We start from the raw sequence: 57671 nt of genomic DNA on the forward strand, positions 1-57671 counted from the left end.
GGCAGCCTATGTCTCATTTGAACTATAACCACCTGTATTACTTTTGGATGGTGCATAAGCAAGGCTCAGTGACCAAGGCTGCCGAGACACTCTGTTTAACCCCACAAACCATTACCGGCCAGATACGCACTCTGGAAGAAAGGCTTAAGGGGAGTCTGTTCAAGCGGGTGGGGCGTAATCTGGCCCCCACTGAATTGGGCGAGTTGGTGTTTCGCTACGCTGATAAAATGTTCAGCCTCTCCTATGAGATGCTCGATGTGCTCAACTATCGCAAGGATGAGTCCATTCTGTTCGAGGTGGGCATTGCCGATGCTCTCTCCAAGGCGTTGGCTAGTCGAGTTTTGATGTCGGTTATCCCGGCCAATAGCTCCATGCATCTTGCCTGTTATGAATCGACTCACGAGAGTTTGATGGCCAGGCTCAGAGAACACAAGCTGGATATGATACTGTCGGACTGTGCCGGTGAGTCCCTCAAATATCCGGAAATTCTTTCCAAGAAACTGGGTGAGTGTGGTATTGCCTTCTTCTCGGCGCAGGAGTTCAAAAGTGGCTTTCCTGAATGTTTGGAAGAGGGGCCCCTGCTGATCCCGAGTCGGCGCACTTCCCTGGGCCAGCAGCTCTATCGCTGGTTTGATGAGAAACGCCTTAATGTCACGATTCTCGGCGAGTTTGATGATGCGGCTATGATGAAGGCCTTTGGCTACTTCCGTAAGGGGATATTTGTCGCCCCCTCCATCTATCAGCAGGATATTCTCGAGCACAACATACGTCTGCTCGGTGAAACCATGGAGATCAAAGAGGAATATCATGTGATGTTTGCCGAGCGAATGATCCAGCATCCGGCGGTGCAGCGTTTGCTGGAAACCGATTTTGGTGAGCTATTCGCCGGTCGTGATCTTCAGGTGCAGCAGTTCTGATACGAGTGGATGATTAAGGCGGATATTCGACAGCGCTGACGCCAGAATGTAAACTTGCGACAAAATTCTTGATTGGAGCATGATAGGTGTCTGACTTGATGAGTACCCCCAGGGTAAAGTGGGCATGTCGCCGTGGTATGCTGGAGCTTGATGTACTGTTTCAACCCTTTGTGGAACAGCATTACGAGACTCTGAGCCCTGAGGATAAGGCCTTGTTTGTTCGTCTGCTTGAGTGTGAAGACCCGGAACTGTTTGCCTGGTTTATGGGGCATGAGCAATGTCCGGATCCGCAACTGGCACAGATGGTAGTGCGCGTTCGTGGCCGGGCAGCGCCATAGATTTCAGCTCAGTTCTTCCTTCAGCCAGTATCTGAGTCTAACTGTGCTGGCTGCTGTTTGCCTGAGCAGCTTTTTTGCCTGGCCGGCGCTGGATTATCCTTTTTATTTATCGTTCAAATACCTATGTTTACTGCTAATGCTGGCAGGCTTTGGCCTTGCGCTGTTGCGTTTGCGCCGCTGGCAACTCTGTTTCTGGCTCAATGATTTGGGTGAAGGACAGTTCGTACCCGGTTCGAGTTTTAAGCTCAGTGGCAAACCTTGGGTCAGCCCCTTTGTGGTGACTTTTACTTATCAGGGGGAGGATAACTGCGGGCGTTGCTGGCTGTTTGCCGATATGTTTGACGACACAGACTATCGTCATCTGTGTCGTCTATTGTTGCAGCGCTCAAAGTCCGCTAACTAAACTGATTCCAGCCCAGTTACTCCGGCTGCAGAATGGTAGGCTGCGGATTATCCAGTTTCTGCGGATGATCGATATTACAGTGCAGGCCGCGGCTTTCCTTACGGGCCATGGCGCAGCGGATGATCAACTCGGCCACCTGCACTAGGTTGCGTAATTCCAGCAGGTTGTTTGTGACGTGGAAGTTGCTGTAATACTCCTGGATCTCCTGTTGTAGCATGGCGCAGCGGCGCAGGGCCCGCTCCAAACGCTTGTCTGAGCGCACAATGCCGACATAATCCCACATAAAGAGTCTCAGCTCGTGCCAGTTGTGAGCAATAACCACTTCCTCATCCGAGTTACACACCTGGCTTTCATCCCAGGCCGGGATATTACCGGGCATGGCTATTTTACCTAGTTGGCTTTGAATATCGGTCGAAGCGGCGCGAGCGAATACCAGACACTCCAGCAAGGAGTTACTCGCCAGGCGGTTTGCGCCGTGCAGTCCGGTATAAGCCACTTCACCTATGGCATAGAGACCATTGAGATCTGTCTGGCCATGAAAATCTGTCATTACCCCGCCGCAGGTATAGTGAGCGGCAGGCACCACAGGGATAGGTTCCTTGGTGATATTTATCCCTAAGTCCAGGCAGCGCTGGTAAATGGTGGGGAAATGCTTGATGACAAATTCCGGATCCTTGTGGCTGATGTCCAGATAGACGCAATCGGCGCCGAGGCGTTTCATTTCATAGTCTATGGCCCTGGCTACAATGTCTCTGGGCGCCAGTTCGGCGCGTTCATCGAAGTCAGGCATAAAGCGACTGCCATCGGGACGGCGCAGATAGGCGCCTTCACCGCGCAGGGCTTCGGTCAGCAGGAAATTACGGGCATCTGAATGGTATAGACAGGTCGGATGGAACTGATTGAATTCCATGTTGGCTACCCGGCAACCGGCACGCCAGGCCATGGCAATACCATCACCACTGGCGATATCCGGGTTAGAGGTGTACTGGTAAACCTTGGAACTGCCGCCGGTCGCCAGCGCGACAAACTTAGCCTTGATGGTTTCCACCTGCTCAAGGTTACGGTTCCAGACATAGGCGCCCAATACCCGGTTGCCCGGACGGCCCAGTTTACGGGTGGTGATCAAATCTATGGCGTTGTAACGCTCAAGCACCAGAATATTGGGGTGGGCCTGGGCCATCTCCTGCAGTGTGGTCTGTACCTCTTTGCCGGTGGCATCGGCGGCGTGCAGAATACGTCTGTGGCTGTGGCCGCCTTCACGGGTCAGATGGTAGGCGCTGTCATTGATGCTGCCATCGGGGTTTTCTTCCTTATCAAAGGCAACACCGCATTCAATCAGCCATTGCATGGCGGCGCGGGCATTCTCGGCCGTATAGGTTACCACGGCTTCATCACAGAGTCCGGCGCCGGCGACCAAGGTGTCGGCCACGTGGGATTCTATGGTATCCTCCTCGTCGAAAACCGAGGCTATGCCCCCTTGGGCATAATAGGTCGAGCCTTCGTTGAGAGGACCTTTGGAGAGTAAAATGACTTTGGTTTTTTCAGCCAGGTGAAGGGCGAGAGTCAAGCCCGCTGCACCACTGCCTATGACCAGGACGTCAGATTGGTGTTCAACTACTTGTTTCATCGGGTATCATGAGATGTGACTGGGGGTTCGGTTATGGTAAACCAACTCGCAAGGGATGGATACAACTCAGCTCAGGTTATTCGCAGTACATTTTTTGCAAAACATCAGAACTTTTTCGAAGCACGCTAGTCTACATAAGTGAATATGATTCGAGCGACTGAGAAATCAGCATTATAAGATTTGGGAGAAGTCGGCTCGGATGAGTGGACAAATAAGTGATCAACAACTGGTTGAGCGCGTACAACGTGGCGATAAAAACGCTTTTAACCTGCTGGTACAAAAGTACCAGAGTAAGGTCATCAATCTGATATCCCGTTATGTACGGAATCAGGCTGATGTAGCAGACGTGGCGCAAGAAGCTTTTATCAAGGCTTATCGGGCGTTACCTAATTTCCGCGGTGAGAGTGCCTTTTATACCTGGTTGTACCGAATAGCAGTAAATACGGCCAAGAATCATCTGGTGTCACAGGGGCGCAGAACACCTGCGAACGATGTTGATGCCGATGAAGCCGAATTTTACGATGGCAGTGATGCCCTGAAAGAATTCGCCTCTCCTGAGCGGTTGATGCTTTCAGACGAGATAAAGAAGACTGTTTTCGACACTCTCGAATCGCTGCCGGAAGAGTTAAAGATGGCTATCTCCTTGCGTGAGCTTGATGGTATGAGCTACGAGGATATTGCCAATGTGATGGATTGCCCTGTAGGTACTGTGAGATCCCGTATCTTTCGCGCCCGGGAAGCCATCGATAAGAAGCTCCAGCCTTTGCTGGAAAGATGACCCTTTAATAGAGACAGGTGAGTAATGGATAAATTAGGTCAGGAGTGGGTTTCTGCGGCAGTGGACGGCGAAACCGACGCTCAGACGCTGGCAGAACTGGCTGGTGACACTGCTTCTCACGACAAGTGGCGTAACTATCATCTTATCGGTGATGCCATGCGTGGCGAGTTGCCTTCTGCTATCCCCTTGGATCTGTCCGCCAGTATTGCGGCCGCTATCGACAAGGAGCCGGCGATTGTTGCGCCTGTCACCTCAACTCAGGTACCTGAGGACGTTGAGCCCCAACGTCAGCTTGCTTCCGGCGGTAGAGTGATTCCCATGTTCAAACAGTTTGGCCAGTATGCGATTGCGGCCACTGTTGCCATGGTTGCCATTGTTGGTGTTCAGAACTACAACCAGACACCTGAAAGCCAGGATCCTGCATCCCCAGTGCTTATTACCCGTCCATTGGTGGGCAGTGCTTCACCTGTTAGCCTGCAAACCGGACCGGTTCAGCAGCCACAGGGGTATACCAATGAGCAGTTGATTGAGCAACGTCGCAGGATTAACAGCTATATTCAGGATCATATGTTGCAACAGAGATTGAATGCCGGTGTGGTTATGGATAACAATAGTGAGGTCGTTCCTGTTCCTATGAATCGTTAAGGAAATCTCTTGCGCCTTTTCCTCTTGGCCCTTCTGGCCTTCGCAGTGCCTGCCTTCGCGCAGGATGATATGTCCGCCAAAGCCTGGCTTGAAAAAATGAGTCAGGCTTTGCGCGAAAAAGAATACAAGATTTCGCTCATCCAACTTCAGGCCGATAATATTCGGCCTTTGGTATACCTGCACGGTAAAGTCAACGGTGAGGAAGTGGCCTTTCTCGAACACCTCAATGGGCCGCCGAAAAATGCGGTTCGTGTCGGTAATATAGTGACCTTTATCGAACACGAACAGCCCGCCTATAGTATTAATGCCAAGCGTATTCAAGGAGTGATGCCAGCGGCCTTCTTCGGTGACAGCGGCAATATCGAGGCCGGATATCAATTGGTGTTGGGGGGGCGTAGCCGTATCGCCGGCCGTCCAGGACAGATGATCCGTATTTTGCCCAATGATGAATACCGCTATGGTTTTCAGGTGTGGATGGATATGGAAACCTTCCTGCCGCTGCGCTATGACATGCTGAATCAGGACAAGCAGTTGCTGGAGCAGTTGTTAGTCATCGAATTGATAGAACTGCAAGAGACCGCACCTCTGCTGGTGGAGGCCTACAAGCAGGAATGGCCGGCGGTGATGAACTCCTCAGAGCGTGCAGATGGCCAGAATTGGCAGTTCGATTGGCTGCCGCCCGGTTTTCAAGTTGTGGTTCGTGATCACCATCGCCTGATTGGCAGCCATGAGCCGGTGGAATACATAGCCCTGACCGATGGCTTCAGCAATATTTCTGTCTACGTCGCCCGCGCCGGTGACGCGCCTATGCCGGAAGAGCTGATGACCCGTAATGGCCTTTCCATGGCGGCCGACCGAGTCGGTAACCTGGAAGTGGTTGCTGTCGGTAAGGTGCCGACACAAACGCTTATCCGTATCGCTTCGGGTTTAAGACTGGAGTGAGGACAGGGTTATGATGGAGCAGGTGGCTAAGGTTATAGGCACAGACAGTGACGGTTGGGTCAAGGTGCAAGTGGAATTGAAGAGCGCCTGCAATCACTGCTCCAGTAGCGAATCCTGTGGTACTTCTGCGGTTGCCAAGGCGTTTGGCAGTCGGCTGCAGGAGTTTTCTCTGCCCAGTACTGAAACTTATCCAGAAGGCACTCTATTGCGCTTAGGCTTGCCGGAAAGCGTAGTGCTCAAGGCGGCAATGCTGGTTTACATGCTGCCTTTGGTCGGGCTGTTTTTAGGCGGCTTGCTTGGGCGCTTTATTGCCTCGCTTGCCGGGTTCAGTACAGATGGAGGGGCCATATTCATGGCGATCATCTTTGTTTTGCTGGCTTGGAAATTGGGCAAGTCTCAGGCGCGCAGGATTGAAAACCGGGCTCAACCCGTCATTCTCGCTAATCTTGGCCAAGCCATGGAGGCCGCTTCAGAAAGCAAGTGCCACTAATTCCGTCATTCCCACACAGGCTCAAAGTGTGAATCTAATTGGTATTGGCCCAGCAATCGGGTACAATTTCGCACCTTTGAGCACAGTCTCCCATTAGAATTTAGTCATTGCAGCATAATGAAACATATTAGAAACTTTTCGATTATTGCCCATATCGACCATGGCAAATCTACCCTCTCAGATCGCCTGATCCAGGTTTGTGGCGGCTTAACCGACCGTGAAATGGCTGCTCAGGTGCTGGATTCAATGGATCTGGAGCGCGAACGCGGTATCACCATCAAGGCCCAGAGCGTGACACTCGACTATAAGGCCAAAGACGGTGAAATCTATCAGCTGAACTTCATCGATACTCCAGGGCATGTTGACTTCTCCTATGAAGTTTCCCGCTCGCTGGCGGCTTGTGAAGGAGCTTTGCTGGTAGTTGATGCCGGTCAAGGGGTTGAGGCCCAGACACTGGCGAATTGTTATACCGCGCTGGAAATGGATCTGGACGTTGTTCCTGTACTCAACAAGATTGACCTGCCACAGGCTGAACCCGAGCGGGTGGCGGCCGAGATTGAAGATATAGTTGGCATTGAAGCCAAAGATGCAGTGCGCTGCTCTGCCAAGACAGGTATCGGCATAGACGAAGTGCTGGAAACCATAGTGGCACAAATCCCACCACCGGAAGGTGACCCGGAAGGGCCTCTGCAGGCACTGATTGTTGACTCTTGGTTCGACAGCTACCAAGGGGTTGTGTCCCTGGTGCGGATCAAGAATGGCGTGCTCAAGAAGGGCGATAAGTTCAAGGTTATGAGCACAGGCCAGACTTACAACGCCGACAAGGTGGGGATTTTCACTCCCAAGCAGAAAGAAAAAACTGAACTGAGAACCGGTGAAGTAGGCTTTGTTATTGCCGGTATCAAAGAGATCCACGGGGCCCCCGTGGGGGATACCCTGACCCATGCCAAACACGGCGCAGACAAGCCTCTGCCTGGCTTCAAGAAAGTGAAGCCTCAGGTATACGCTGGTGTGTTCCCCATCTCTACCGACGACTATGAAAACTTTCGTGATGCGTTGAATAAACTGAGCTTGAACGATGCTTCACTGCAGTTTGAGCCGGAAAACTCCACTGCTCTGGGATTTGGTTTCCGTATCGGCTATCTGGGACTTCTGCATATGGAGATCATCCAGGAGCGATTGGAGCGGGAATATAACCTGGATCTGATCACCACGGCACCCACTGTAGAGTATGAAGTTGAGCTGACCAATGGCGATGTTGTCTATGTGGATAACCCATCGGAGTTGCCGGCACTCAACTATATCGAAGAGATGCGTGAACCTATTGTCGAAGCCAATATTCTGGTGCCCAAGGATTACCTGGGCAATGTGATCACTCTCTGTGTTGAAAAACGCGGTGTACAGAAGAATATGGTTTACCACGGCAACCAGGTGGCACTGACCTATCATATTCCGGCGGCTGAAGTCGTGATGGACTTTTTCGACAGGCTTAAGTCCACCAGTCGTGGCTATGCTTCGCTCGAGTATAACTTTGTCTACTTCCAGGCAGCCGACATGGTGCGTTTGGATGTGTTGATCAACGGCGACAGAGTCGATGCTCTGGCGATGATCATCCACAGGGGCAACATACGCCACCGTGGTATCGCCCTGGTGGAGAAGATGAAAGAGCTTATCCCGCGGCAGATGTTTGATATTGCAATCCAAGCCGCAGTGGGCAGTCAGATTGTGGCCCGTTCGACCGTGAAAGCACTGCGTAAAGACGTAACCGCCAAATGTTACGGTGGTGACGTTTCCCGGAAGAAGAAACTGCTGCAGAAGCAGAAAGAAGGTAAGAAACGGATGAAGCAGCTCGGTAACGTGGAAGTTCCACAGGAAGCCTTCCTGGCGGTATTGAAACTGAACGAGTGATCCTGTGGCGCCGCGGCGCCCTGGATAGCAACATCTCATTTGCGCCGCATTTTGCGGCGCTTTAGTTAGTTTAAGGGGAGACCTGTCCCTGGAACGGCAAATATGGGTAAACTAACTAAAGCTGACAAGACTTATTCCAATTTAATACAAGGCAGGAGTTAAATAACCAATGGCAGCCTATTTTTCCATTATTCTGGTGCTGGTGACCTTGGTCAGCGGCCTTATCTGGGCGCTCGATGCCTTTGTGCTGGCCCCCAAGCGTCAGGCTAAACTGGCACTGGCCCAAGCGCAAAATGGCACCCTGACCGATGAAGTCACTGAAAAAATCATCCAGGAGCCAGGTTATGTGGAAACCTCCAAGTCCATTTTCCCTGTGATAGCCTTTGTGCTAATCCTGAGATCTTTTTTGTACGAGCCGTTTCAGATCCCTTCCGGCTCCATGATGCCAACTCTGCTGGTGGGTGACTTCATTCTGGTGGAAAAATTCAGCTATGGCCTGAAAGATCCTGTATGGCGCAGCAAGCTGGTGGAAACCGGCGAGCCGGAGCGCGGCGACATCATAGTATTTAAATACCCTAAAGATGAGCGGGTCGATTACATCAAGCGGGTTATCGGTTTACCAGGCGATAAGATCATCTATCGCAACAAGGAACTCTATATTCAGGAGGCCTGTAAAGAGCAACAACCTTGTCCAGGTCCTAAACTGGTATTGAGAGCACCGGTCAATAAAGGCGAGTTCCAGGATGATGGCGTGGATCTGCTGCGTTTTCGCGAGCAACTGGGTGAGGTGACTCACGATATTCTGATTAACCCGGCCCGCCCTGAGCCATCGGCCTTCTATTACCGTGAGCCAGGCTTTGGCCAAGGGGAGTTTGTCGTACCAGAAGGCCACTACTTCGCCATGGGCGATAACCGTGACAACAGTACCGATAGCCGTTTCTGGGGCTTTGTACCCGAAGCGAATCTGGTGGGTAAAGCCGTGGCAATTTGGATAAGTTTTGAGTTTGAGCGCCAGCCTCAGGATTGGTTACCTACCTGGGTGCCAAGCGGTGTGCGTTTTGAACGTGTAGGTGGTTTGAAGTGAGAGAACCTGTGAAGAATTTTGCCCGTCTGTGTCGTACTCTGGGGTATGAATTCAATAACATGGCACTGCTGGAGCAGGCCATGACTCACAGAAGTGCGGCTAATAAGCATAACGAGCGGTTGGAGTTTCTCGGAGACTCTATCCTGTCGATAGTGATTTCCGATGCCTTGTATCATCAGTTCCCCAGGGCGACCGAAGGCGATCTCAGCCGGATGCGTGCCACCTTGGTACGCGGTGATACCTTGGCGCAAATCGCCAAGGAGTTTAAGCTGGGTGACTATCTGACCCTGGGTCCGGGCGAACTCAAGAGCGGCGGTTTTCGCCGCGAATCCATTCTCGCCGATGCGGTGGAGGCCATCATAGGCGCCATCTACCTGGACTCAGATCTGGAAACCTGTCGACCACTGCTCTTGGGCTGGTACCAGCCGCGACTGAAGGCGATTCAACCCGGGGTCAGCCAGAAAGATGCCAAGACCCAGTTGCAGGAATACCTGCAGGGTTATAAGAAACCCCTGCCTGAGTATAAAGTGGTGGCGGTTTCCGGCGAGGCGCACGATCAGACCTTTACCGTAGAATGCCGTATCGAAGAGCTGGATCAAGCCGTATCCGGTACCGGCAGTTCACGCAGAAAAGCCGAGCAGCAAGCCGCTGCTGGGATATTGGAGTTACTGAAAAAATGAGTAAGACCCCAGAGGTACCGGCCCAGGAGCCGAGCCTGGATGAACTGCTGGCCAAGATGAACCAGCCGTCACCGACACCCGCCTATGATGTCACTTACTGCGGTATGGTGGCCATAGTCGGTCGCCCCAATGTCGGCAAGTCCACCTTGCTCAACCGTTTGCTCGGCCAAAAGGTGAGTATCACCTCCCGTAAGCCGCAAACCACCCGCCACAGGATCATGGGGATCCACACCGAAGGCCCATCGCAGATAGTCTTTATCGACACCCCTGGATTGCACATAGAGGAAAAGCGCGCCATCAACCGTTTGATGAACCGCGCCGCCGCCAGCTCGTTGGCCGATGTTTGCATGGTGATCTTTGTGGTCGATGGTCTCAACTGGACCGCCGATGACGAAATGGTGCTCAATAAGCTGCGTCATGGCGGCAATGAGCGCAAGACAGTGCTGGCGGTGAACAAGGTCGACTATATCAAGGATAAAGAGACACTGTTTCCGCACCTGGAAGCCCTGGGGCAGAAATATGCCTTCGATGAAATTGTGCCCATCTCTGCCAAGTCGGGTACCAACGTTGGTCGCTTGATGTCGCTGGCGAAAGAATCACTGCCCGAGAGCGTGCACTATTTCCCGGAAGACTATATTACCGACCGTTCACAACGCTTTATGGCTTCTGAAATCGTCCGTGAAAAACTGATGCGTTTTCTCGGTGATGAGCTGCCTTATGATGCCACGGTGGAAATCGAGCAGTTCAAGATGATGGAGAATGGCGTCTATCAGATCAATGCGCTTATCCTGGTTGAACGTGACGGTCAGAAACGCATGGTGATCGGCAAGAAGGGCGAGCGAATTCGTACTATCGCCACCGAGGCCCGCAAGGACATGGAGCAGTTATTTGATAACAAAGTGTTCCTGGAAGTCTGGGTCAAGGTGAAGTCGGGCTGGGCCGATGATGAACGCGCCCTTCGCAGTCTGGGTTACGGCGAAGACTGAGGCCGACTATGCTGCGAGGCTATGTGCTGCACGCCCGGCCCTATCGGGAATCCAGCATGTTGTTGAACCTGTTGGTGGATGGCTTTGGTCGGGTCGACGCCGTTGCCAGAGTCGGCAGTGGCAAGCGCTCGATAAAGAGCATAGTGCAGCCGTTTCAGCCGCTGCTGTTCCAACTGACTGGCCGCAGCGACCTCAGAACCCTGACTCAAATTGAAAGTGCGTCCCCGGCAGTGCCCCTGTCCGGGGACGCTTTATATGCGGCCATGTACCTCAATGAACTCTTGGTGCGGGTACTGGGTAACCACCAGAGTGGCGAAGCGCTGTTTTTCAGTTATCATCAGAGCCTGCTGGCGCTGGCCAAGGGCTTTGAGCAGACAACACTGCGCTATTTCGAGCTCAGACTCTTATCCGAGCTTGGCTGCATGCCCTCGCTACTGAAGGATGCCGATGGCGCCGAGATCCAAGCTGATGGCTGCTACAGATTCATTCCCGAACAGGGATTTATTCCCTTTGTTGGTGATGCTAAGCGGCAAGAGGCATTCCCGGGAAGCACTCTGTTGGCATTGGCAGAAAATCGCCTTCAGCAAGAGGATTGGCAAGCCGCCAAAGCCTTGACCCGGCAATTGCTCCGGCCACTGCTCGGCGATAAGCCACTGCTCAGCAGGCAGTTGTTTGCCCGCCGGGGGGGAAATTTGCCAAGGGAGCCACAGCCGCAAAACCGAGGGGATAAATGAGCTCTTCAGCCCGCTTTTTTCAAATGCTGCCGTTACAATGGGCAGAGAATAGAAACTGCTTTTATACCGCCGAACAGGCCGGTGCATTCCAGGAATTATCAAGGAGTTACAGATGAATCGAATCTTGTTAGGGGTGAACATAGATCATATCGCCACTTTGCGGCAGGTGCGTGGCACCCATTACCCGGATCCTGTGCATGCAGCGGCCGTGGCCGAGCACGCCGGCGCCGAAGGGATCACTATCCATCTGCGTGAAGACAGACGCCACATAGTGGATCGCGATGTCTATCTGCTGGCCAAGACGCTCAAGACCCGGATGAATCTCGAAATGGCGGTCACCGAAGAGATGCTGGATATCGCCTGTGAAGTTAAGCCTGCCTATGTTTGTCTGGTGCCGGAAAAACGTGAGGAGCTTACTACAGAGGGCGGTTTGGACGTTGCCGGTCAGCAGCCTAAAATCGCCGCTGCGGTTAAACGTTTGGCCGAGCAGGGCATTAAAGTATCTCTCTTTATCGATGCCAACCGTGAGCAGATAGATGCTGCCGTTGCCGTGGGTGCGCCCGTGATAGAAATTCACACCGGCCGCTACGCCGACGCCCACAGCGCTGAAGAGGAGAGCGAGGAGTTGGCCCGTATCACGGAAATGGCGGCCTATGCTCACGGCAAGGGCCTGGTGGTCAACGCAGGGCACGGGCTGCACTATCATAATGTGAAGCCGATAGCGGCCATTCCCGAGCTGCATGAGCTGAATATCGGCCACGCCATCATAGCCAGGGCGGCGATAGACGGCCTGGACAAGGCGGTCAGAGATATGAAGCAACTCATGTTGGAAGGTCGCAGAGGCGAGTAATGGCTGTGCTGGGACTGGGTACCGACATAGTGGAAATCGCCCGCATTGAGGCTCAGTTGGAGCGGGGCGGAGATAGGCTGGCCAAACGGGTGCTGACCGAGGCCGAATATGCCCGCTTTCAGACGTTGAGCGACCCGGCGCGATTTCTTGCCAAGCGCTTTGCGGCCAAGGAAGCGGCTGCCAAGGCGCTGGGAACCGGAATCGGCCGCGGAGTCTCGTTTCAGCATATTCATATCAGTAATAATGCCGATGGTGCGCCCCAGCTTGAATTCAGTGATGGGGCGTGCCAACGCCTGGAAACACTGGGCGCCAAGCGGGCGCTATTATCCATTGCCGATGAACGTCACTATGCGGTGGCGACTGTTGTTCTGAGCGACTGAGCTTCAGTCGGAACAGTAAGCTCAGTTTGACAAGTCGCTCAATCCATTCATTCTAACGGCATACTCGCTCGATTGATGGTGACTGAGGCCAGAGGTAGGTTATTAACTTGCCTCTGGTCTTTTTGCATCAAGATTCGCTTCTTATCAGTCCAGCGATTTCAGCGGCCGATAATGGCCCAGGCTGGATGGCAGGGCTATGCCCTGGCTTCGCAGCTGGTTGACCCGGTTTTGATAGGCGGCGCCTTCGAGCAGTTGCAGTGCCAAGTCCACGGCGCGGCGCTGACGGTAATCATCCAGGTAGCTATCCTTGGCCCAGGCGTTGAAGGCGCCCAGTGCCGGCCCGGCCCAGATCTGGTAATCCATCTCCCGACCACTTTCCCCTGTGTTGGACCAGCGGCTCGATAGCCCCAGATACCAGCGAAAAATAAGCGCCATCTTGCGCTTTGGATTGCCCTCGGCGCGGCGAATTTGTTCGGGGTCCCGCGCCATAAAGTGGGCAACCGTACCTTGCCAGATTTCATCCAGATTGGCGCGAAACACCTGAGTTTCCAGCTTTTGGCGCTCATCGGCCGGAATAGCCTCTATCGAGTCGTAGCGGCTGTAGATTTCGTAAAGCTTATTGGCCCGCATGGGGAAGAGGGTGCCGCGTTTTACCACTTGCAGCTTGACGCCCATCTCAAACATATCTGCGGCCGGCGCCATGGTGACATCGGCCATTTCCACTGTCGCCAATAGCTTACGGCTGTGCTCGCTGGCACCGGCTTCGATACAGGCCTGATTGATAGAGCCGGTAACAATAAAGGCGGCGCCCATATTGAAGGCCGCCAAAGCGGCATCCGGCGTGCCTATGCCGCCACCCGCTCCAACCCGGATAGGTTCTTGGTAGGCGTATTTCTCCTGCATTTTATCCCGCAAGGCGATAATGGTGGGCAGCAGGGTAACCAGAGGACGATTGTCGGTATGACCGCCGGAGTCTGCCTCGGCGGTAATGTCGTCGGCCATGGGCACCTGCCTGGCAAGTTCGGCCTGCAGTTCGGTGATCCATCCCTGGCTCAGCAGCTGCTGGAGGATTTTCTCCGGCGGCGGCGCCATAAAGTGGGCGGCGACTTCGGTGCGGCTCACCTTGGCTATCACCTTGTTGGCGATTAGGGTGTTGCCGTCACTGTCCCGGCTCAGTCCGGCCACCCGATATCTCACTATGTGAGGGGTCAGCGCCAGAAAGGCCGAGGCTTCGACCGTACGCACCCGGTGTTTGAGGTAGAGCTCGACCGCGCCTTGTTCGAGTGCCGGTTCGCTGGGGCTGTGGATCAGGTTAAAGGCGTAGGGGCCGCTTGGCAGCGCCGCCTGAATTCGGCCGATGGCGGCTTCCACTCGGGCGGGCACCAGACCGGCGGCGCCGAATGAGCAGAGAATGCCGGCCTTGCCGAGGGCAATCACCAGATCTTCGGAGGCGATACCGTTGGCCATGGCGCCGGCATAATAGGCGTACTTGACTTTGTGGCAGGCGGCAAAGGCCGGATCGCCGAGCGCTGCTGCGCTGAGTGGCGGCACCATGGCACAAATCGGCAGTGTATTGCCGCTAGCACTCGCCTCGGCAAGCTGCGCCTGATTGGCAAACAGGATTTCCCCTTTGGTTTGTCTGGCGACAAACAGCGGCTTATCCAGCGCCTTGATTACGTTGTTGGCACAGTTATCCGTGGCCGCAAAGACATCATCACTATTTGGGTTCAGGGCCCAGGGCCAATTGAAGCTTGTCATCTTGTTGCTCTCATTATCTGTTCGGTTGTTTTTGCCTGGGGGCTCAGGCTTCTTCAATGGCCAGAGCCAGATCTTTTATTTCATAAATTCGCAGGCCATCTTTGGCGAGCCATGCATCGGCTGTCAGTGTGACTCTGTCCGGCGTACCTTCTATGGCTGTGATATGCAGCTCCAGCGACATCTGCCGGTTCAGGGGATTGATCTGACCGCGGTATTTCCACTGTACCTGACTCAGGCAATGGGCGAATCTTGGGTTACTGAATTGGCTCCCAAGCCCGGCGTCCAGAGCAAAGGCACTCAGGAGTTCCAGCATGGCTTCCACTCCGAGCGAGCCCGGCATCACAGGGTCCTGATGGAAATGGAAGCGGAAGAACCAGTCAGCGGCATCGATTTTGCGCTCGCCATAGATGTAGCCCAAGTTGGAATGGCCGCCTTGGCGGCAGATGCGGATAGAATCGACAAAGTTGAGTCGACCGCCCGGCAGGCGCAGGTGTTTTTGCTTCCAAGAGCCATGATAGAGAGCGCAATCGGCAGCGCGAAGATCATAGCTCACATCGGCCACAAGCCCCTGCTGTTTATCCCAGGGCTCGGTCACCTTGCCGTTATCCAGCCCCAACTGGTTTTTCAGCGCCTCGGCCTTGAAGTAACCAAATACTGCCTCGCCTTCATAGAAGGGTTCACCATCGGCGCTGAGCACAAAGCTGAAGCTCTGGATGATGTTGGTGCCCGCCTTGACAGTGCTCAGCAAACGCGAGTCGTTGCTGATGGTCTTGCCACGCAGGTCAAGCCGGCGCAGCAGTGTGCCTTTACCGTCGAGGTTACGGAAGAAAAGCTCTGTGTCGCCATAGCCCAAGGTGGTGCCCATATAGCCGGAAATAAAACCGTTGGGCTGCAGCGCTATCTCCATCAAAATCGAGTAGGGCATATGCGCCGGGTGACTGTTTTCACTGAAGTACCAGGCCTTGGGCGGCACTTCATATTCGCCGATGCAGGAGGCCGGAGACTTGAAGTCGCCGCGCTTGCCAATCACCTGTGTCACCCTGGTGGTGAGCTGCAGATCGCCGCAGGGGGTGCGCGGTGGGATAAGTCCGCGGTAGGCGGCAAAGTCGGGGCCGAAGCAGTTCTCAATATCGCCGGTGGCGAACTCGAACATGTGCCAGGGGGTAAAGGGCGCAGTATCTGGCCTGCGATTCGGGTAGTCCGGTGTTACTGGCGCCGGAACATGCCTGACCGGGAGCACGCCGTGAATGGGCTGAGAGTCCGGGCAGCTTTCCTGGCTCATCAAGGGAGCATTGATGGACGCCTGGCGTCCGGCGTTCAGCGCCTCGTTAGCATCACTTGCCGAGGCGGCAGGGGGTTGCAGCTTTCTGCTGTGCTCCTGGTTGCTGTCATCGGCATACCTGTGGCAGTCTTCATCTTCTTTGAGCATGACGCCCAGATTCTGGAAGTCCACCACCACCTTGCCGTCGAGCAAGATCTCAATATTGGCCTTGGCCCAGGGGCTGGGGGTCAGCCCTATTTCGGTGACTTCCATCCGATAGGTGAGACGATTGGATTGCGGCTGTACCTGTCCGCGACAACGCACCTTCTGCGGCGCACTTTCCAGTGGTTGGAAGCGGCCATTGCGGGTGTGTTTGTGCAGGCCAAGATAGAGCATATAGAACTGCAGCAACTGACCGCAGCCCTCGGCCATCAAGGAGCCGGCCATCACCTGATCGTCCTTGAAATGACAGGGGAAATACCAGTGATCCGGCTCCAGTTGCTTGTGTCCTTCAACCAGGCCCAGGCCCCAGGCGCCGCCACTTGACTCGACTCTGCTGACCTCTTCGATCATCAGGAACTTTTCCGAGGCAAAACACAGCGAGGCTTGGCGGTAACCCAAGTCATGAGATGGGCCAAAGCAGGCGCCGATATCACCGTTCAGCAGTTGCCTCATTCGCTGATAATCAAATATCTGTTGTTTACAGTGGATCAAGGGCTGGAATTGGCGCTTGTTCGCCATCGCCAGGTTGCGGGCCTTGATCTCCTCTTCGGTGCGGATGACTCCCTTGCCATCGGCCAGCTCGGCATCGGTGAAGAAACCGGCGCAACCGTTGTCCATCTTGAGGATCAGACGTTCGCCGACAAAACACTCGTAGGAGAAGAAAAACAGCAGGGTATCGCCGTTGCGGGCGAAGTGATTGATGGAGATGTCATATCTCAGGGTATCACCGCCACGGGGCAGATCGCCGAGGAAGGTGAGGGTACAGTCGAGCAAACGGTAGACCCGCTCGCCCTTGTTCTCCAGATCTATGCCGAGATAGCTTATCAACATCAAGTCACACTGGCCCGATTCCACAGCTACCGCCCAGGGGATCTGGCCATCGACCAGATAGGGGGCGTCCACGGGAATATCATACTCCGTGGTCATGGTGCTCGGCTTGTATTCGCCAAGACGGGCATTGAGTTTAGTCACCCTGGAGACCAGCAGATAATCTGTGGTGGGCAGTCGCACCCGGCGGCGGTAGCTGTCAATCACGGCATACTCGGGGCCGAATACCGGCGCTATGTCGCCCTCGGCGTATTGCACCAGATCCTGATAATTCCAGATACAGGGTTTGTCCTTGAGCGCTTGGGATGTCGCTTTTGGGGGAATGGTTTTGGCAATAGCTTTAGCAGCCGTTTGGACCGAGTCATTGGGCGTGCGCGCTGGCAAAGGCGCTACTGAGGCGGAGTTTTGGGCTGTCGAGCGCTCGTCTTCTGAGCCGATAGTTTCAGCGCTTAAGCGGTTTTCGGCCGCAGCTCCGGCGCCCAAGAGGGCGCTGGCCAGTGCCAGTCCGGTTTCACGGCTCTTGAGAAAGGCCTGGTGCGCTTCACGTGCCAGCCGTTGATTATCTGCCAGCGCCTGCAGGTGCGCTTCGGTAGCGGCTCTATGGGGTGCGGCCGCAATTTTATCGCCGGGCACGGATTGTCTGAGAGCTGATGGGGCGTGCTGATTGTTCACCGGGCTGAGCTCCTGAGTGAGTTCACTGTTAACTTGTTGGCTGCTGGTGTGTATTACCGGCGCTGCCTGGGCTTGAGTGTTCTTTGCCTGGGCAAGCTTTTGGCGAATGCCGGTCTCGTGTTTAAGCTCGGCGGTGGCGATATGCTGCTCTATGGCGTCACCGCCAAGGGTGATGGTTTGCCACAGCTGGCGGACATTTGCATCGGCTATCTTTGGACTGGGCTTTTCACTGGCCCCTTGACAGTTCTTTTTATTCTGCGTGCGGAGCGCCTGTTGCAGGCGCGCCTTTTGCTCCGCCGACTGGTGCAAATTAACCGCGGCGCAGCGGCGCTCGCCATCTATCAGCAGGGTGTGGGAATCTTTATCTCTATCCTGGGTCAGGCGCAGCAGCGAGTGCAGCAAACTGGCCATCCCGGCGGCGGCAAAGCTGTGCCCCATACGCGAGACGGCGCTGTGGCTGGTGGCCGCGAGACGACGAAAAACCTTGATGCTGGGGCTGTGTTCATCTATCTCGGGCTGTGCGTTCCGGCAAAATGCTTGCTCTCTTGAGTCTGCCGTAGAGAGAGGCTCTGTAGCTGCTAATTCCTCTGATGAAAACGGCTTGAAGCTCAGCTCTGTCAGGGCGCCGTAGCGGCCGCTTTGATGCGCCACTGACGGCTTCAGCACCAAGGCGCCGGCGCCTTCACCCGGTAACAGTCCAAGCTGCTGCAGACGCTTGCCCGAGTGCAATACCCGCTCGGCGCTGCCGGCGAGATCCACCGCTGCCACTACTACGGCGTCCAACGCCTCGGTGCGGCAGAGATTGGCGGCCACTTCCAACGCCCGGGGAACCGACAGCTCGGCGGCCGAAATACTGAAAGCCGGGCCGTTGAAATCCCATTGGGAGGCGACCCGGGAGGCCATGATGTTGCCTATGTAGCTGGTGTATTGATTGAGGCTGGCGCTGGGCAAAACGCTGTCCATCGCCAAACGCTCGAGTTCGAGATACTCATCTTGGCTTAGGTTGATGCCGGCATCGTTAAGGCTCTGGCTAATCTGGCTATGCAGATTAACCCGGCCGCGGAACTGATGCAGCTCAAGCTCGGTTTCCATGGCGACCAACACAGCCACCCGGCCACCCATGGGCAGATTGGCATCGCGAATCGCATCATCGGCCACCTTGAGCAGCAGTAATTGCTGCGCCACCAGTCTATCTCCCGGATGGGGCGGCAGACGGAATTTGAGGAAATCCAGTTCAAACTTGTCTATGTAGCCGCCATTGGGAGCCTGTTCAAGCCCCATGCTGGAGAGCAAAGAGCGGTTGCGCTCCAGGCCTTTCCAGCGTTTGGGGGGCAGGGCTCTGGTGGCCGTTTGCCCTTTGGTTATCAGCTTGGCGAGCGTCTCGAGCGAGTCGGCGGCGCCGAAATGCGCGGCGGCGCCCTCAATCGCCAGGCCCTCAGTGCCTTGGTGTTCAGCCGCTTCCGGCGAAGGTTTGGCCGGAATAAGCTCTTTGGCAGTATCTGGCCCTGTGAGCAGCAAGTGGGCGTTGCAGCCGCCGAATCCGAATACTGATACCCCGGCAACCGAGCCGGGATTGCCCGCTTTGGTCGGCCAGGGTATGGCGCTGCGAACTATATTGTGCTCGCCAAACACGCCGTTGGGCGAACTCAGCGGCGCCGATATTCTCACCGAGGCAGGTAACAGCTTGTGTTTCATCGACAGCAGTAACTTGATGATGCCTGCCATGCCGGCAGCGGTCAGCAAGTGGCTGAGGTTGGACTTGACCGAGCCGATTTTAGGCGCGGCGCTGCCTTCCAGACGAGGGCCGAAAAACTGCTCCATGGAGCTGAGTTCCACCTTGTCACCCAGAGGTGTACCCGTGGCGTGGCACTCAATCACCTCCACCTGGGATGGCGCGATATTTGCCGCCTCGGATGCCCGTTCAAACGCCAGTACCTGGCCCTTGTTGGCGGGGCTTAAGACAAACTGGCCGCGACCATCGTTGGAAAGCCCTGTGCCTCTGATTATGCCGTGAATGGTATCGCCATCCCTTTGGGCATCGCTCAGGCGCTTGAGCACCAATACGCCGCAGCCTTCACCGGCAAACAGGCCGCCGGAATGGTTATCCAGCGGGGCGCTTTGGCCCGACTCGGGGAAGGCCTGGAAAATGGAAAAGCCCATATGGATAAAGAAGGGATCGGCACCGCTGACGGCACCGGCCAACATCACATCGGCGCTGTGGTTACTGAGATAGTCGCAGGCCAGGCGCAATGCATAGACTGAGCTGGCGCAGGCGGCATCCAGGCTCAGGCTGGGGCCGCCAAGGCCCAGGCAATCGCACAGCAGTTCAGAGCCCTGGGCGGCGATATCCGTATCCCAATGGCGAATGCTTGCATCTGCTGTCGTTTTTGCATCTATGGCTGACGCCAATGGCGGCATGCCGGGGAAACGGCGCCGCAGCGCAGTATCGACACTGTGATGATACAGCGGCAAAAAGGCCTTGTTGGAAGCTCGGGTCGGGAACGAAAGCGTGCCCATCACGGCGCCGCAGCGCGCCAAGTCGGAAGCGTTTTGTGCAGGGGTTAGCCCGGCGCTTTGCAGGGCCTTGCGGGCGCAATCGAGTGCCCACAACAGGTGCTGATCCCAGGTTTGGGCACCCGTTGCCATTTCATCCGCTGATCTGGCATAGCCCTCGGGCGAGAAGTTTAGCTGGCGAATATAACCGCCCTGATCACAATAGAAACGGTCGCTCTGGCCTTTTGCGCCTTGATAATCGTTGACACTGGCGCCCAATTGGCTGTCATTCAGGGAGCTGATGGCATCCCGGCCTTCGCTGAGCAGTTGCCAGAAGGCGTCCAGATCCTCACAGCCCGGGAAGCGGGCGGCCATGCCAACTATGGCGATGGGCTCGGCTTGTTTACTTGTCACTCTGTTCTCACTTTCTCACGTCACTAAGTTTATCGGGCCGGGCAAGCTGTGGATACAGCGCCGCTGTGGCCAGTGGGACCCTGTGGCTGATGAGTCGAGCCAGGGCCTTGAGTAATGCTTTGTTGTCGGCGGCGCCGCTATGCTTGCGATCGCAGCCAAAGGCCTTGATCTCGCTGGAGAGCTGTTTTCCGGCCATCGCCTGGATAATGCTGCTGGTTTGGCTGTCGGCGCCGACCTCCAGAAACAGCTGCGCGCCATGTTTTCGGGCCCGTTGCAGCAGCGACTCCAGATTGAGTGGCTGGCTGAAACAAGTCGCTATGGTCTCGGCTATCTGCTGGCGCTCAAGCCTGGCAGGTTTGAGCGGCTGCTCGCTGCCGGCGCTGATATAGACGGGCTGCGGCTGTTCAAGCTCACCCGAGAGTGGTCTGTCATAAAAAGCGGTCAATTCGGGCTTTACACGCAGGGCAGCAGGTGTGTGCATGGCGGTGACCCGGTTGGCGGCAACGCCGCGTTTGCCAAGGGCCTTTATCAGTGCCCGGCACTGAGCCTCATCCCCGGCCAGCACGCAGCTTGGCCCCTGACGTATGGCGAGGTAGACCCGTGAGTAAGCCGGGTTTTGCAATAATGGCGTGATGCTGTCTGCATCAATGCGCAGCAGAAAACTGTTCCAGTAGATGGCATCTCTGGCATCGAGTTGCCACTCCTGGCGCACGGCTGTGAGCGCGCCCGAGATCTGCTCCGAGAAAATCCGGCTTTCCAGCGTAGGTTTAACCAAAGCAAAAGGCTTGTCCCAGACGCCATTGGCGGCAAACATGGCCGCTTCGCCCATGGAGTAGCCGATGGCAAAGGCTGGGCCGAGCTTGAGCTCCCGCCGCAGTATCTGCGTCAGCAGCACACTGGCACCGACCCCGGCAACGGCCTGCTCGGCGAGTGTCATTGTTGGCGCCGGACTGGGTGCGGCCTCTGCTTTATCGCTCAAGGTTGTTTCTTTGGAAGCATCGCTCAAGGCTGTTGGCAGCAGGGTGGATAGGGCGACATTTTCGGCTGTTGCCGCGGCCTCAAAATCGGCATAACTGTTGGGAAAGGCCTGTTTTAAGGCGCCGAGCATGCCATGGTAAGCCGTGCCGACACCCGGGTAGACAAAGCAGAGGCGAGCAGGGCCCAGTGGCTTGGCGCAAAAAACGCTGCCATTTGGCGTAATAAGCTCAAGCTCCGGCAGTTCGGCCAAAGACGTTATTTTTTGAAGCTGACCCATGAGCAATTCGCTCTCGGCAATAAGCTCGGTGGCATCTCGGCCAATAAGCACCAGCGAATAGTATTCGCCGCCCTCGGACGCTGTGCCTGAAAAGCTCTGCTCCAGGGTTTTTAATTCATCCGTCAGCCAGCGCGCCAGAGCATGAGTGCTCATCGATTGGCTCAGGCGACTTTGGGCCTGCTGCAGCGCAGTTTGCGCCTCACTGAGCAGAGTCTTTGGGCTGGCAATCAAGGTCAGCGGTAAAAGCCAGGGCGCTCCTTGGGGGCAAAGGCTTGAGGTTAATTTTTTTCCAGAAGCCAAGCCGCTCACACAAGAGCTGTTCAGGCAAGAGCCGCCCAAGGCTTTTTTATCGCCAGAACTGCTCAAGGCTGTTTCTTTGCAAGAGCCGCTCAAGGCTGTTTCATCACAAGAACCGCTCAAGGCTGTTTTATCACAAGAACCGCTCAAGGCTGTTTTATCACAAGAACCGCTCAAGGCTGTTTTATCACAAGAACCGCTCAGGGCTGTTTTATCACAAGAACCGCTCAAGGCTGTTTTATCGCAAGAACCGCTCAAGGCTGTTTTATCGCAAGAACCGCTCAAGGCTGTTTTATCATAAGAGCCGCTCAAGGCTGTGCCTTGGCTGAGGATCAGCGCCATAGCCTGGGAGTTACTGGCCAGCGCCAGAGACTTGCCTTGAAAAGGCAACCCCGCCATTTTCTGCGCCAGGCGCCGCTTGGCAAATGCCTCCAGTTGCAGGCATAACGGCTCAAGTTCCAGCGATTGCTCCAGAAACAGAGTGTCCCTTTCTTCTATCTCCGGGCGTTTTGCCTGCTGCCAGGCCTGCTTAAGAAGCTGCTGCGGCTTGTGAGCGCCATGGCTTAAGGCCTGCAGCAAGGCTTGGGGATGCAGTCTTGCCTGCGCCGCATCGACTGCGCTTAGCAGCAATAGCCGCTGCTTTGATGGCAGCACCAGGCTCAGGCTTGCCCCGGCCTTGACCTCGGCCACCAGCCAAGGCCAGTCGGGAACCTGATTGCTATCAAACGCGATAGTGCGCAAGGCAGCCCTAAGCTTGGGCGCCAGGCTTTGCTCCTCTTCGACCAGGCACAGTGCCAGCCGCAGCGGCTTTTCGGCCGCGGACTCAGCTGGCTTTACTTCAATGTGAGGCATAGGGCCTATCGCTTTGCTCAAGGCCTTTCTCTATTACCTGTGGCGGCCTTGGCCGGTTCAAAGGCGGCATTGAGCCCCTTGCTAATGGTGACCTTGGCATTTTCCAGCCCGGTTTGCAGTTGGCCCTCGGCGTTGAACAGGGCCAGATCGGCGCTGAGCTGACGGCTGGAGTGCTTGGTCACCTGCAGGCGAATAAGGCCGGTGTCATTTTCAGGTAGCAGGGCGTTTTGCCAGAGCGCCGCCAGGGAAGAGGGCAGGCTGGCGGCATCGTATTTGATCCGGGCCCAGACCAACATGGCCTGCAGCAGTGCGTCTTGCTGGATCAGGGCGCGATCTTCGCTCGATGCGGCATCCGGTAGCCGGTATCGGCAGCTAAGCCCTTGGTCGTCAAACTGCAGCACCTCAGTAATGGCCTGCAGCTGCGGGCCATGGAACAGGGCGCCGTTGTGATAAAGCTCACTGCCTTGACGCACTTGGAGCTCACCTTCGCCTATCTCGGGCCCACTTTCACCTGTTTCGGGCATAGAAACATGTGCCAGTGGCTGACTGGCGGGCTGCTGCATTAACGGTTGCTGCATTAACGGCAGCAGGGTCGCCTGATACTGAGGCCGCTCATCACAGCTGATGCTCGCCTGCAGCTCGCCGTCGGTTCCCAGCGTCAGGCTGAGCTGCAATCGCTTTTCATCACTGTCAAACACCACGCCTTTGAGCAGCTTATAGTCCACGGCGCGCCAATCGCCGCCAAAGAGGCTCTGGGCACTTTGCAGCATCCACTGGAGCGCGCAGACAGTCGGCCATACCGGATTGCCGCCTATGCAGTGATCTTTCAGCAGCGCCAGCTCCTGGCGCTTGATGCTGCGACTCAGGGTTTGCGAGCTAGCTTGGGCCTCTGGCACATCTGTGTGGTTCAGGCCTTGTTTGCCCCCCGGGCCTTGCATACTGGAGCCAATCAACAGCTGCGGCTCCGAGCGGGCCAGAATCGCCTCGGCAAACAGCTTGGCACCGGCTTCTCTTGGGATCACATAGACGCCGCGGGACTCAAACATCTGCTTCAGCGCCGCATTGACCATGCCGCCATCCCAGGGGCCCCAGTTGAAACTGATCACTCGGGTGGTTGGCAACTCATGATGCAGCCGATGAGCGGTTTTATTGAGGATTTCATTGGCCATGGCGTAGTCGCTCTGGCCTGTGTTGCCGTAGAAACCGGCGGCGGAGGAAAACAGCGCCAACAGTTTTAAGTGCTCGGCGGCCTTTTTGTTTGGCGCCAAGGTACTGAGCAAGGCGGAGAGGCCGCCAACTTTAGTGCCTGTAACCAATTCGAGTTCGGCGAGGGTCTTGTCGGCGATGTGTTTATCGGCCAACACTCCGGCGCCGTGAATAAGCCCGCTGATAGGCGCCAATGCTTGAATGGGCGCCAGTGTGGACGCGACCGCATCCGGGTTACTGACATCCAGACTCAGGTATTCGGCGCTGGCACCTATGGCCTCAAAGCGCTTGAGCGCTGCGTGAATCTCAAGCGCGTTGACCAGAGGTTTTATCAGGGCTTCCACTTCCTTGGGCGAGGGCTTTTGCCCCTTGGCCAATAGCGCGGTGATTGCGGCTGCTTTTAGCTGACCGCTCTCAAGCCCTTGGGCCCAATCGGGAAAGGCTTCCAATGCCAAGGCCTTGCTGCGACCGGCGAGAATAAAGTGACTGCCACTTTGGCGGGCCAGCGCCAGGGCACAGTCCAGGGTGACGCCTTTTGCGCCCCCGGTCACCAGTATTTTATCTGAACTATCGAGTCTGCATGGCGCCAGGCTTGTATCGGCAGCATTCTGGTCATCGGCCGAAGTCGCTACCAGGGTCACTCTGCCGGCGGCGCTTTTGCCCCACTCCAACGGATCCTGACTCGGGCTGTAGAGCGCATCCATGACTTGCGAGGCCAGCGCCGAGGCATCAAGCTCAGGAGCAAGATCCAACGCGCGGCAATGCACCTGAGGCCATTCCTGCGCCAGGGTCTTGGTTAAGCCAAACAGGGCGCTCTGATTCAATTCACAGGGCTGACCGCTGAAACCCAGCTGACCATCCATACGCGCCACAGTGATAAAGGCGCGGCGGCCTTTTGTCGGCGTTTGCCAGGCTGGGCTCAAATGCTTGGCGAACAGGAAGCTCAGTTGTACTTGAGTCTTGGCTGTGATGTTGAGCGGCATCAACTCCTCGAGTTGTTCCCGCGGCAGTTGTGGCTGCAGATGGATATAGATGGCCACTTGCTGTTCGAGCCCGGCGATGAGCGCCTCGACTCCGGCATCATCATTGCTGGCCAGAGTCAGGATTGGCAGCTTGCTGTCCAGCGCCGATTGCGAATCGGTTGCCGCCGGGCGCACCAGAGTGACACTGATGCCACTGTCTGTCAGTTTCTTGGCCAGGACACCGGCGTTGTGGCCGTCATCGAGCAGCAGCGCACAGCTGTTCGCGGCAAACAGAGCCTCGGCGCTTGCGCCTGAGAATCTATCTGCCGCCGGCAGCTTTTTTAGGCTGACTCCCGCATGGGGCGGCAAGGCCACACTCGGCTGAGTGTTTGGCGTCTCATCGGTTTGGGTTAGCGGCTCGGCTGCATGCTTAGCGTTTGAACCGGCAAAACAATCTATGATCTGCCCCAGGGTGCGGCATTCGCTTAAGCTTGCGGCGTCCAGCTGTGGCAGCTCTGGCAATTGGTCTTGCACTGTACCGAGAATTTCCACCCGCTTGATGGAATCGATACCGAGATCGGCCTCCATATCCATCCCCAGTTCGAGCATTTCGGCCGGGTAGCCGGTCTTGTCCGCCACTACCTGCAGCATGATTGCCGTGATATCACTCTGATTTGAAACTGGCTCAGGCTGCGCGCTTGAATCCACTCCGGCGCTTTGCTGCAGATAATCGACTATCTGCCCCAGGGTGCGGCATTCGCTTAAGGTGGCGGCATCCAGAGGCGGCAGCTCAGGCAATTGGTCCTGCACTGTGCCGAGAATCTCCACCCGTTTGATGGAATCGATACCGAGATCGGCCTCCATATCCATCCCCAGCTCGAGCATTTCGGCAGGGTAGCCGGTCTTGTCGGCCACCACTTGCAGCATCAGTGCCGTGACATCGCTAGCCGTGTTTGATTGAATCGGGCTTGGCTGAACGCTTGAATTCACTCCGGCGCTTTGCTGCAGATAGTCGACAATTTGCCCCAGGGTGCGGCATTCACTCAAGGTGGCGGCGTCCAGCGGCGGCAGCTCAGGCAATTCATCTTGTACTGTGCCCAAGATCTCCACCCGTTTGATGGAATCGATACCAAGATCGGCTTCCATATCCATCCCCAGCTCGAGCATTTCGGTCGGGTAGCCGGTCTTGTCGGCCACCACCTGCAGCATCAGTGCCGTCACATCACTAGCTGTGTTTGATTGAGCCGTGTTTGACAGGGCTGGGCTCGGCTGAATTGGCTCGGGTTGCACACTGGAATCCACACCGGCGCTTTGCTGCAGATAATCGACGATCTGTCCCAGAGTGCGGCATTCACTCAAGGTGGCGGCATCCAATTGTGGCAGCTCAGGCAAGGCATCCTGCATTGTGCCGAGAATTTCCACCCGCTTGATGGAGTCGATACCGAGATCGGCCTCCATATCCATCCCCAGCTCGAGCATTTCGGCCGGGTAGCCTGTCTTGTCGGCCACCACCTGCAGCATCAGTGCCGTCACATCACTAGCTGTGTTTGATTGAGCCGTGTTTGACAGGGCTGGGCTCGGCTGAATTGGCTCGGGTTGCACACTGGAATCCACACCGGCGCTTTGCTGCAGATAATCGACGATCTGTCCCAGGGTGCGGCATTCACTCAAGGTGGCGGCATCCAATTGTGGCAGCTCAGGCAAGGCATCCTGCACTGTGCCGAGAATTTCCACCCGCTTGATGGAGTCGATACCGAGATCGGCTTCCATATCCATCCCCAGCTCGAGCATTTCCGTGGGGTAGCCTGTCTTATCTGCCACCACTTGCAGCATCAGCTCTTCGACACCTGTGCTTGGCTTGGCAGTGGTTACGGCTACTGCTGGGGCTGGAGCTTGAGGCCGGCTCTGTAGCACCTGGCTTGGTTGCTGTGGCGTGCTTGCTGCTTTTACTGGCGCTGCGGCGTGAGTTAAAGGCGCTGCGGCCTGGACGGGCACAGACACAGACACTGGTACTGCTTGGGCCTGCTCTATATTGGGCAATACAGCATTGGTCAACACAGAATTTGGTAACACAGCACCGCCCTGAAGTTGTTGCAACAACTGCTGGGCGCCGAGATTTTGCGACTGAATAAAGTCGTTGTGGATCTTCAAAGTCTCGGCCTGGTGCTGGTGGAACATGGCCAGGGTCTGATTGAGGCTGTCAGGAATCGCTTTGCCGGCCGTCGCCAGTTTTACTTGCTCGGCGAGCAGTTGCTGCACACTGTTGCCATATTGCAGCGGGATATTCAGAAACTGCTGATGCAGCTCGGCCAACTGTTGCTGGGCGCTGAAAAACTGCTGTAATCCGCTGCCGCTGTTTGCTGGGAGGCCGTTTGCAGCTTGTGGCGCTGTAGCTTGGCTCGGTTGACTCGGGTTTTGGCTTGCGGCCGCAACTGGGATCTCGACGATTTTTTCCACGACTTTCTCGACTATTTTTGTCTGTTGACTGATCCGGCCCTCTTTGAGTGAGGCCGCCATCTTCTGGGCGGTCGCCGGGCTGATATAGTTACTGGCACCGAGCTTGATAGTCATCGGTGAGGCTTTGTGTTTGGCCTGGGTTTGTACGGCGCGATAGGCATCGGGATCTGTCAGAGGCAGGCCCGCCAATGCCAGGCTGATAAGGGCTTGCTTCAGCTCAGTGTCGGCGGCCAGTGAATCGATACAGCTTGGGCTGTCCAGCGAGAGGAACAGGCATTCGGCGGCGCGATCGCCCAAGGTGGCTTGCGCCAACCTGGCCAGGGTGTTTTTCGGGCCAAACTCGACAAATATTCTGGCGCCGTCCCGGTACATGCTCTCTATCTGCTCACTGAAGCGCACCTGCTTGAGCATATGCTGCTCCAGGTTGGCTCTGAGGCTTTCGGCATCCTGTGCCAGCTTGTCACCTGTGGCATTGACATACAGAGGCGTTTTCGCATCGCTCAAGCCCTGGCGGGCAATCGCCTCGGCAAAGGGTTGCTGCGCATGGGCCACCAGCGGAGTGTGGAAGGCACCGGATACCGGCAGCGCTATGGCGCGCAAACCTGCCTCGTTCAGCTTGAGGTTGAGCCGGGCTACCGCTTCACTCGCGCCGGCAATCACAAGCTGAACCGGGCTGTTGATATTGGCTATCTGCACCTCGGGTTCAGTCTGCAGCAGTTGCTCGAGAGTATTCCGCTCAGCGGCTGAAGGCAGGATAACGGCGCTCATGGCGCCCGGATCTTTATCTTCGGGGACACTGGCCATGGCATCGCCTCGGGCGAAGGCCAGCGCGTAATAGCTCTCACGGCTCAAGGCACCAGCGGCGCGCAGTGCCGACAGCTCACCAAAGCTGTGACCGGCCAGCATATCCGCCTGGAATCCGGCCTGGCAAAGCAGAGTGAACTGTCCCATGCCGAGGGCGCCAATGGCGCTTTGGGCAAAGCGGGTATTGGCCAGTGCCAGTTCATCCTCTTTGCTGGCCTGGGGCGAGAATTTGGCTATCGGGAACACCCGCGCCGACAAGGGGCCCATGCCGTACTTGTCGGCTACGCCCTGGCGGGAAAACTCACGGTCGGCGGCGGCAAATTCGGCGCGAAGCTCGGGATAGAGCTGGGTTAGCCCAGAGCCCATCTGTAGATATTGACTGCCTTGACCGGCAAACAGGGCGGCGGTCTTGGCCTCAGTCAAAGGCCCACTGCGGTACTCGACTCCCTGATGTTGCCAACGGGTTTGCGGCTGTTCTTCAGCCGTGCTTTGCAGTTTGCTCAAGGCCAGTTGCAACTTATGCTGCAGCTCTATGGTGTCGCAGGCAAGCAGTCCCAGCCTTGGGCCTTGTACCTGTGTCTGGCTGCCGAGGCGATAGGGCGCGCACAGGGTTTCAAGGTCGCCATGGGCACCTGAGTTCAGCGTCTTGAGCAGAGTGGTTATCTCTTGCTCCAGCGCCGGTTTGTCCGGCGCGCAGAAAAGCAGCGGCAAAGGCGTGCGTCTCAGGCGAGCGGGTTGCTTGGGTAATTCGGGGCTGTGCTCTTCCAATACCAGGTGGAAGTTGGTGCCACCAAAGCCAAAGGAGCTGACGGCGGCGCGCCTTGGCGTACCGTCGGTTCTTGGCATCCAGGGGCGGGTTTGAGTGTTGAGATAGAAGGGCGATTGCTCCACTGCCATCTTGGGGTTGGGCTGCTTCACATTGATGGTGGGCGGCAACACCTTGTGATGCAGCGCCAATGCCGCCTTGATCACCCCGGCGGTGCCGGCGGTCGACTTGGTATGGCCCACCTGGGACTTGATTGAACCCAGCGCAATGTGCTGCAGCTCAGGATTATCCTGGCTCATTACGGCGTTGAGGCCGCTGAATTCGGCCACATCACCGGCGGCAGTACCTGTGCCGTGGGCTTCCATCAGGCCCAGAGTATGGGGCGGGAACCCGGCATCATCATAGGCCCGCTGCAGCGCCTTGGCCTGGCCTTCGGGGCGCGGCGCGTAAATGCTCTTGAACTTACCGTCGCTGGAGGCGCCAACCCCCTTGATCACCGCATAGATGCGGTCACCGTCGCGCTCGGCATCCTCCAGGCGTTTCAGCGCCACCATGCCTATGCCTTCGCCTATCATCATGCCGCGGGAGTCGGCGTCGAACGGCTTTATCTGCTCGTCGCTGGTAAAGGCCGGGGTCTTGGAGAAGCTCATGTACATATAGGCGGAGTTGTCGGTGCAGACGCCTCCGGTGAGCATCATATCGCTGCGGCCTTCGGTCAGCTCGGTGAGTGCCATTCGCATTGCTGCCAGCGAGCCGGCACAGGCAGCGTCGACCACACAGTTCATGCCGCCGAGATCGAAACGGTTGGCAATCCGACCGGCGATAACATTGCCGAGCGACCCAGGGAAGGAGTTTTCCTCCCAGTGAATATATTGGTCCTGAAACTTGCGGATCAGCATTTCGCTGTCCTGCTCACTGACGCCACTCTCGCGGAACACCTTTTTCAGCACAGGGTATTGCAGCCTGGCATTGAGGCTTTGGCTGATCTTCTGGCCACCGCCAATCCCCAAGGTGATGCCGATGCGGTCGCGATCATAGTCCGAGCCTTCATGAATACCTGCATCCTCCAACACCTCTTTGGCTACCACCAGCGACAGCAGCTGCGAGGTGTCGGTCAGTTCGAGGATATTAGGCGGCAGACCAAACTCCATGGGGTTGAAATCCACTTCCGGGATAAAGCCGCCGCGCTTGCAGTAACTCTTGTCGGCGGCTTTCTTGTCGGGGTCAAAATAGTCTGCCACTTGCCAGCGGTCGGCGGGCACTTGGGTGATGGCATCTATCTTGTCGCAGATCAGATCCCAAAACTGGTTCAGATAACGGCTGCCGGCAAACAGGCTCGCCATGCCGACTATGGCAATCGGCGTGTCTTTCAGCCTTTTGTTGAGGCGTTTGTCTATCTGAGAGGCTTGTGCTTGGCTCATTGAGCATCTCCATTGGTGGCTGCAAGTTGCGGCCTGGGTTTGCGCCCTGCCTTGGCGGCAGCGGGAAACCTGGATTGGAAAATATGATAGTTGCGTACCAGCAAGCGGCGCAGTGCAAACGGGGCACGCTTGAGGACGTAGGCTATGTAGCGGTCGGCGGCGTGGGTGTCGTCATCCTGATAGATGTCGACATAGACCCAGCCGCTGACGGGATCCATCCCTATGAGTACCGAATGGGTCTGTTGGCCAATGGGAATACTCATGGCTTCGACCTGAACCACAGTGTGTTCATCGGTACTGGGCAGCATCAACGCATCGGCGAGCGTTTGGCTGTTGAGGGTGTAGGTTTGCATCTTGCTGCCGCTGTAGACCGGCAGCTTATTGAAGTGTTTCGGCGGCAGCGAGTGCGCAGCATCAATATTGTCGAGCCGGGACGCGCCGTGGCGTTTCAGACAGCGGGCCAGCCCGGAGCGCGAAACATGGGGATTGATAAACTCTTGGGTGACTTGCAACAGCCTGTCCAATGGCAGCTTGAGCTGCCAACGCAGTCCGACAACCACATATTCCTGAATATCGCTCAGGGTAGTATTCAGATGATGCGGGGTATGGGATTGATCCTGGGTCGACTCGCGTTTACGCCACTTGCGAACGGTTGCTTCACTGATATTCAGTAACCGTGCCAGTTGGCTGACATTGAGCTCCGACTCCTGGATAAAGCGGCGCATTTCCGGGGTGGTGGTGGCATTACGATGACGCCGTTTTCCGGTTTGAGTTTGCTTCATAATCAGCTGGGACTGGGCCCTTGGGCTTCCTTTCTCGCCTGTCTGCCATGGTTGCAAACTTCCACAATACTGAGCGTCAGGCTGTTATTTCAGTAACAGGTGAAGCAGATTACCAGTGCCTGCCGCTCGATACAATCATCTGGGACTGAAAATCCTGCTTTTGTTTTAAGGCACTTACTCGCAAATGAGTCCGGAATGACTTGTTGTTGATTTGTTTTTAAATTGATATAACTTGGTTGTTTTGGTTTTTTGTGCTGTAAAAATGGATATCTGATACCTATTTATCCCTAATCCCCTGCGGTCTGTTGCAGCTTATATTGCAGCTTATGTTACAACCTGGGTATCTGCCTTTAGGGCAGCTGGATGAACTGGCATCAGCAACAGAAATGGAGAGTGTCAGGTGTATTTAACAAAAAATAATCTACTGGGAATGGCGAGTGCGGCCTTGTTTACAGTACTCGGCGCCGGTTGCAGTGGTACCAGTGCCACGACCGCCGAGTTGTCGCCAGAGGACGCGGCCCGCCAACAAAGACTCGATGAACAGGGATACCGCTGCGATCGGGTTAGGGTTACGGGAAGCAATATTCCCAACCGCCGCTGTACAACTGCCCAGCAGCGGGACAGAGAGCGGGAAGAGGCGAGAGCCTATGTCGATAAAATGAATCAGCAAAACATGAATGATTAGCACTTGAGACCGAGGGGGAGGCCAGGGCAAAATAGCCTACTCCCCCTTGGTTTTGGAGCCTCCCATCAACGCCGTTCAGCTCTTTTTGTATCCCTTAAGCCCCAGTGAGCCTTTAAAACTCAAAGATCTGGCGCTGTGCCTAGCGCCGGCCGAGCGGGAAAAGTTTGCCCGAATAAGCCATAAAGAGGTTAAGCAACGGGCAATAACAAGCCGCGCCTTGCTGAGAAAGACCCTGAGTACTCAAGCGCCGCTTGCAGCCCGGGAGTGGTGTTTCGATTATGGTCCCCAGGGTAAGCCGCGCCTTTGTGATGAGCAGTTTCAACAGACTCAGCTGCATTTTAACCTCAGTCACAGCGGTGATTGGCTGCTGTTGGCATTGCTGAAACATCCTTCCCCTGAGTTGCAGCTTGGCGTCGATATAGAGCGTTTACGGATGCGTACGGCTATTGATACTGTGATGCGCCACTATTTTGCGCCTTTTGAGCTGCAGCAGTTACGAAATCTGGATGATGCCACGCGGCGAGAGGCGTTTTTCGACCTCTGGGCCTTGAAAGAGTCTTATATCAAGGCGACCGGCAAGGGGTTGGCGCAGCCGCTTGATGGGTTTGCGTTCGACTTGAGTTCAGGGGAAGCATGCTCGGCCGAGCGGCCTGCCGAGATTGCTTCGATGCGCCGTGGGCTTTTGTTAAAGCCTAAGGAAAACACCCGATGGCAGAGTTGGCTTGGCCATATGGAGCCGGGTTATCGATTGGCCCTGACCATAGGGGCGCCTGCAGCCATCAACTGGCAACTGCAGTGGCACCTTGGCCAGTAGCACTCTGAAATAGGTAACGCGCAAGAATGAAAAAGCGGCCTTAAAGCCGCTTTATGTTCGATTACTGTCTAGCCAGGCGTTGGCTTTCCGGCACGTGCTCAAAGTCACTGCGGAAAGGGTTGATGTCCAATCCACCTCTGCGGGTGTAGCGGGCGTAGACGGTCAATTTACTGCAATGGCAGAAACGCTTCAGATCGGTGAATATCCGCTCCACACACTGTTCGTGGAACTCGTTATGCTGGCGGAAAGAGATCAGATAACGCAGCAGTTTTTCCCTGTCTATCTTGGGGCCCTGGTAGCGGATCATCACGCTGCCCCAATCAGGCTGTGAGGTGATCAAACAGTTGGACTTAAGCAGGTTGGAGTTCAAGGTCTCGGCGACTATCTGCTTGTCGTCTGTGCTTTCTTCGAGCCATTTGGGGTTGAACTCATAGTCGTTGACTTCAATATCCAGATCGTCAATGCAGTGCCCCGGCAGCTCAACAACTCTCTGGCTGTTGAAGTGCTTGGGCTCAATCACTCTGACTTTTACCTCGCCATTGGCACAGCGGCTCAGATCTTGGGTCAGGGTCTGCTCGACGGCTTCAGTACTGTCAAAGCGGGTTTGATTGAAACTGTTCAGATAGAGCTTGAAGGATTTGGACTCAATTAAATGCTCACTGTTGAGATCCAGCTGGAACTCGGCGATGGCTACCATGGGCTTGCCCTTGGCATTGAGCCAGGAGAGCTCATAGCCGGTCCAGATATCGGCCCCCTGAAACGGCAGAGGTGCACTCAGGTTGATTGCATCACGGTTGAGTTTGCGGGGCACACCCTGCAACAGCTCTGGGGCGTAATGCTCTTGATAATCTGTCTGCTGACCCAGTGTCAGGCCAGATAAGGCTTCAGCGTTCCGGTAAGGGTCGTGATTCTGTGTCATCAAGCGGGTTTCCGTGTCAAAATAGGTCACCATTATACCTGAATTTGGAAGTGCGATAAGTGTCTTGTGCCCAGGCGTTGGAGCAATTTCTCAGCCGTTATCATCAAAGTTACCAGTCGAGTCTGGGGGAAGGCCCCAGATATTATGCCAGGGGAGAAGCCTCGCCCTGCTTGCTGCAGGAGGATGGCGAAGATCCACTACTGTGGCAGACTATTCGCCGTGAACAGCCAGGCAGTTTTGCCAATGTCAGTCATGCGCTGGAGTTGCCGCTGCATGCCGATATCGACGAGTTTTATGGACAGTTTTTTGCCGCGCATCTGTTGTTTGAAGCCGATTTCGGCGAAGGGGAACTATTGCAGCCCTGGAGTCAGGATGATTTTGAGTTTCTGCAGCAGAATCTGATTGGGCATTTGATGATGAAACGCAAGCTCAAACAGCCACCGACCTGGTTTATCGGTCTATTGGGGCAAGGTGATGAGATGATCTGCGTGGATAATGAAACCGGTGCTGTCTGGCGAGAGGTCCCGGGTGAGCTTCCCTCAAAGAAGCTGGCAGACAGCCTGGAAGAGTTTCTTGTTATGCTGCGCCCCAGAGTGGCGCCGGCGGTCGAGCCAGTGGAGCCGGCCATGGCGGATGTCGACCATCCCGGTCTCTGGGCGCGAATGAAGCTTATGTGGCAACACCTGTTTTCCCGCCGCTGACAGTCGGGGTTGCCACAGTCACTATTGATTGATGAACACTGTTATTGATGAACCTAGGCTATTGATGATCCCAGGAGAGGTTGGAAACTATCCGGCAGTTGTCACAGCGGAAATGAAATAGATCCAGTAACGGGCTGGGTTGGCGCCAATCCGGGTTGCCGCAGCGGGGGCAGGGACGAGTTAATTCGGCTTGCTTACGCTCTCCCCCGACCCGGTAAAGGTAGTAATAGGTAGGAATTTTGGTCAAATATTCGATACGGCCACGCAAATCCCAGCCGCGGCGAAACAGATCGCTGTCCGGGCTGGAAAGCTCCTCGAGGGCGGCAAATTCGGCCTTGGTTGCTGCGGCCATCTGCAGTTCATCACAGGCTTGCCACTCGGTTTGCCAACGGATCACCCGCTTGTGATCGCCGTTGAAGGTCGCGGGAATACGGTAGAGGGGAATGGGTAGCAAGTTATCGCCGCTGCGCAGTGGCGAGCACATATGCACATAGCTGGTATAAAGCAGCTGCCAACTTGGGGGCTCCAGGGTGCTGACCTCGGAATTGATATCCTGACCTATGAACTTTTCCTTGGGGGCCAGCAATTTGGCCTCGGTTAACTGTTGCAACGCCTGTTTGGCCCAGGGACTGTTATGCCTGTTGGCCAGACTGGTTTCTTCCGGCAGCAGCAGCCTGACTCTGAACTCCCCGTCTCTAAAGGCCACCGCAAATTCCCTCCCCAATACCTGACCATTGGCTCGCCAGGCTTCAAGCAGGGTGTTGATGGCTTTTTCTGCGGCGCTGATCGTGGTGTTGGCAAAGCATTCAAACCTGAGTTCGCAGACAAACATTATTGCTGCTCCTCAAGCTTGGCGAGCCTTTGTTGCAAGTCCGCGAATTCTTGTTTCAGTTGTTGTTGTTCCTGGCGTAGCCAGCTGATTTCCTGCTGAAGAACTTCTACTGTGGGCACTGCTTGCTGTGGTGCAGTTTCATCCTGTTGAGGTTGGCTTTGAGATATTTTTTCCCGTTCACTCTCAGGCAGGGACTTGAAGCGTAGCAGTCCTTCAACCAGCACGGGCATTGGTAACTTATTGCCGAGTCTTGCCTTAATCAATGCCAGAGAGGGAGTATGGCCGCTTTGGGCTACTGCCGCAGCTGCGGCCATGACCTGTTCCAGTGGAGTGGACATCTTGGTAAAAAACCTCACATTTTCGCCAATAGCTACATAGTGCAGCTGGCGTTTGTTTTTATCTTTTTGATATTTATTGAATTATTTATTGGCCCACATGTTGCATTGCGTTTGCTGCATTTGCTTAACAAAAGTCAACATTTGATAAATATAACAAGGAATGACAATGAATAAGTTATTACTGCCACTAGTGGGGATTGCAAGCTTAGGGCTTAGTGCTTGTGTGGTCAATGTCGGTGATCACGAAGCCAACTGGGATGAAAAGGAATCCTGGCAATTACAACAACAGCAAAATCAGCAACAACTGGCCAAGTTGAACCTGGGGATGGATCAGCAACAGGTGCAGCAGCTCATGGGGCAGGCCGACTTTAATGAAGCCTTTCTCTCCAATGAGCAGCAAGTACAGGTGCTCTTTTATCGTACCCGCCACAGACACAGTGATGGCAAGACCACCAAGGATGAGTGCACCCCCTTGGTGTTTCGCGATCAACAGCTGATAGGCTGGGGCGATAAGGCTTACGCGCAGCTGTAATTCAAACTCATTTCAATCAACGCCTGAGCTGGGCGTCCAAATGATCTATGGTATCTGACCATTGGGCGTCTTCGGCCAGAGCCTCTGTTAAAAAAGTGCGTTGCGCTTCATTCCAGAATGGTGCATCCACCAGTTTGACTCCCTCGGGGATAGAATGTGCGTCGATAAAGCCTTCTATCGCCTTGCTGCCGCTGGGGAGTCCCAATTGCTCAAACAAATGGGCCAAGTCTGTGTGGGTGGTATCCATATTCTGACCTCCTGAAATCCCGGCATATTGCCAAGTGATGAGTGATGGGCGAACAAGCCTTCATAAAAAAAGTAAGTATTATTGCTTCCTTAGCTTATATCAATTGAACAGCAGATCCATTTCTTTAAATTGAGGAGGGGGCGCTTGTGCACCAGGAGCGCCTAAAGGCTTGGATGCAAGGTTGTAGGTCAAGAGCTTAGTTAATCCCATCTATAATTTGAATAGATACGCTGCCGGCAGAAACTGTGGTGATAGTTGGTAAGCAAGATGTTGTACTCTGATCCAATATTGTTAAATTGGAAAGTGCCCTTTTGGCTGACAAGGACAACAACAAATGGAAACTCAGACTTCTGATTCCCTGCGTGCCGTTTACCTGACGGCAGAAGATTTACGCTTGGCCGCATCAATTCTTTATAACGCCTATCACGATGATGCGTTTTTTCTGCAGACCTTGCCGGCTGCCAATGCCGCCGAATATGAACAAAAGCTCAGGGCCGCAATTCGTGAAGAGCTCAATGAACTTTGGCAACAGGAGCAGCCCCTTATTGGTTTGTTCGACGCTGAGCGCTTGATTGGGGTTGCCTGCGTGGTTACCTCATCACTTCCCCAAGGCGAAGGGCGCTATTGGCATTGGCGTTTGAAAATGCTGCTGGGGACGGGCTGGCAGGCGACGCAGAAGTTGATGCAGAAGGAAAATTCAATTCTGGAGCACCTGCCGGCGACAGAGTACGGCGTTATTCAATTTATCGCAGTAGCGTTAACCGAGCAACACAAGGGGTATGGCAAGTTGCTCGTCCAGGCGGTATTGGGTTGGTGTGATGAGCAGCCGGAGCTGGAAGGAGTTGGGGTCTTTGTGACCGAGGATGGTCATTCTCATCTGTTTCGAGAGCAAGGCTTTGTACCTGTGGTTGAGCTCAATATAGGGTTGTTAACAGGAGAATTGCTCTTTTACCACAGTCACACTGATGATGACGTTTACCAATAACAGGAGTTAAGCATGGAGCAAAAGTACAAGAGTTTTGCTGAGTTTTATCCTTTCTACCTGTCGCAGCATTCCGATCCCGTATGCCGAGGTTTGCATTATTTAGGTTCGACCCTGGTATTACTTATTCTGTTATTCAGCTTGCTTAGTGGACAATTTGTATGGCTTTTGGCTCTGCCTGTGGTGGGTTATGGCTTTGCTTGGATTGGTCACTTTGGTTTTGAACACAATAAGCCGGCGACCTTTCAATACCCAGTCTATAGCTTGATGGCTGACTGGGTCATGTTGGCCCAGTTTGTCAGTGGCAAACGTCGTTTCTGAGTGTTTTTGGTTATTTACCAGTACTAATGTGAGACATGTCTCACAAAGCTGTGCGATAAACATAAGCCTTATTGGCTGTTCTTACTGGCGAATAATTAAATATTTTTAATAAACAATAGATTAGACTTGTATTAGTGACTGCTGAATATTCGTCATTCCCAGCCTGTTCTAAAATCGACCATCTCAAAGAGGGGTCCTTGGGTACACTTAAGTTGTGGTCAGGGCAGGATGCTTTGACAGAGCTTCCAAGGAAGAGGGAGCAGCAAGGAAAGCAACGCCAAGGAGTTTAAGTTGGCAGCCAAGGAAGGGCAAGTGTCAGGATGATACGTTTTGGAAAGGCCTATTCAAGGATGAGCTGCAAGGAAGCCTGATAAATGGATTTCAATCATGGATGACAATCAAGACAGGACGTCTTGAAACCATTGCAGGGAAGTTAAAGCCAAGGAAACGGCTCGCAGGGAAAGCAGACACCAGGATGGATCCACAGGAGATTTTTTCCGGTAATAAGGAAATTGCCGCGCCAGGAAAGGCCATTTGAGACAGGAAGGTCTGCTAAGGAAAGTGTTCAGGATGAAGTAGAGGACAGGCTCAGGGATGCCAGCCTTTGGGTTAAGGGAAAACCCAACTCATGGACGACACCGCTCGTGGATGGGCAAACATGGAAGATGAGTGCCAGGAGGCCACAAGGAGGCTCAAGGGAATTGAGCAGACACCAGGATGGTTGTAAGCAGGGATGAAAAGATGGCTTGGAAGCTGTCATCACTGAGACAAGGTGTCCACAGGAAGAAATTCATACGCATGGAAGGTGCAGGGAGCACAACTCAGCGGGATGGCTGACAGCAGTAAATAGGGCGCGTCTTAGGACGCGCCTTTTCTTTGTGCGTCAGTCTGTAGTGACCAACTCGTTTCAGTTCAGTTGGTGTTGGTAGGATGCCATTGTAAGCCCTCTTTAAGCCAGGTCAGGGACGCCATTGGCTGTACGGCGAGGGAGCGCATCTTGAGGTGGGAAAGGAGTAATATGGAAAATAGCTCACGGATCTGACGAACTGGAATCGAATAGATGTACCTGCAATGGCTGAAGTAAGTGGATTAAAGTTCAGCATTGAATCGTCACCAATAATCCAGACACTTACCTGCTGTTCTTTCCGCTGAGTGACATGCCATTTACACTGTCTTTTGTACTGTTTGAAACCTGAATAGAGCGATGACTTCTCTGCTTTGTGAGAATAGCATTTGTTTATCTGGCCTCTCTTTGGCGAGAAGGTACAACAAACACAGGATAAAGAAACCTCCAAGCAAGGTGGATTTTTACTTTTTGTCATCCTCATGGCTTGATGATTTGGCGATTTTGTTGGTTACCACAAGTGAGCCAGGCTTGGCATTTAAACCTAGACAGAACACAAACTGAAACCGTTTGCTGTTTCCTTTGCAATAAAGATGAAAATTTTTCCGATTTCGCCCTTGATCTCCCGCTTCAGTCTCGGCATAGTGTAATGCCGTAATGGTGTACCGCTACAGTGATGCGTTCAGGTATGCCGCACAAAATAATTTCAGGTGATCAGAATGCAGTCCAGTAACATAGAGAATGTGCACATCAGTGCCGAACAAGTCCTCATCACTCCCGAAGAACTCAAGCAGCAGTTGCCACTTTCTGATCACGGCTATCGCTATATTCTCAGCGCTCGCAAGACGGTTTCTGACATAGTTCACAAGCGTGACAACCGGGTGTTGGTCGTTACCGGCCCTTGCTCTATTCACGATATTGAGTCGGCCAAGGAATATGCCCTGAAACTGAAAAAGCTCCATGACGAGCTCAAGGATCAGTTTTTTATCCTGATGCGGGTCTATTTTGAAAAGCCCCGAACGACTGTGGGCTGGAAAGGGATGATCAATGATCCCGATATGGATGAGTCCTTCAATATTGAAAAAGGGTTGCGGATGGCGCGGGAGTTGATGCTGTTTCTGGCCGAACTCGAGTTGCCGGTTGCCACTGAAGCGCTGGATCCCATCAGTCCGCAATATATTTCCGAGCTGGTGACCTGGTCAGCCATAGGCGCCAGAACCACAGAGTCACAAACCCACAGGGAGATGGCCTCCGGGCTTTCCATGCCGGTAGGATTTAAAAACGGTACGGATGGCAATCTGGGGGTGGCCATTAACGCCCTCAAGTCGGCGGCCAGCAGTCACAGATTCATGGGGATCAATCAACAAGGGCAGGTGGCTTTGCTGCAAACCGCCGGTAACCCGGATGGGCATGTGATCCTGCGGGGTGGTGCTGGCCCCAACTATGACGCCGATTCGGTGGCTGAGTGTGAACGGCAGCTGCATGGTGCCGGGCTCAATGCCAGACTGATTATCGACTGTAGTCATGGCAACTCCAATAAAGATCATCGGCGGCAACTGCCTGTGTGCCGGGATGTATTTGACCAGATAGCGGCGGGCAATCGCTCCATCATAGGTTTGATGTTGGAAAGCCATCTGTTTGCCGGTAGTCAGGCCTGTGACAAGCCGCTTGCAGAGCTTGATTATGGGGTTTCGGTCACAGATGCCTGCATAGATTGGCAGGATACGGAGCAACTGCTCAGGCAAGGGGCAGCGCAACTGAGTTCTATTTTACCCACTCGCTTTGATATGCTCAGGGTGGCAAATGGCTGACGGAAGATTTGAGATGAGTGAGAAAACCACGGCAGAGCTGGAAAAGTTACGCGGACTGATTGACGGCGTCGACCAAGAGTTACTCAAGTTGCTGCGTCAGCGGCTGGATCTGGTGGCCCAGGTCGGCGCGGTCAAACACAATGCCGGCCTGCCCATCTATGCACCGCAGCGGGAGGCCGCCATGTTGGCCAAGCGCCGCGTAGAAGCCGAAAGTCTGGGGGTATCGCCGCAGTTGATAGAGGATGTGCTCAGGCGTCTGATGCGGGAATCCTATCTCAACGAGAAGGATGTGGGTTTCAAGCAGGTGAACCCGGATATCAACAAGGTGGTGATCATTGGCGGCCGTGGCCAGTTGGGTACCCTGTTTGCCCAGATGCTGACACTCTCCGGCTATCCAGTGCATCTGCTCGATAAAGATGATTGGGATAATGCCGATGCTATCCTCGACGGTGCCGGTCTGGTATTGGTCACTGTGCCGATTGCCATTACCTGTGAGCTTATTCGCTCCCGTTTGCGGCACTTGCCCAAGGATTGCATCCTTGCGGATCTGACCTCGATAAAGTCGGAGCCGCTGCAAGCCATGCTCGAGGCCCACAGCGGGCCTGTGGTGGGGCTTCATCCCATGTTTGGCCCGGATGTGGGCAGCCTTGCCAAGCAGGTTGTCGTGGTATGCCATGGTCGGCAGAGTGAGGCCTATGCCTGGCTGCTGGAGCAGATAGCTATTTGGGGAGCGCGGTTGGTGGAGGCGGATGCCGGCAAACATGATAAAGCGATGCAACTGGTGCAGGCGATGCGTCACTTCTCCAGCTTTGTCTATGGCCTCAACTTGTGCCGGGAGCAGGCCGATCTCGATAGCCTGCTGCAGTTCAGCTCGCCGATTTACCGGCTGGAGCTGGCCATGGTCGGTCGCTTGTTTGCCCAAAGCCCAGAGCTTTACGCCGATATCATCTTCGCCCAGCAGGAGAGCCTGGGTGCTATCTCCGACTATCTGGACAACTATGCCGGCGCTTTGGCCATGCTCAAGGCCGGTGACAGAGACGGCTTTGTGCGCCAGTTCCGTGAGGTGGCCGAATGGTTCGGTGACTTTGCACCACAGTTTCGCAGCGAGAGCCGCAGTATGCTGCAGTCGGTCAATGATATGAAGAGTCACTGATCTCAAGGCGGTCAACTCCGCTGGCAGTGCAACGCGATTTATCCAAGGGAGCCTTTTAGGCTCCTTTTTCATTTGTATCAGCAAGATAGAAGTCAAAAAGCCATTTATTCAGCAATTGCTTAAGGTGATCTCCTTCAAGCTTTATGACTCACGTTCTTTCGTCTGAGCGATGAAAGAGTACACTGATTTAAAACATGCAAAAATAAAGCATGATTAAAGGAGATATGCCGTGTTTTGTATTCAGTGTGAGCAAACCATTCGAACCCCGGCCGGTAATGGCTGCAGCTATGCCCAGGGGATGTGCGGTAAATTGGCCGCGACCTCGGATCTGCAAGATCTGTTGATTTACATGTTGCAGGGGCTGTCTGCCTATGCTGTCAAACTCCGGGAGTTTGAGGTTATCGATCCGCAAGTCGATACCTTTGTGCCCAAGGCATTTTTCGCCACTCTGACCAATGTCAACTTCGACGACGAGCGGATTAGCGAATATGCAAAGGAAGCCGCTCGCTTGCGAGACCAGCTAAAGCAGCGCTATCTGGAACTTTGCGAACAAAGGGGCGTGACACCCGAGCCTATGTCCGCCGCGGCGACTCTGCTGCTGGGGGCGTCCAAGGCCGAGCTGTTACAGCAGGCCAAAGTGGCTGCGCCCAATCGCGGTGATGACCTTAATGAAGATATTCTCGGTTTGCGACTTCTGTGCCTCTACGGCCTGAAAGGGGCGGCGGCCTATATGGAACACGCCCGGGTTCTGGATCAAACCAGCAGCGAAGTGGCCGGTCGTTTCCACGAGATCATGGCCTTTCTGGCGACCGACAGCACAGATGCTGACAAACTGTTTGCCACCGCGATGGAGATAGGTCAGCTCAACTATTCTGTGATGGCTATGCTCGATGCCGGTGAAACCGCGGCCTTTGGTCATCCAGAGCCGACTCAGGTCAACACCAAGCCGGTGAAGGGCAAGGCTATCCTGGTATCGGGCCACGATATGAAGGATCTCGAGCTCATCCTGCAACAGACTGAAGGCAAGGGCATCAATGTCTATACCCATGGTGAGATGTTGCCGGCGCTGGCTTATCCCGAACTGAAGAAATACCCGCATCTGGTGGGGAACTACGGCAGCGCCTGGCAAAATCAACAGAAGGAATTTGCCAACTTCCCCGGCGCCGTGGTGATGACTTCCAACTGCATTATCGATCCCAATGTCGGTCAGTATGCCGACCGCATCTTTACCCGTAGTATCGTTGGTTGGCCGGGCGTGACTCACCTGACCGGCGACGATTTCAGTGCTGTTATCGACAAGGCACTGGCGCTTGAAGGCTTTGCCTATGATGAGATCCCCCATATGATCACCATAGGTTTCGCCCGCAACGCTTTGATGAACGCGGCGCCTGCCGTGGTTGAAAACGTCAAGAACGGCAATATCCGTCACTTCTTCCTGATTGGCGGCTGTGATGGTGACAAGGCTGAGCGCAGTTACTTCACCGACCTTGCCAAGGCGGCCCCCAAAGACAGCCTGATCCTGACCCTGGGCTGTGGCAAGTACAAGTTCAACAAGCTCGAATTCGGTGATATCAACGGTATCCCCAGATTGCTGGATATCGGCCAGTGTAACGACGCCTACTCGGCGATCCAGCTGGCGTTGGCACTGTCCGAGGTATTTGAGTGTGATATCAACGAACTGCCGCTGAGTTTGGTGCTGTCCTGGTTTGAGCAGAAAGCGATAGTGGTCCTGTTGACCTTGCTGTCACTGGGAGTGAAGAACATACGTACCGGCCCAACCCCTCCGGCCTTCCTGACCGCCAATTTGCTGAAGATACTGGAAGATAAGTTCGGCCTGCGCAATGTTGGTACGGTTGAGGAAGACCTGGAGGCGATTCTCGGCGCCGCTTGATGCGTATCTCTTGAGGCCGGGATGCCTGCGGCATGCCGGCCATTTCTTTCTCTGTAGAGGGAGTTTCGATGACACTCAATCCATTACAAGTTTCGCCGGCAATCAGTCAATATCAGGCTGGTCAATGGGTTCCCGGAGAGCTGCGGCTCATTTGTGTCGCTCGCTGGCAGGAAACCCCGGATGTGGTGAGTTTTCGTTTTAAAGCGGCCCAGCCGCTGTCTTTTCATTTCAAGCCCGGGCAGTTTGTGGCATTGCAATTGGAGATTGCCGGTGAGGAGTATCGCCGCTGTTATACCATCTCCTCTTCGCCATCTCGGCCAAACTCATTGATGCTGACGATCAAGAGGGTCGAAGGCGGCAAAATTTCCAACTACCTTATTGATAATCTTAAGCCGGGTCACAGCCTGATGGCTTCAGGGCCTTACGGTCAGTTTAACCTTATCGATATACCGGCCGAGCGCTATCTATTTTTAAGCGCTGGTTGTGGCATTACGCCGATGTTTTCCATGAGTCGTTTTCTGACCGACAGCTATCTTGACAGCGATATCGCCTTTATTCACAGCGCCAGAAGCGAGCAGGACCTCATCTTCCGAGGCAGTTTGCGGGCCATGGCCAGCCGTCACGATAACTTTAAACTGGGCTATCTGCTGGAGCAGGTAGGTGAGACAGCCCCCGGGGACCTTGCCGAGTGTCCTATGTTACCGGGACGCCTGAGCTTGGCTGCACTGGAGCAACTTGTGCCGGATTATCGTCAGCGCACTGTGTATGTTTGTGGCCCTGAGGCTTATATGACGGCCACAGAGCAGATGCTGGCGCAAGCGGATTTCGATATGACGCGTTTTCACAAGGAAAGCTTTGCTGAAAATACCTCGGCGCCCGCGGGTGACGGTTCGGCCAATTACCGTTTGAGTGTTGCCGGCCTTGAGCTCAGCATCAATGGCGAGCAGACCCTGCTTGAAGCGCTGGAGTCTGAAGGCTTGCCCATTATTGCCGCCTGTCGCAGCGGTGTTTGTGGCTCCTGTAAGTGCCGGGTTGTCTCCGGTGAGGTGGAAAGCAGCAGCCAGCAGACACTCAGCCAGGATGAGATTGACTCAGGTATGGTGCTGGCGTGCTCCAGCCGGGTGAAGAGTGATATTCAACTGGAAACCGGCCCCTTCTAATTCTGTTTCCGGCATTGCAGAAGTGGCGATCTCACAGTATGGTTAAAGCAGGGCAAGAGCTTTGGGCCCTGCATTCCAGATGTTGGCCGGAGACAGACTATGACCAGCTTACCCTCAGAAGCATTTGCCAGTGAAGATCGCAGTATGGGCCATTTTTTATATGCGCTTATGTGTGCCTTTCCATTGTTTTTCCTGCCTGTGATCCTGAGCCTGTTGATTAACTTAAGCCAAAGGCAGGTTGCACCTCTGTCGCTGCTGGGCTCTCACTTGCGCTGGCAAAGGCGCAGTATTATGGGTTTGGCACTGCTACTGGTTATGGGCTACTGGGTCAACCCGCTGTGGCTCAGCCTTAGCTTGTGCGCCCTGGGGGTTATCTGGTTCAGCTACCGGATCTTCAAGGGCTGGCTCAGCCTTACAGATGGACAAGCCATGTAGCTCTTGTCTGCTACCAGGGAAGCGGTCAGCCTGATCGCAAGGAAATATGACGGACTATCAACTCTTCTGTGTGCTGGCGGCGCTGGCACTGATTATCTCGCTGTTATCCAGCCGTTTTCACTCACTGCAGGAAACCATAGCCATCACAGGCCTGGCCATGCTCCTTAGCCTGATTATCCTGGTGGTGGGTAAGTGGTTTGAGCTGGATATCCATATCAAAACCATTTCGGTATTGCAGCGGCTCGACTTTCAGGCGCTGCTGCTGAACGGTATGTTGGGTTTTCTGCTCTTCGCCGGTGCACTGCAGATAAGGCTCAAGGTGCTGGCCAGCCAGAAATGGGAAATTCTCTGTCTGGCTCTGTTTGGTACTGTGATTTCCACTCTGACAGTGGCGGCGCTTTGCTTCTATTTGATGCCGCTGCTGGGATTGACACTGCCCTGGAGTTACTGCCTGTTGTTTGGGGCCTTGATATCACCAACCGATCCGATAGCGGTTTTGGCCATCTTGAAAAAACTCGGCGCGCCTGAGGATATTGCCATTCAGGTTGAGGGTGAGTCGCTGTTCAATGATGGCATTGGCCTGGTGCTGTTTGTTGCTGTCTCGCAGCTGGCTTTTTCCGCCGAGGCCCTGAGCCTGGCCGATGTCGGCGCGCTGTTTTTCCATGAGGCCGTTGGCGGCATTGCCTATGGCCTGGCGCTGGCCTTTGCGCTACATCAACTGATGAAACTCACGGATGAAGAAACCCAGAGACTCTTGATTACCTTGGTGGTGCCTACCGCAGGTTATGTGATGGCAGAAAAACTTTCGGTGTCCGGCCCTCTGGCCATGGTGGCCGCTGGAATCGTGCTGGGTAATTTCACAGTGCCCAAATGCTTTGGGGTCACGGGGAGAATATTGCTGCAAAGGTTCTGGGGCCTGCTTGAACACTTTTTCAATTCGCTCTTGTTCCTGCTATTGGGACTCCTGCTGCTGTTGACCCATCTGGATATGCAACTCTGGTGGTTCGTGCTGCTGAGTATCCCTGTGGTGTTGTTGGCAAGATGTGTCAGCGTGTACTTACCTTATCTGGGGTTCAGGCGTATGCGGCAATACAGCCAAGGCGCTGAGGGGATCCTGATCTGGGGTGGGCTCAAGGGCGGCCTGGCGCTGGCTATGGCCATGAGTATTCCGGCGGGGATAGTGCTGACCCCTGAGCTGGAGCTCAGGGATCTCTTGCTGGTAATGACTTATGCCGTGGTGGTCTTTTCTATCATGGTGCAGGGCTCAACGGTTTCCCGTTTGATCCGCCGCAGCCGTGAGGCGGCAGAGGCCGGTAAAGCCGCTGCCGAAGCGACTCAGGCTGTCTGATACAGCTTGGTGATTAAGCCTGCATGTTGCTGTGGATGACGGACATCTGCAGCGATGATTAAACCATCTACGCCCAACGTCTTGATAGCCAAGGCCTGAGCCGTCAGTGTTTGCTCACTGCTGCTTGGGCTGAGGCACAGGCTTGGATTCACCAACAGCGGCAGGTGACTCAGGGTTTTTAGTTCCACCAGGGCGGCGAGATCCAACATAAGTTGTTCTGCTTGATTCAATCCACTGCCCCCCGCATCACAGAGGATCAACTGCTGATTCCCGCCGGCGAGCAGGGTATCGGCGCTGGCCAGCCAATCCTGTTGACTGGCCATGGGATTACGCTCCAATATCACCGGCAGGTTCTGTCCGCCAAGCGCATTGAGCAGCTCTGTGTTGTACATCTGTTTGCCGCTGAGCAGCAGCATGTCGGCCGCAGTCTGGGCCAGAGCCAGATCTTCTGCATGCTCCAGGGCAATAATGCTCTGCAGCCCGGCTTGGTTTAACAGGCTTTGCAACTTGGGCAGTTGCTGCTTGGCATCGGGCTGACGCGTCAGCGCACTGAGAACCACCCCTTGAAATCCGGCTTCCCTGAGGGCCTTGGCGCTTGGGGCAAAGCTGTCTGCATCTATGGGGAGGTTAAGTTGCGCCAAAGCGGCGAACTGGCCTTGTCCCAGTTTGAGCTGACCACAACTAATTTCTGTGCTTGCCGGTTTATAGTGGCGGGAATGTCTCTGGGGTGACGGTTTGGCGCTGTCCTGCCTGGAACTCTCTGGTTCAATCAACAGTTGGCTGTGACTCAGCTGAGTTGGCTCGACCGTCTCACAAGGGTAACAGCCAAGTACCTTGATAAAGCGGGTGAGTCGCTCAAGCTCGGCAAGTGCTTGCTGCATAGCTATGGATGCCAGATTGGCATCGACATCCAGATAAAACATCTCTTCCCAAGGCGTGCCCGGGATAGGGCGTGACTCCAGCTTACTCATATTGAGGTTGTGATCTTTGAGGATCAGCAAAGCTTCCACCAAGGCGCCTGGCTTTTGACCGGTTGCCATAATCAGTGTGGTTTTGGCCGGCAGTTGCTCCGGCACTTCTATCGCCTTGCGGGCCACTACGATAAAACGGCTCTGGTTGATTTTTTGATTGGCCAGTTCCTGCTCCAGAGGTTCCAATTGGTAGAGGGCGCCGCCTTCACTGGAGCCGATAGCGGCCACAGTGCTATCGCCCTGGAGAACCTTTTCCATCGCTTCGGCGCTGCTGGCACAATATTCCAGACGAAAGTCGGGATGGCGGCTCAGGTAGCGACTGCATTGGCTGATGGGTTGGGGGTGAGCGTAGACGGTTTTGATATCGGCAAGTTTGCTTCCCGCTTTGGCCAGCAGACAGTGGCCCACTTCTATAGTGGTTTCACCCACAATAGCCAGGCTGGTGTGCTGCAACACATCATACACTTCGTTGATGGAGCCGGATGAGGTGTTTTCTATCGGCAGAAACCCATAATCGGCATGGCCGGACTCGACAGCCTGCACTATATCATCAAAGTTCTGGCAACCCAGATCCTGCATCTCTACCTGACGGCGTTGACAGTAGCGACTGGCGGCCAGATAGGAATATGAACCTCTGGCGCCCAAATAGGCGATGCAGTATTGCTGTTTTTGGGTTTCGGGATTGGCTCTGCCCTGGAGGTAGGCCTGCTGGTTCAGCACTGAATCTTCAATTATGGCCTGGTACAGACTGATGACATAATGGGCATCCAATCCCTGTTCCCGCCCTTGGCGAACCAACCTTGCCAAGAGTTCTTTTTCTCTCTGGGTATCACGGATAGGGCGAATGTCCACCTCTTTGCTGCGGGCGACTTCCAGGCTGAGTTGTCGACGTTTGGCCAACAGCGCCAACAGATCCCTGTCCAGGGTAGTGATGTCATCCCTTATTCGCTCCAGCGGCGGTACTTTATTCATTCAGACCTCTAAACCAGTAATACTCAGTGCATGATACAGACAAAAAAGCCTCCCTGGTGGGAGGCTTGGCAATTTTCATTTTCGTTTTTACACGTCAGGGCCGCCTCCGGGAATAAGGTGTAAAAAAGAAAATAAAAAACGAGCGATTAAGGTATGGCATGACGATTAAGCTAAAACTATCCCCTTGGGCTGTCAATCAAAAAATCCTAGGCTTCAATAATGAAAAGCGCACCCGGAGGTGCGCTGGTTAGTGGGAGATTGAAATATCAAGCTGCGTAGTCCTCCTTGTAATCGTATTCGAACTCAGGTTCGGTGGCTTCGGGTTCAAAGGCACCACGCTGAGCTGCGGGTTTGTGGGTCAGGCGATTGAGCTGTTTTTCCAGCTTTTGTCCCATTGCATTTATGGCTGCGTAGAGATTTTCATGTTTCGCCTGGGCAAAAAGTTGTCCGTTGGCCAGTTTAATTGATGCTTCTATTTTAAAGAGTGGCCCTTCTTTGAGGATGATGACATGGGGATTAATCAGCTGAGTATCGTAACGGTCCAGTTTGGTAAGGCGACTCTCAACGCGTTCACGGATGGCAGCTGTGACTTCAAATTGCTTGCTGGTGATCTTTAGCATATTGTCAAACCCTCTGTTGCTTCCTTGGCTTCAGATTAACAATCCCCAGACTTAAAAATGTGATCCAGATCAATATTTGTGGCGAGTCAGAGAGCGTTTGTCACTTATTTGATCACTTAGACAAGTTTGGATTATTTTGCCCTGAAAAGTCTTGAACCCTGGTTGATAAAGGGCCATATTTGATGAGATCACTGAGTATCAGTCCTTTCCGATTGCCTCCTCCCGTCGCTTTAAATATCATCATGTGTATTATCTACAACTCTTTACCCTTATGCCGTTCGGGCCAAAACGGGTGATAACAGGAAGTACTTTATGAATAACAACGAAGTTAAAGTGAAGGTCTGGGATATACCTGTACGGGTGTTTCATTGGGGCATGTTGCTGCTCTTGGGCGGGCTGTGGTGGAGTGCCGATCAGGGCGAGATGAGCTATCACCAGTTGTTCGCCTATAGTCTGATGATCTTGTTGGTGGTACGGCTTATTTGGGGCTTTATCGGCAGTGACACCGCCCGTTTCAGTCATTTTGTTCGCCATCCCCGTCAGGCATTGGATTATCTTGCCAAAATGCGGGCCAAGCAGGCTCCTCATTCTCTGGGGCATAATCCTCTAGGGGGTTATATGGTAATACTCTTGCTGACCATCATCAGTCTGCAACTGGTGTCGGGGTTATTTGCCACAGATGAGATATTTACCGAAGGACCCTTGGTTTCTTTTGTTAGCGGTGAAACTGCCAGTTGGTTTACCTGGCTACACAAGAAAAATTTTGATCTTTTATTGATCCTTGCCGGGATTCATGTGGCCGCCGTCTTGCTGCACCGCTTCAAAGGTGAAAAGCTGGTGGGGGCAATGTTCAGTGGCTATAAGCGCTTACCGGCTGCGGAAGCGCAGCAACCCAGGTTTGCCTCTTTGATACTGGCATTGGTGCTTTTATTGGTAGTCGCCGTGCCTGTGGTGCACTTTTTGATGATGCCCGTGATAGGTATGTTGTAAGCTTCCAAACAATAAAAAGCCTGCTTGATGCAGGCTTTTTTAATGTAATCAACGAAAGAGATTAGTCTTTCTTGTATACGTCGTGGCAGCCTTTGCAGCTCTTGCCAACGGCACCGAAGGCTTTTTTCAGCTCATTCTTGTCGCCGCCTTTGGCTGCAAGAGCCAGGGCGTCGGCATTGGTTTGCAGTTCTTTGAACTTGGCTTCAAAGTCAGCCTTGTCGGCCCAAATCTTGGCCAGGGCTTCAGTATCACCTTTGTCTGAACCATCGATAAAGCCTTCCAGTGGCAGTTTCGCCAGGGCTGCCACATTGGCTGCACGCATAGCTGCAACATCGGCGTTAAAGTCTTTCTTGCCTTTGAGCATGGCACCGATATCACCGAAGTTATAGGCCATCAGGCTGAAACCAGACTGACGGTACTGGATGGCATCATCGCTGCTTTCAAAGTTGTGGGCCTGAACAGCTGTAGCGCTAAGCGCCGCGGTGGCGGCTAACATCAGTAAGTATTTTTTCATTATCATTCTCACAAGTTTGTGCGTTAATGTGACATTGCTTGGCTATTGTACACATTTTGTTTGACCTAGGGAGTAGACTTTTTCAGTTTACATGTAAAGTTTTGTCAGTAACTGGCTGCTAAAACACGACTTTTTTTCGCAAGAAAACAACGCTATACTGTGTTCACGTACCATTACGTGAACACGAAAGAGTTGCTATGCGCCCTGATTGGATATCAGTACTGGAGAAAGTACTGACTCACAATAATCCCGAAGACCTTAATTGCCTGTTTGAATTACTGCTGACCGATGATGAAAGACATGCCATCGCCGGCCGTTTGAAGGTGTTTCAGGTATTGCTTGAAGGTGAGATGAGTCAGCGGCAGATTGCGGCCGAGTTCGAGGTGAGCATAGCAACCATAACCCGTTGCTCCAATTATTTGAAGCATATGCCCGAAGCGCTTAGAGAAAAAATCCGCGCCTTGATCCTTTGAGTCACATTAGGGGTTGTCGCGGCAATTTGTGGCGGCGGTATAGATGGCGCTGATTCAAAATATAGCCGCCCCAGGCACAGATGAGCAGTCCTAGTAGTTGATATACTTCCTGGTCGGCAAACCTTAACAGCAACATGCCCGACAACAGCCAGAGGAAAGGCAATCCTGCATACAGGGGGGCGGGCCAAACTCCTCCCCGTCGCAGGCGTTTGGGATCGCTGCGTCTGTGACTCGAACGCAGGTTGTAAATCCGGGCCGCAACCAATATAAGCAAAACTGATCCCAGGATCCCAAGTAAGGATTCGAGTAAATAGAGCGTCAGGCTACCGGTTAAAAAATACAGATAGGGCAGGCTCTCATAGACCAATCTGGATAAGATCACGGGGCATTTCTTCGTATCCGGGAGTATCTATTAATTTTAGTCCAAAGCAGGGCACCAGGCCTTGTTTTTCCAAGTGCCATAAACAAAGAGTCCGGCATTGGCCGGACTCTCGATTGTAATCAGTAATATGTTTAGGCGTCAGTATGACTGGCTATCAACCTCGGCAGCCGCAACCACCGTTACCGTCACAACCTTCTTTCTTGGCGTCTTCTTCGGCATCTGAATTACAGCAGCCGCCGTGTTCGTGATCGTGACCGCCACAGCAACCGCCGTGATCGTGGCCGTGACCACCACAACCGCCATGGGCGTGGATATGGCCGTGAGCAATCTCTTCGGCTGTCGCTTCACGCACGTCCATCACTTCGACATTAAAGGTCAGTGATTGGCCTGCCAGAGGGTGGTTGCCATCAACGATAACACTGTTGTCCAGTACTTCGGTCACTTGTACCGGGCGCTGGCCCATTTCAGTTTCGGCGATGAAGCGCATACCAGGTACTATGTCCTGGATATCGCCAAAGGCTTCCAGAGGAACTTCCTGACGCAGACCATCATGGTATGGGCCATAGGCTTCCTCGGCATCTATGGTCACTTCCAGCGTATCGCCTTTGCTCTTGCCTTCCAGTGCTTTTTCAAGTCCCGGGATCAGGTTTTCCATACCGTGGAGGTAGACCATAGGATCTGCCTCAAAAGAACTTTCTATCAACTGACCCTTGGCGTCAGTCAGGCGGTAGTGAATGGTAACCGCGCTGTGTTGGGTGATTTGCATATCGCCTCCCGTTCAGAATGTGGCCGCATGATAACGTGCTTTTTCCGCGCTGGCGATATCCGAGCGTTGCTTATGCCAACTGTTGCACAGAGTTTTGCCACCAAGATGACATTTTAGGTCAGGTTGGCATTAGAAAAGCCATTATTGTTCAGGCGTCTTTTCTAAAATTTCTATTTGGGGGTACTGACTTGAATCTTGGTGTGCTTGACTGCGCTTGCTTGGCTGATACTCAACTTTTAATCCAATACACTTTACGTCAAGGTTAAAGGTAATAAGGGAGTTTTGTTGATACTTATCCAGTTAAAAACAGACTTTGGTGAGACTTATTTAATGAGATTGGCATTTTATTAAAACTTTCATGAAAACGCCCCTTGACAAGCGCCACATAAAAAAGCAATCCTGTTTGCATTGCTGCCATTCCTGGGAGATTGACTCCTGAATGAACCGGCCTGAATACAAGAGAACGAACGAGTATAGAAACCTAATGTATCAGCTAAGCTCAGTTGTAATTACCACCATTACAACCACCACCATTACCAGTGTGGGGGCGGGCTGACTATACCCTGAAGAATTGCAAACAAGAAGCCCGCTCCCATCCAGGAGCGGGCTTTTTTGTTTCCTGGGCGGGCGCGGTAATTAAAGGAGATACAGATGAAAGTGATGAAGTTCGGCGGTACCTCGCTGGCAAACTGGCAAAGGTTTGAAATGGCAGCAGAAATTGTTCTGACCAGTGCCAGAGAAGAGCAAGTGGCCACAGTACTGTCGGCGCCGGCAACCGTAACCAACAATCTGTTGGCCATGGTTAATATGGTGTTGGCCAAGGGGGATGTTGACGAGGCCCTTGCCAAGGTGGCTGAGGTATTTGAAGCCTTGTATGCCGATGCATCTGTATCTCTCGCAGAGGAAGCCAGACAGCAGCTGAAGAAGGTATTGGCACAGCAACTGGCGAGTTGGCGCGCAAAATTGGCAGGAGTTCAGCTTCTCGGGGAGTGTCCTGACAGTGTGCGGGCCGAGATCCTGGTAGCCGGGGAGCGACTCTCGGCCGCCTTGATGGTTGAAGTGCTCAAAAATAAGGGAGTCAGCGCCGGTTTACTTGATCCGAGGGAATTATTCCTAGGTGTCGGTACACCCCTGGAGTCTGTGGTGGATATCGCCGTCAGTAAGCCCAGATTTGCGTTGCTCAAACTCGATGAGCAAAGAGTGTGGGTTATGCCCGGGTTTACCGCCGCCGGTGCCGATGGCAAGGTGGTGACTCTGGGACGCAATGGTTCGGATTATTCGGCCGCAGTTCTGGCAGCCTGTCTGGATGCCGACAGCTGCGAAATCTGGACAGATGTCGATGGGGTATACAATACCGACCCCCGGGTGGTTGCCGATGCCAAGCTGCTCTCTCAGCTCAGTTATCAGGAGGCAATGGAACTTTCCTATTTTGGCGCCAAGGTGCTGCACCCCAAGACCATTTCACCCATAGCCCAGTTCCAAATTCCTTGCTACATCAAAAACAGTTTCAACCCCCAGGCGCCGGGTACTCTGGTATCCAATCAGCCGGATCAGACCGGGCTGCAGGTCAAGGCGATCTCTAATCTGGACAACCAAACCATGTTCAACGTTTCAGGCCCGGGAATGAAAGGCATGGTGGGTATGGCGTCGCGTATTCTGGAGTCCATCGCCAGAGCCAAGGTTTCGGTATCACTAATCACTCAAAGCTCCAGTGAGTACAGCATTAGTTTCTGTGTGGCCACTTTGGATGCCCCCAGAGTCAAGTGGGCGCTGGAGCAGGAATTTGAACTAGAGCTCAAGAGTGAACTGTTGGAGCCGCTGGAGATGCGGGATCAACTGGCGATAGTATCCCTGATAGGTGACGGTATGCGTACCCACAAGGGCGTGGCCGCGCGCTTCTTTCAGGCTCTGGCTCAGGCCAGTGTCAATATCATTGCCATTGCCCAGGGCTCGTCCGAGCGCTCTATTTCTGCCGTGGTCGAGCAGCGCAAGACGCGTCATGCGGTGGCGGCCTGTCACCAGGGCTTTTTCGATGTGCAGCAGTATCTCGATGTCTTCCTGGTTGGTGCCGGTAACATAGGTGCTGGCTTGTTGGAGCAGATAAAACAGCAGGAAGCCATGCTCAAAGGGCAACATATCAGCATTCGGGTTTGTGCCATCGCCAACTCAGGCAAGATGTTGCTCGACGCCGCCGGTATCTCCCTGGCCGATTGGCAGTCAAGGCTCAACGACTCGTCCGTCGCTTTTGATCTGACACAGATGTTGGCCTGGGCCAAGGAGCAGCAGTTACTCAATCCCGTATTGCTGGATTGTACCTCTTCGGATGTCATTGCCGGCCGTTATCTGGATGTGATGAATGCCGGTTTACACGTGGTGACACCCAACAAGAAGGCCAATACCCGTGAGCTGGCTTTTTACCGCGCGCTGCGGCAAACCGCGCTGGCCCAGCGGCGTCAGTTCCTTTATGAAACCAATGTCGGCGCCGGTTTGCCGGTTATCGATAACCTGAAAAAGCTGCTGTTTGCCGGTGATAAGCTGTTGCGTTTCCAGGGGATACTCTCGGGTTCGCTGTCGTTTATCTTCGGTATGCTGGATGAGGGGATGAGTCTGTCACAGGCCACGGCCATTGCCCGGGAAAAATGCTTCACTGAGCCGGACCCCAGAGACGACCTCAATGGTATGGATGTGGCGCGCAAGGTGTTGATTTTGGCCCGGGAAGTGGGCTTGCCGCTGGAGCTGGATGATATTCAGGTGGAGTCTGTCTTGCCGGATGACTTTGATGCATCAGGCGATGTAGCCCAGTTTATGGCGGCTTTGCCACAGCTGGATGCCGCCGTTGCCGAACGAGTGGCTGCTGCCCATGCCAAGGGTAAACGCCTGCGTTATGTCGGCCAGATAGATGAATCAGGTTGCAGGGTGCGTATCGCCGAAGTGGCGGCTGATGATCCCCTGTTCAGCGTCAAAGGTGGTGAGAATGCGCTGGCTTTCTACAGCCGCTACTACCAGCCGATCCCCTTTGTGCTCAGAGGCTATGGCGCCGGTACTGAAGTGACGGCCGCCGGGGTGTTTGCCGACTTACTCAGAACCCTCAACTGGACTCGGGAGGTCAGCGCATGAGTCAGTTTATTCCCGCCAATGCCCCCGTGACTGTCTATGCGCCCGCCTCTATGGGAAATGTCGGTGTCGGCTTTGATTTGCTGGGCGCCGCACTGGCCCCCATTGATGGCAGTTTACTGGGGGATACAGTCACAGTGGGCCCTGCGCCATGCGGCGTTTCTCTGACTCAACTTGGCCCTTGGGCTCATAAGCTGCCGCAGGAGCCGCAGCAGAATATTGTCTATCGCTGCGCCGAGTTTTTCCTAGGTGAGGCCGGGATCAATCAAGGCGTTTCCTTGACCCTGTCCAAGAACCTGCCGGTAGGCAGCGGCCTTGGTTCCAGTGCCAGTTCAGTGGTGGCAGCGCTCTATGGTCTCAATGAATATTTCAGCCGTCCCTATGATGAGCAGGCCTTGCTGGCGTTGATGGGGCGTTTTGAAGGGGAGATCAGCGGCTCGGTGCACTATGACAACGTGGCGCCTTGCTATTTGGGTGGATTGCAACTGATGCTGGATTTGCCCGGGCGTATCTGTGAACCCTTGCCGGCCTTTGATTCTTGGTACTGGCTGGTGGCCTATCCCGGGATTTCATTGTCGACGGCGGCCATGCGCGCCTTGATGCCGAACCAATACGATAAGGGAACCTGCATAGAATTTGGTCGCAATCTCAGCGCCTTTGTTCATGCCTGTTACCGCCAGGATGAGGCACTGGCGCTGACTGTGTTGAAAGATGTGTTGGCTGAACCCTATCGAGCCGAGGCTATCCCCGGGTATCTGGCGGCGCGGCGCGGATTGTCTGAGCTGGGTATGTTGGCCACCGGGATTTCCGGCAGCGGCCCAACCCTGTTTTCCATCAGCGGCGATCTGGCCCGCGCCGAGCAGGCCAAACGCTACCTGGAGCAACACTATTTAACCGAAGCGGGCGGCTTTGCCCACATCTGCCGCCTGGATATTCAAGGCACCCGGATATTGTCCTGAAACGCATTTTCATCCAAAAAAGAATTTAAGGCATCAATATGGAACTCTATAACCTCAAGCACCCGGCACAGCGGGTAAGTTTTACTGAAGCGCTCAAGCTGGGTCTTGGCATGGACCGAGGGCTCTTTTTCCCAACCCGGATCCCGAAACTGGCAGATGTCGATGCCCTGTTGGCCCTGCCTTTTGTCGAGCGCAGCAAGCAGATACTCGGTGCTTGGCTCGCCGATGAATTGGGGCAGGACTGTGTCGACAAGCTGGTGGAGAAGGCGTTTAATTTCCCTCTGCCGCTGGTGCAGGTAGACGAACAGCGCAGTTGTCTGGAGCTGTTTCATGGGCCAACCTTGGCTTTCAAGGACTTCGGTGCCCGCTTTATGGCTCAGTGTCTCAACCAGCTTGGCGGCTCAGAGCCTCTGACTATTTTGACCGCTACCTCAGGGGATACAGGTGCGGCGGTGGCCGATGCCTTCTTTGGCCTGGATAAGGTGCGGGTGATGGTGCTCTATCCCAAAGGCAAGATAAGTGAGTTGCAAGAGAAGATGTTTGCCACTCTGGGCGGCAATATTCACACTGTTGCGGTCGAAGCCGACTTCGATGCTTGTCAGCATTTGGTCAAGCAGGCCTTTGAAGACAGTGATATTCGTGACGGTTTACACCTGAACTCGGCCAACTCCATCAACATCAGCCGCTTGCTGGCGCAGATCTGTTATTACTTTGAAGCGGTTGCCCAGCATAGAAAGCAGCATCAATCGGCGCCGGTTGTCAGTGTTCCCAGTGGTAACTTCGGTAACCTGACCGCGGGTCTGCTGGCCAAAGCCATGGGATTGCCTATCAAGCGCTTTGTGGCGGCCACCAACAGCAATGATACTGTACCGCGCTATTTGAGTTTTGGTGATTGGGCACCGCGGCAGACCGTTGCGACCATGTCCAACGCCATGGATGTGTCCGAGCCGAGTAACTGGCCCAGAGTGGAAGCGATTTTTGCCGAGATGAAATGGCCACTGTCTGACTTGTCCGGCCTGGCGCTGTCCGAGGGGCAAACCCGTCAGGCCATGTTAGCGCTTGAGCAGACAGGTTATCTGGCCGAGCCCCATGCGGCGGTGGCTGCCGAGGCACTGCGCTTGTCATTGAAGGAGGAAGAGCAGGGGATCTTTCTGGCAACCGCGCATCCGGCCAAATTCAAGGATGTGGTCGACCGCGAGCTGAACACCAGCCTGCCACTGCCTCTGGCATTGCAAAGAGTGGCCGATAAGGCGTTGCTGTCGGCTGTTCTGCCGGCCGATTTTGATAGCCTTAAACAGCACATGTTTGCGGTTCTGGATGAGGAATTATAGTCTGGTTTTGGAAGCCAAGCAGGCCTCCAAAATTAACAGCTAGATGAAACATCTACAGCTGTAGGTTAATAAACACAGATCCAACTGATAAACAATACGTTGGATCTGTGTTTGGCTTGGCAGTGCTTACCAAGTGTATTATCAATCCGGATGTGGATCTGAGCCGGTTTGGTAGTCGAAGGTTGGCATGGCCCAGTGATACTTTATAGCCAGCATCCTCAAACTGAACCCTAGAGTGAGGCACAGGCTGAGATTTAGCCATTCTGTCAGTTGCCATTGCGATAAAAATACATAGAGCCCAGCCGTGATAATGGAGATCACAGCGTACAACTCTTTGCGGAATATAAGCGGCAT

General features: G+C 54.3%; 48 protein-coding genes, 1 pseudogene and 2 other annotated features (1 of these 51 only partly in view). Of the genes and pseudogenes, 32 read left to right on the forward strand and 17 right to left on the reverse strand.

Annotation, left to right across the window (positions count from 1 at the left end; translation table 11 throughout):
- The first annotated feature begins 8 nt into the window (after positions 1-8).
- The 3 genes from nhaR (at position 9) to SIL79_RS12005 (ending at position 1658) form a co-directional block, all read left to right on the forward strand.
- Positions 9-917 carry a transcriptional activator NhaR gene (gene nhaR / locus SIL79_RS11995; protein WP_039034200.1) on the forward strand — a complete coding sequence of 303 codons (909 nt, stop codon included), beginning with the start codon at positions 9-11 and terminating at the stop codon, positions 915-917.
- Positions 918-1015: 98 nt separating this feature from the next.
- Positions 1016-1255 (forward strand): FAD assembly factor SdhE, encoded by a 240-nt coding sequence (locus tag SIL79_RS12000; protein WP_028779782.1) that lies wholly within the window; start codon positions 1016-1018, stop codon positions 1253-1255.
- Positions 1236-1658, forward strand: a complete 423-nt coding sequence (locus tag SIL79_RS12005) for a protein YgfX (protein ID WP_071477134.1) — start codon at positions 1236-1238, stop codon at positions 1656-1658. Before SIL79_RS12000 ends, SIL79_RS12005 begins: the two co-directional genes overlap by 20 nt.
- Before the next feature lie 16 nt (positions 1659-1674).
- On the opposite strand, the gene nadB is transcribed toward SIL79_RS12005, so the two are convergent.
- The gene (gene nadB, locus SIL79_RS12010) at positions 1675-3285 is read right to left on the reverse strand and encodes an L-aspartate oxidase (protein WP_101095221.1); all 1611 of its coding nucleotides are present in this window, start codon (positions 3283-3285) and stop codon (positions 1675-1677) included.
- Between the two features lie 199 nt (positions 3286-3484).
- On the opposite strand from nadB, the gene rpoE reads away from it, so the two are divergent.
- The 11 genes from rpoE to acpS all read left to right on the forward strand — a co-directional run bounded on the left by rpoE (position 3485) and on the right by acpS (position 12762).
- Positions 3485-4063, forward strand: a complete 579-nt coding sequence (rpoE, locus tag SIL79_RS12015; RefSeq protein WP_144362024.1) for an RNA polymerase sigma factor RpoE — start codon at positions 3485-3487, stop codon at positions 4061-4063.
- Positions 4064-4087: 24 nt separating this feature from the next.
- Positions 4088-4708 (forward strand): sigma-E factor negative regulatory protein, encoded by a 621-nt coding sequence (locus SIL79_RS12020; protein WP_039034203.1) that lies wholly within the window; start codon positions 4088-4090, stop codon positions 4706-4708.
- A 9-nt stretch (positions 4709-4717) separates the two neighbouring features.
- Entirely contained in the window at positions 4718-5650 is a 933-nt protein-coding gene (locus SIL79_RS12025) for a MucB/RseB C-terminal domain-containing protein (protein ID WP_039034204.1), read from the forward strand.
- A 10-nt stretch (positions 5651-5660) separates the two neighbouring features.
- Complete coding sequence (locus SIL79_RS12030) at positions 5661-6140, forward strand: SoxR reducing system RseC family protein (protein ID WP_319619303.1); 480 nt, start codon at positions 5661-5663, stop codon at positions 6138-6140.
- A gap of 117 nt (positions 6141-6257) precedes the next feature.
- Entirely contained in the window at positions 6258-8048 is a 1791-nt protein-coding gene (lepA, locus tag SIL79_RS12035; protein WP_071477135.1) for a translation elongation factor 4, read from the forward strand.
- A gap of 169 nt (positions 8049-8217) precedes the next feature.
- Positions 8218-9132 carry a signal peptidase I gene (gene lepB, locus SIL79_RS12040; protein ID WP_039034207.1) on the forward strand — a complete coding sequence of 305 codons (915 nt, stop codon included), beginning with the start codon at positions 8218-8220 and terminating at the stop codon, positions 9130-9132.
- On the forward strand, positions 9129-9812 hold the full coding sequence (gene rnc, locus SIL79_RS12045) for a ribonuclease III (RefSeq protein ID WP_083399877.1): 684 nt from the start codon (positions 9129-9131) through the stop codon (positions 9810-9812). The genes lepB and rnc overlap by 4 nt, the downstream gene beginning before the upstream one ends.
- Entirely contained in the window at positions 9809-10798 is a 990-nt protein-coding gene (gene era, locus SIL79_RS12050) for a GTPase Era (protein ID WP_039034209.1), read from the forward strand. The genes rnc and era overlap by 4 nt, the downstream gene beginning before the upstream one ends.
- Before the next feature lie 8 nt (positions 10799-10806).
- Positions 10807-11532, forward strand: a complete 726-nt coding sequence (recO, locus tag SIL79_RS12055) for a DNA repair protein RecO (RefSeq protein WP_071477136.1) — start codon at positions 10807-10809, stop codon at positions 11530-11532.
- Between the two features lie 112 nt (positions 11533-11644).
- Positions 11645-12382 carry a pyridoxine 5'-phosphate synthase gene (gene pdxJ, locus SIL79_RS12060; RefSeq protein ID WP_071477137.1) on the forward strand — a complete coding sequence of 246 codons (738 nt, stop codon included), beginning with the start codon at positions 11645-11647 and terminating at the stop codon, positions 12380-12382.
- On the forward strand, positions 12382-12762 hold the full coding sequence (acpS, locus tag SIL79_RS12065) for a holo-ACP synthase (RefSeq protein ID WP_039034211.1): 381 nt from the start codon (positions 12382-12384) through the stop codon (positions 12760-12762). The genes pdxJ and acpS overlap by 1 nt, the downstream gene beginning before the upstream one ends.
- 144 nt (positions 12763-12906) lie before the next feature.
- Here the strand turns inward: acpS and SIL79_RS12070 are convergent.
- The 5 genes and pseudogenes from SIL79_RS12070 to SIL79_RS12090 form a co-directional block, all read right to left on the reverse strand.
- Positions 12907-14295, reverse strand: a pseudogene (locus SIL79_RS12070) (PfaD family polyunsaturated fatty acid/polyketide biosynthesis protein); the annotation flags it as partial.
- 268 nt (positions 14296-14563) lie between these two features.
- Positions 14564-20410, reverse strand: coding sequence for a hotdog fold thioesterase (locus SIL79_RS12075; RefSeq protein ID WP_226685021.1), 5847 nt, complete (start codon positions 20408-20410; stop codon positions 14564-14566).
- Positions 20411-20417: 7 nt separating this feature from the next.
- On the reverse strand, positions 20418-22835 hold the full coding sequence (locus tag SIL79_RS20730) for a PfaB family protein (RefSeq protein ID WP_233962539.1): 2418 nt from the start codon (positions 22833-22835) through the stop codon (positions 20418-20420).
- Positions 22832-30430, reverse strand: a complete 7599-nt coding sequence (locus SIL79_RS12085) for a type I polyketide synthase (protein ID WP_226685020.1) — start codon at positions 30428-30430, stop codon at positions 22832-22834. Before SIL79_RS12085 ends, SIL79_RS20730 begins: the two co-directional genes overlap by 4 nt.
- Complete coding sequence (locus tag SIL79_RS12090) at positions 30427-31212, reverse strand: helix-turn-helix domain-containing protein (protein WP_039034214.1); 786 nt, start codon at positions 31210-31212, stop codon at positions 30427-30429. Before SIL79_RS12090 ends, SIL79_RS12085 begins: the two co-directional genes overlap by 4 nt.
- A gap of 400 nt (positions 31213-31612) precedes the next feature.
- On the opposite strand from SIL79_RS12090, the gene SIL79_RS12095 reads away from it, so the two are divergent.
- On the forward strand, positions 31613-31897 hold the full coding sequence (locus SIL79_RS12095; RefSeq protein WP_226685019.1) for a hypothetical protein: 285 nt from the start codon (positions 31613-31615) through the stop codon (positions 31895-31897).
- 46 nt (positions 31898-31943) lie between these two features.
- Positions 31944-32711: a 4'-phosphopantetheinyl transferase family protein gene (locus SIL79_RS12100; protein WP_226685018.1), complete on the forward strand. Its 768-nt coding sequence runs from the start codon at positions 31944-31946 to the stop codon at positions 32709-32711.
- Between the two features lie 61 nt (positions 32712-32772).
- On the opposite strand, the gene queF is transcribed toward SIL79_RS12100, so the two are convergent.
- The gene (gene queF / locus SIL79_RS12105) at positions 32773-33630 is read right to left on the reverse strand and encodes an NADPH-dependent 7-cyano-7-deazaguanine reductase QueF (protein ID WP_186300084.1); all 858 of its coding nucleotides are present in this window, start codon (positions 33628-33630) and stop codon (positions 32773-32775) included.
- A gap of 59 nt (positions 33631-33689) precedes the next feature.
- On the opposite strand from queF, the gene syd reads away from it, so the two are divergent.
- A complete protein-coding gene (gene syd, locus SIL79_RS12110) occupies positions 33690-34331 on the forward strand; it encodes a SecY-interacting protein (protein ID WP_039034216.1) in 642 nt (213 codons plus the stop codon).
- A gap of 58 nt (positions 34332-34389) precedes the next feature.
- Here syd and SIL79_RS12115 read toward each other — a convergent pair whose 3' ends face one another.
- Positions 34390-35163, reverse strand: a complete 774-nt coding sequence (locus tag SIL79_RS12115; RefSeq protein ID WP_071477209.1) for a Zn-ribbon-containing protein — start codon at positions 35161-35163, stop codon at positions 34390-34392.
- On the reverse strand, positions 35163-35501 hold the full coding sequence (locus SIL79_RS12120; protein WP_071477210.1) for a hypothetical protein: 339 nt from the start codon (positions 35499-35501) through the stop codon (positions 35163-35165). The genes SIL79_RS12115 and SIL79_RS12120 overlap by 1 nt, the downstream gene beginning before the upstream one ends.
- Before the next feature lie 160 nt (positions 35502-35661).
- On the opposite strand from SIL79_RS12120, the gene SIL79_RS12125 reads away from it, so the two are divergent.
- Positions 35662-36033 carry a DUF3192 domain-containing protein gene (locus SIL79_RS12125; protein WP_071477211.1) on the forward strand — a complete coding sequence of 124 codons (372 nt, stop codon included), beginning with the start codon at positions 35662-35664 and terminating at the stop codon, positions 36031-36033.
- A gap of 16 nt (positions 36034-36049) precedes the next feature.
- On the opposite strand, the gene SIL79_RS12130 is transcribed toward SIL79_RS12125, so the two are convergent.
- Positions 36050-36280, reverse strand: a complete 231-nt coding sequence (locus SIL79_RS12130) for a DUF2789 domain-containing protein (RefSeq protein WP_071477212.1) — start codon at positions 36278-36280, stop codon at positions 36050-36052.
- Between the two features lie 334 nt (positions 36281-36614).
- Between SIL79_RS12130 and SIL79_RS12135 the strand changes: the two genes are divergently transcribed.
- The 9 genes from SIL79_RS12135 (at position 36615) to SIL79_RS12175 (ending at position 46225) form a co-directional block, all read left to right on the forward strand.
- Positions 36615-37265 (forward strand): GNAT family N-acetyltransferase, encoded by a 651-nt coding sequence (locus SIL79_RS12135; protein WP_039034221.1) that lies wholly within the window; start codon positions 36615-36617, stop codon positions 37263-37265.
- A gap of 12 nt (positions 37266-37277) precedes the next feature.
- Positions 37278-37583 carry a DUF962 domain-containing protein gene (locus tag SIL79_RS12140; RefSeq protein ID WP_025887243.1) on the forward strand — a complete coding sequence of 102 codons (306 nt, stop codon included), beginning with the start codon at positions 37278-37280 and terminating at the stop codon, positions 37581-37583.
- Positions 37584-37974: 391 nt separating this feature from the next.
- Positions 37975-38121 carry a hypothetical protein gene (locus SIL79_RS12145; RefSeq protein WP_160289567.1) on the forward strand — a complete coding sequence of 49 codons (147 nt, stop codon included), beginning with the start codon at positions 37975-37977 and terminating at the stop codon, positions 38119-38121.
- Positions 38122-39146: 1025 nt separating this feature from the next.
- The gene (locus SIL79_RS12150) at positions 39147-40238 is read left to right on the forward strand and encodes a 3-deoxy-7-phosphoheptulonate synthase (protein ID WP_025887857.1); all 1092 of its coding nucleotides are present in this window, start codon (positions 39147-39149) and stop codon (positions 40236-40238) included.
- 13 nt (positions 40239-40251) lie between these two features.
- On the forward strand, positions 40252-41391 hold the full coding sequence (tyrA, locus tag SIL79_RS12155) for a bifunctional chorismate mutase/prephenate dehydrogenase (RefSeq protein ID WP_071477219.1): 1140 nt from the start codon (positions 40252-40254) through the stop codon (positions 41389-41391).
- A gap of 229 nt (positions 41392-41620) precedes the next feature.
- Positions 41621-43282 carry a hydroxylamine reductase gene (gene hcp, locus SIL79_RS12160; RefSeq protein WP_162206966.1) on the forward strand — a complete coding sequence of 554 codons (1662 nt, stop codon included), beginning with the start codon at positions 41621-41623 and terminating at the stop codon, positions 43280-43282.
- 68 nt (positions 43283-43350) lie between these two features.
- Positions 43351-44442, forward strand: a complete 1092-nt coding sequence (locus tag SIL79_RS12165) for a hybrid-cluster NAD(P)-dependent oxidoreductase (RefSeq protein ID WP_233962537.1) — start codon at positions 43351-43353, stop codon at positions 44440-44442.
- A gap of 99 nt (positions 44443-44541) precedes the next feature.
- A complete protein-coding gene (locus tag SIL79_RS12170) occupies positions 44542-44877 on the forward strand; it encodes a hypothetical protein (RefSeq protein WP_039034226.1) in 336 nt (111 codons plus the stop codon).
- Between the two features lie 46 nt (positions 44878-44923).
- The gene (locus SIL79_RS12175; RefSeq protein ID WP_162206964.1) at positions 44924-46225 is read left to right on the forward strand and encodes a cation:proton antiporter; all 1302 of its coding nucleotides are present in this window, start codon (positions 44924-44926) and stop codon (positions 46223-46225) included.
- Here SIL79_RS12175 and SIL79_RS12180 read toward each other — a convergent pair.
- Together SIL79_RS12180 and hpf are read right to left on the reverse strand one after the other, a co-directional pair.
- Positions 46213-48168 carry a chorismate mutase gene (locus SIL79_RS12180; protein WP_319619305.1) on the reverse strand — a complete coding sequence of 652 codons (1956 nt, stop codon included), beginning with the start codon at positions 48166-48168 and terminating at the stop codon, positions 46213-46215. The two genes, SIL79_RS12175 and SIL79_RS12180, sit on opposite strands and share 13 nt — an antisense overlap.
- 38 nt (positions 48169-48206) lie before the next feature.
- Positions 48207-48324 (reverse strand) — a sequence feature (Phe leader region).
- Positions 48325-48434: 110 nt separating this feature from the next.
- A complete protein-coding gene (hpf, locus tag SIL79_RS12185; protein ID WP_039034229.1) occupies positions 48435-48788 on the reverse strand; it encodes a ribosome hibernation-promoting factor, HPF/YfiA family in 354 nt (117 codons plus the stop codon).
- A 312-nt stretch (positions 48789-49100) separates the two neighbouring features.
- Between hpf and SIL79_RS12190 the strand changes: the two genes are divergently transcribed.
- Positions 49101-49778 carry a cytochrome b/b6 domain-containing protein gene (locus SIL79_RS12190; protein ID WP_039034230.1) on the forward strand — a complete coding sequence of 226 codons (678 nt, stop codon included), beginning with the start codon at positions 49101-49103 and terminating at the stop codon, positions 49776-49778.
- A 61-nt stretch (positions 49779-49839) separates the two neighbouring features.
- Here SIL79_RS12190 and SIL79_RS12195 read toward each other — a convergent pair whose 3' ends face one another.
- Complete coding sequence (locus SIL79_RS12195) at positions 49840-50292, reverse strand: c-type cytochrome (RefSeq protein ID WP_162206962.1); 453 nt, start codon at positions 50290-50292, stop codon at positions 49840-49842.
- 197 nt (positions 50293-50489) lie between these two features.
- Between SIL79_RS12195 and trpR the strand changes: the two genes are divergently transcribed.
- Complete coding sequence (gene trpR, locus SIL79_RS12200) at positions 50490-50765, forward strand: trp operon repressor (protein WP_039034232.1); 276 nt, start codon at positions 50490-50492, stop codon at positions 50763-50765.
- A gap of 1 nt (position 50766) precedes the next feature.
- Here trpR and SIL79_RS12205 read toward each other — a convergent pair whose 3' ends face one another.
- The 3 genes from SIL79_RS12205 to SIL79_RS12215 form a co-directional block, all read right to left on the reverse strand.
- On the reverse strand, positions 50767-51147 hold the full coding sequence (locus tag SIL79_RS12205; RefSeq protein WP_052248087.1) for a hypothetical protein: 381 nt from the start codon (positions 51145-51147) through the stop codon (positions 50767-50769).
- Between the two features lie 154 nt (positions 51148-51301).
- Positions 51302-51913, reverse strand: a complete 612-nt coding sequence (gene slyD / locus SIL79_RS12210) for a peptidylprolyl isomerase (protein ID WP_039034233.1) — start codon at positions 51911-51913, stop codon at positions 51302-51304.
- Between the two features lie 292 nt (positions 51914-52205).
- Complete coding sequence (locus tag SIL79_RS12215; RefSeq protein ID WP_256213954.1) at positions 52206-52331, reverse strand: hypothetical protein; 126 nt, start codon at positions 52329-52331, stop codon at positions 52206-52208.
- A gap of 78 nt (positions 52332-52409) precedes the next feature.
- Positions 52410-52530 (forward strand) — a sequence feature (Thr leader region).
- A gap of 34 nt (positions 52531-52564) precedes the next feature.
- On the opposite strand from SIL79_RS12215, the gene thrA reads away from it, so the two are divergent.
- The 3 genes from thrA to thrC are packed head-to-tail and all read left to right on the forward strand — an operon-like array spanning position 52565 to position 57317.
- Positions 52565-55030 (forward strand): bifunctional aspartate kinase/homoserine dehydrogenase I, encoded by a 2466-nt coding sequence (thrA, locus tag SIL79_RS12220; protein WP_039034234.1) that lies wholly within the window; start codon positions 52565-52567, stop codon positions 55028-55030.
- Complete coding sequence (gene thrB, locus SIL79_RS12225) at positions 55027-55986, forward strand: homoserine kinase (RefSeq protein WP_162206961.1); 960 nt, start codon at positions 55027-55029, stop codon at positions 55984-55986. Before thrA ends, thrB begins: the two co-directional genes overlap by 4 nt.
- A 38-nt stretch (positions 55987-56024) precedes the next feature.
- Entirely contained in the window at positions 56025-57317 is a 1293-nt protein-coding gene (thrC, locus tag SIL79_RS12230; protein WP_162206960.1) for a threonine synthase, read from the forward strand.
- 141 nt (positions 57318-57458) lie between these two features.
- On the opposite strand, the gene SIL79_RS12235 is transcribed toward thrC, so the two are convergent.
- On the reverse strand, positions 57459-57671 hold the end of the coding sequence (locus tag SIL79_RS12235; protein WP_039034237.1) for a trimeric intracellular cation channel family protein. 429 nt of this gene lie beyond the right edge of the window; 213 of the gene's 642 nt are visible here — the last part of the coding sequence; its start codon lies off the right edge, out of view — the gene reads right to left on this strand; it ends in the stop codon at positions 57459-57461.

Origin of the sequence: Shewanella indica (genome assembly GCF_033842865.1) — a bacterium.
Classification (GTDB): domain Bacteria; phylum Pseudomonadota; class Gammaproteobacteria; order Enterobacterales; family Shewanellaceae; genus Shewanella; species Shewanella indica.

Bases quoted from the DNA above. Each gene is read 5' to 3' on its own strand.
- SIL79_RS12215 (WP_256213954.1), bottom strand. From the start codon at position 52,331: ATGGCAGCAATGCAAACAGGATTGCTTTTTTATGTGGCGCTTGTCAAG.
- SIL79_RS12135 (WP_039034221.1), top strand. From the start codon at position 36,615: ATGGAAACTCAGACTTCTGATTCCCTGCGTGCCGTTTACCTGACGGCA.
- thrB (WP_162206961.1), top strand. From the start codon at position 55,027: ATGAGTCAGTTTATTCCCGCCAATGCCCCCGTGACTGTCTATGCGCCC.
- SIL79_RS12195 (WP_162206962.1), bottom strand. From the start codon at position 50,292: ATGAAAAAATACTTACTGATGTTAGCCGCCACCGCGGCGCTTAGCGCT.
- SIL79_RS12030 (WP_319619303.1), top strand. From the start codon at position 5,661: ATGATGGAGCAGGTGGCTAAGGTTATAGGCACAGACAGTGACGGTTGG.
- nadB (WP_101095221.1), bottom strand. From the start codon at position 3,285: ATGAAACAAGTAGTTGAACACCAATCTGACGTCCTGGTCATAGGCAGT.
- thrC (WP_162206960.1), top strand. From the start codon at position 56,025: ATGGAACTCTATAACCTCAAGCACCCGGCACAGCGGGTAAGTTTTACT.
- SIL79_RS12090 (WP_039034214.1), bottom strand. From the start codon at position 31,212: ATGAAGCAAACTCAAACCGGAAAACGGCGTCATCGTAATGCCACCACC.
- trpR (WP_039034232.1), top strand. From the start codon at position 50,490: ATGCGCCCTGATTGGATATCAGTACTGGAGAAAGTACTGACTCACAAT.
- queF (WP_186300084.1), bottom strand. From the start codon at position 33,630: ATGACACAGAATCACGACCCTTACCGGAACGCTGAAGCCTTATCTGGC.
- SIL79_RS12180 (WP_319619305.1), bottom strand. From the start codon at position 48,168: ATGAATAAAGTACCGCCGCTGGAGCGAATAAGGGATGACATCACTACC.
- SIL79_RS12190 (WP_039034230.1), top strand. From the start codon at position 49,101: ATGAATAACAACGAAGTTAAAGTGAAGGTCTGGGATATACCTGTACGG.
- rpoE (WP_144362024.1), top strand. From the start codon at position 3,485: ATGAGTGGACAAATAAGTGATCAACAACTGGTTGAGCGCGTACAACGT.
- SIL79_RS12145 (WP_160289567.1), top strand. From the start codon at position 37,975: ATGACAATCAAGACAGGACGTCTTGAAACCATTGCAGGGAAGTTAAAG.
- SIL79_RS12115 (WP_071477209.1), bottom strand. From the start codon at position 35,163: ATGTTTGTCTGCGAACTCAGGTTTGAATGCTTTGCCAACACCACGATC.
- tyrA (WP_071477219.1), top strand. From the start codon at position 40,252: ATGAGTGAGAAAACCACGGCAGAGCTGGAAAAGTTACGCGGACTGATT.
- SIL79_RS12165 (WP_233962537.1), top strand. From the start codon at position 43,351: ATGACACTCAATCCATTACAAGTTTCGCCGGCAATCAGTCAATATCAG.
- SIL79_RS12020 (WP_039034203.1), top strand. From the start codon at position 4,088: ATGGATAAATTAGGTCAGGAGTGGGTTTCTGCGGCAGTGGACGGCGAA.
- SIL79_RS12000 (WP_028779782.1), top strand. From the start codon at position 1,016: ATGAGTACCCCCAGGGTAAAGTGGGCATGTCGCCGTGGTATGCTGGAG.
- SIL79_RS12170 (WP_039034226.1), top strand. From the start codon at position 44,542: ATGACCAGCTTACCCTCAGAAGCATTTGCCAGTGAAGATCGCAGTATG.
- nhaR (WP_039034200.1), top strand. From the start codon at position 9: ATGTCTCATTTGAACTATAACCACCTGTATTACTTTTGGATGGTGCAT.
- SIL79_RS12125 (WP_071477211.1), top strand. From the start codon at position 35,662: ATGACAATGAATAAGTTATTACTGCCACTAGTGGGGATTGCAAGCTTA.
- pdxJ (WP_071477137.1), top strand. From the start codon at position 11,645: ATGAATCGAATCTTGTTAGGGGTGAACATAGATCATATCGCCACTTTG.
- SIL79_RS12120 (WP_071477210.1), bottom strand. From the start codon at position 35,501: ATGTCCACTCCACTGGAACAGGTCATGGCCGCAGCTGCGGCAGTAGCC.
- lepA (WP_071477135.1), top strand. From the start codon at position 6,258: ATGAAACATATTAGAAACTTTTCGATTATTGCCCATATCGACCATGGC.
- slyD (WP_039034233.1), bottom strand. From the start codon at position 51,913: ATGCAAATCACCCAACACAGCGCGGTTACCATTCACTACCGCCTGACT.
- SIL79_RS12085 (WP_226685020.1), bottom strand. From the start codon at position 30,430: ATGAGCCAAGCACAAGCCTCTCAGATAGACAAACGCCTCAACAAAAGG.
- SIL79_RS12140 (WP_025887243.1), top strand. From the start codon at position 37,278: ATGGAGCAAAAGTACAAGAGTTTTGCTGAGTTTTATCCTTTCTACCTG.
- SIL79_RS12130 (WP_071477212.1), bottom strand. From the start codon at position 36,280: ATGGATACCACCCACACAGACTTGGCCCATTTGTTTGAGCAATTGGGA.
- era (WP_039034209.1), top strand. From the start codon at position 9,809: ATGAGTAAGACCCCAGAGGTACCGGCCCAGGAGCCGAGCCTGGATGAA.
- SIL79_RS12150 (WP_025887857.1), top strand. From the start codon at position 39,147: ATGCAGTCCAGTAACATAGAGAATGTGCACATCAGTGCCGAACAAGTC.
- thrA (WP_039034234.1), top strand. From the start codon at position 52,565: ATGAAAGTGATGAAGTTCGGCGGTACCTCGCTGGCAAACTGGCAAAGG.
- acpS (WP_039034211.1), top strand. From the start codon at position 12,382: ATGGCTGTGCTGGGACTGGGTACCGACATAGTGGAAATCGCCCGCATT.
- recO (WP_071477136.1), top strand. From the start codon at position 10,807: ATGCTGCGAGGCTATGTGCTGCACGCCCGGCCCTATCGGGAATCCAGC.
- hpf (WP_039034229.1), bottom strand. From the start codon at position 48,788: ATGCTAAAGATCACCAGCAAGCAATTTGAAGTCACAGCTGCCATCCGT.
- SIL79_RS12175 (WP_162206964.1), top strand. From the start codon at position 44,924: ATGACGGACTATCAACTCTTCTGTGTGCTGGCGGCGCTGGCACTGATT.
- lepB (WP_039034207.1), top strand. From the start codon at position 8,218: ATGGCAGCCTATTTTTCCATTATTCTGGTGCTGGTGACCTTGGTCAGC.